We start from the raw sequence: 57,671 nt of genomic DNA, 5'->3' as shown, positions 1-57,671 counted from the left end.
AAAAACAGGTTTGTTCCTGAATATAATGCGTATGTTGACAATAATGAAGAAATAAAAAGAACTGTTGATCATAATAAACCGAAGTATATTAATGATAATAATTTACCTAAAACCAACCCTTTTCTTGAGATCGGTTTAGCAATGCTAACAAGCTCTAATCCTTCCTGTTCGAAATCTTTAAAAATATTTAGCGCCTTAATAGATGCAAATAATACAGTTACTATAAGAACAGAAAAAATATAAAGATATGAAGCAAGCGTCAAATATTTTTCGCTAATCACAAATTTAAATACAAAACCAACTATAAATGAAAAAATTAAAGTTATAGCAGGAATGATAATCGAACTTTTCTTCTTAAAAACAGTATTAAATGCAAATTTCGAATATTTAAATGCTGAAGTTTTCATTTTTTAGACCTTTCAAATTTATAATATATAATTATATATTAAATTAGTAATAATACATATTTTTTATAATTATAATTATATTTTTAATGCAATTTTTTAAACAAAAATGTAAACAAAAAACCACTAATAAGTGGTTTTTAATATATTATAAATTAGTTCATTTCAGTATTATTCTCATCTGTTTGTGGGGTCGTATTTTGTTGTTGTTGCTGTTGTTGTTTCTTTATGAACTCCATAGCTTGAGACATTTTTTGTTCAAAATCATTTATTTTCTTTTCTAATTCATCATAATTTTTATCATTCAATTCTTTTTGGATATCTTCCTTAACCTTTTTAATTTCAGAAAGTTGTGATTCCCCTATTTTTTTAGCTTCTTCTGATTCAAGAGTTTTGTCAATTTGATGAATTAATTGTTCTGCTCTAACAGTCAATTCAATTTCGCGACGTTTTTTCTGATCAGCTTCTCTATTAAGTTCGGCTTCTTGCACCATTTTTTCAACATCTTCCTTCGATAATGAAGATGTATTTTGAATAGTAATGCTTTGTTCTTGATTTGTCTTTTTATCTTTGGCTGTAACCTTGGTAATACCATTAACATCAATTGAAAAACTTACTTCAATTTGTGGTACTCCTCTTGGTGCAGGGCTTATTCCGCTAAGATCAAATCTTCCCAAAAATTTATTATCTTGTGCCATTTGTCTTTCACCTTGTGTAACAACAATCGATACAGAGGTTTGATTATCTGCGGCAGTTGAAAAGATTTGACTTCTTGTTACAGGAATAGTAGTATTTCTTGGGATTAAAGGTGCGACAATATCTCCCTCAACAACAATACCTAGGGTCAACGGAGTAACATCAAGCAATAGAACATCTTGAATATCGCCAGCAAGAACTGCACCCTGAATAGCAGCACCAACACTAACTACCTCATCAGGATTAATTGAATTATTTGGTTTTTTGCCAGTAATATCAGAAACTATTTTTTGAACAGCTGGCATTCTTGTTGAACCACCAACCAATAAAACTTCGGTAATATCATTTCAATTTAATTTTGCTTCATTTAATGCATCAAGCAATGGCTTTTTAGTTTTTTCTAATAAGTCCGAAGTCATTGCCTCAAATTCTGATCTTTTTAGCTCTAATTCAACATTAATTGGACCATTTTCATTCATAGCTAAAAATGGAAGTGAAATGTTTGCAACCAATGATTCTGAAAGTGAAATTTTTGCTCTTTCTGCTTCTTCTTTCAATCTAGCCATTGCCATCTTATCATTTCTAGCATCATATTTATACTTATTGCTTATTTCTTTAATTAGTCAATCAACAATTTTGTGGTCTCAATCGTCACCACCTAAATGATTATCGCCAGAGGTTGATAACACTTCAAATGTTCCATTTTCCATTTCAAGAATAGAAACGTCAAAAGTACCGCCCCCAAGGTCAAATACTAATATTTTGTGATTTTCATCTTTTGACTTATCTAATCCAAATGCTAATGCTGCTGCAGTTGGTTCATTGATAATTCTAACAACATCTAGACCTGCAATAATACCGGCATTTTTAGTTGCTTCACGTTGCGCATTATCAAAATACGCTGGAACTGTAATAACTGCTTTTTTAACTGCGCTCCCAATTTTCTTTTGCGCATACTCTTTCATATATGAAAGAATTAAGGCACTAATTTCCTCAGGTTTATAATCTTTTTGATTTGCTTTAACAGTTTTTGAACCACCCATTAATCTTTTAATTGAGGCAATACTATCTGGATTTGTCTCTAATTGTCTTTTTGCACTCTCACCAATTATTGTTTCGCCGTTTTTAAAGGCAACAACAGATGGGGTAGTTCTCTTACCATTTGGATTTTCTAAAACCTTAGGAGTTCCGTTTTCAACAATCGAAACCACAGAGTTAGTTGTACCAAGGTCAATTCCTAAAATAACTTCTTTTGTCATATTCTTTATCTCCTTTTTTTAAATTTAAGATTAAGATTTTTTACATATTTAAATCATCTTTCAATAATTTATAAAATAATTGTACCATATTTTTTAGCACTTTAATAAAATGAGTGCTAATTTTTATTTTTATTATTAAATTTCATTGATTTGCGAATTATTGCTAATTGATTTGTTATCTCTAAAAACCTTGGATATATAAAAAATGAGGTTTTAATTTTCACCTCATTTTTTATATATTTCTTTTTGCTCCTTGCTGAAGCAATGACCTCTAACATCAGATTCATATTTTGCACACCTTGAAACAATATATGAAAATGCTTTATCAAAATTTTGAAAGCTTAGTTGTCTTATTTTTTCTATTCCTTCTCATCTACGACCCTGACTTATCTTATCAGCAACATAAAGAATCTTATCAAGCAACGATAATTCTATATCTAATGAAGTATGCTTTTTAATTGCTGAGAGGACTTCCGGATTATTATATTTATAAACATCTCTTAACCAAAAAAAAGCTGTGGTTTGATGCAATTTATATGAGTCCAAATTTGTTCGACTAAATCCGTATTTTTCCAAAAAATCATATGCATCTTGTTCATTCCAATTCTTGGTTATATCATGAGCATAACCCGCTTGGTAAGCATTTTTTATTTTATAATTATTTAATTTTGCAAGCTTTATAGCAAATTCTGCCGTCCATTTTAAGTGAAAATATCTAAATTGCTTTTCTTTATCTTTAATATCAAAGATTAGATTTTTAGCAATTTCCTCAAAATATAAAAAATTTTCACCGATGTATTTTTGTACTCTATCTTCTACTTGCGAAAAATCACCTTTTCTATATTTTGTTGAAGAAAAATTATAAATAGTATTGTTCAAAATTCTTACATTAAATTTCTTCGCATTAACTTTTGAAAACTTATTACCGCGGTTAAATGCACAAATTTTTACTTTATTAGCAATCTCATCAATTTTTTTTCATTTATTTAACATGGGTACATTATCGGTGCCAATAAATAAATAAAGTTCATCATTAGGGAATTTGCTTCTAAAATAATTTATTGTATCAATTGTGTATGAATTACCTTTTCTATTGGTTTCAAACTCAGACAAAAACATTTTATCTTCCAATACCATATTGATCATATTAATGCGATGGTTATTAGCAACATACTCACTACTATTCTTAAAGGGGTTTTTATTAGTGGGCACAAAATATAACCTATCTAATGAAAGCTCATTTATTGCGAATTTTGCTAAGTTAATATGGCCTTTATGAATTGGATTAAAACTACCACCATATATTCCTATTTTCATTTAATCCTCCAAACTAATTCTCTTGTTTTTTGTCTTTGAATTCTTTCTTAGAAATTTTATATTGTCTGTATTGATATTTTTTTCCATGCTATATTGATATAAAGTTTTTAATAAATTATTACCATTTATAAAATTTTGTTCATTAATTATTTTTTCAACCATATTTTTTGAATCGCTAGAAAGTATATCAAATGAAGAATCAGAATTAAAAATTGTCCTTAAATTACCAATACTTACCCCCAAACCACGAAGTGGCTCTTCATCTCACAAAGAATCAAAAATCAATTCAACATTTTTTCATATCAAATCAAAGTTGCTAGTTCAAGTTGAAATGCTTTTGTTTTTTGAAATCCATATCTTATTTTGACGTCTTAGCATAACAGAAACTTGTTTAGCCTCTAAATTTGCGTCACTCGCTCTAAGACATACATTTTGAGTAATTTTCTTTAATTCATTAAGCAAAAAAAGTCTATCACTAGAGTCGTCAGTAATAAATGTTTTGCTATTACTTATACTTTTAGCATCGCTATAAAATATATGATCAATCCCTGTATTAATTCCCTTTAAATTTTCAACAAGTTTAAAATAATTTTTGCCAAAAACGCTTCTTAAAAAAATATCATTATCACAATTTACTAAATCTGCTCAAGTCTTAATGTTATAGCTAATTATTTTTTTTGAATTAGCTTTACCAATACCAAAAATTTTTTCAACACCTAAATCATAAAAATGTTTTTTAATATCTTCCTTTTTTGTTTCCAAAATACCAAATGGTTTTGCCTTGTTTGTAGACATTTTTGTCAAAAATTTTGTATAAGAAATACCTATTGAGCAGGGAATGTCAAATACATTAAGGATATCATTTTGTATTTTTCTAGCAAAATCTATCACATTGCCATTCTTTTTAATATTATTAGTAACATCTAAGTAACATTCATCAATTGAATAAACTTCCAACATATTAGAGTAGTTTGTTTTTATAAAATTAAAAATTTTTTTAGACATTAAAGAATAAAGTTGATAATGAGGTGAAATAACAATTAAATCCTTAATCTTATCTCTTACTTTAAAAAGGGGATCTCCACTTTTAAAGCCTTGTTTTTTTACTTCATAAGACATAGCAGAAATGATTGCTCTCTTTGAATTCAAAGCAATTACCACTGGTTTGTTTTTTAAATTTTCATTCTTTGATCTCTCGCAGCTTACAAAGAATGCATCCATATCAATATGAAATATAACCCTAGCCATTTAATCCTTTTTTAAAAGCGCGATAAACTATTGAGGCACATTCTAAACGATTAAGATGAACCTTAACATTTTCAAATACCAACAATTTACCTAAATCAATATTTATATCTATTTGTTCTTCTCTGTTAATTAATTTAAAGTACTCTTCCAGAATACATAAAATTTCGCTCTTATCTTTATTTAAAACTTGATCAATCATCAATTCCACACTTGAAATAAAGATAGCGCATCCGGTTGCATAATACTTTGCATCAATTAATTTATCATTTTCAAATAGTAAATTTAGTTCTATATCATCAATGCAAACTCTTGAATGTTCTTTTATACCATTTCCTCTTGGAATAGATAAACTATGCTTTGGTTCAGAATAAGAATTAAATATTATTTGTTGTTTTTCTTGGGTACTAAATGATTTCAATAAAATTACCCCCATTTTTTAATTCCTTAATTAATTTATCAATATCCCCTTTATTGTTATACATTGCTAACGATATTCTTACATATGAACTACAATATTTGTTTGTATCTTTAAATTTATAAGCGCAAAAAGCACCAGATCTCACATAAATATTTCTGTTCCCTAGATATGATGCGACATCCTGGGCCGGAACGCCTCTAATATTGAACAAAATTATCGTATCGCCTTTTTTAGAATCAATTAAAACATTAGGCAAAGTTTGCAATTTCTCATAGGCATATATCGCAATTTCTTTCTCATATTTAAATAATTCTGTAGCATTAAAACTTTTAAAAAACTCAATTGCCCTTCCTAATTGGATAATGCCAGCAAAATTTGGTGTGCCGGGTTCTCACTTAGAAGATGAATTTCTCATTACTCAATTATTTGATTCTAAAATATTTTGCACCTGGCCACCACCCCATTTTGAAGGCCGAAGATTTTTTAAAATATTATTTTTTATAGCTAATATTCCAGTCCCAGTTGGACCATATAATTTATTGCCAGAAAATGCAATAACATCGCAATAGCGAAAATCAACGCTACTATGTACAATAGCTTGGGCTGCATCGTTTATTAAAATAATGTTATTTTCTCTACAAAGTGAGTATATTTTCTTAATATCAAGATTTATTTGAAAATTATTTGTTAATTGAGGTAAAACAATAATTCGTGTATTTTTATTAATAGATTTTATAATGTCCGCACCGTCAAAACAATATCTAAATCTTATATTTTTAATGCTAAAATTTTCAAGAAAGGGAACAATTGCAGAAGAATGGTTAAAATAAGTAAATAATATTTCACCACTCTCTACAACCTTTGAAAGCATCTGCGCCACCAAATTTAAACTTTCAGTTGTACCTGAAGTAAAAATTATCTCTTCAGGATCAGCATTAATAAACATAGCAACATCACGTCTAATTCTTTGTAGATCACTGTTTAATTTTATTCCTAGTTTCGAATCAGCAGTACGAGTTGAAATTGAATAATTTTCATAAAATTCCATCCCTTTTTTTATCACTACATCAGGCTTAAATGTTAAGGCAGCGTTATCTAAATAGATAATATTAGGATTATTTTTAAACATAGGAAAAATTTTTTCTCTTTGTTCATTAGTCATTTTTTTTCTCCTGTTTAACAAAAAAAGAAAGATATTCAATATTTTTTGACTTCTCCCCACGGATTGGGCTCTCAATAATAGGCTTTAGTAATATAAAATTATTTTCCCTAGCTATATTAATCACTTTATTAATTATATATTCATGATGTTGTTTAGGAACATATCCACCAGGTTCAACATATTTGCTGCTTGCTTCAAATTGAGGTTTAATTAAAGCAACTAATAAAACACCATTACCAAAGGTCCTATTGCAAACCTCAAAAACATATTTTAAACTTATGAAAGAAACATCACAAGTCACTAAGTTTATATCCTCACCGAATAAATTATTATTTATTACCTTAAGGTTTGTCTTTTCATATACAACGACCTTATCATTTATTCTTAAAGAAAAAGCTAATTGGTTTGTGCCCGAATCAAGAGCATAAACCTTTCTTGCTTTGTTTTCTAATAATACCTGAACAAATCCACCTGTTGAAGAGCCAATATCTAAACAAACTTTATCCTCCACGTTAATACCATATTCCTTAATTGCTTCTTTCAATTTGTATGCCCCACGTGAAACATAATTATCCTTTTTTTGTTTAATGGTAATAACACAATCATCACTAAATCTTAATGTTGGGTAAAAAACTTTTTCATTATTTACAATTATCCTTCCTTGCATTGCTAAAGAATCGATGGTTTTTTCATCCAATAAAAATTTTTCCTTTATTAACTGTTTCAAGGTTTTTTTCATATTATTTATTAATTATTTGTTTAGAAATTTTATCGAGAATTTTATTAACAAATTTATAATCATTGCCAGGTGAAAAAAGCTTAGTAATATTAACCAATTCATATATCACTACGCTACTATCATTGTAAGTTAGTTCATAAACACCAAATATTAATATTGCTCTAATTAATGGGCTAATTCGCTCTCACTCCCATGTTTCTAGTATAAACTTCTCAATAATTTTTTTTAAGGTTTCATATTTTGACTCTATTATTTGCAACGCTTGTATTTCACAAGGATTTATTTCATTTAGAGGATTATTAACAATAACGCTCGTATCTAAATGCACACTAAATAGTTCTGATTGATAAAGATAAAAAATGATGTTTTTTCGATAATTATACTTTTTAACTAGAAAATTGCCTTTCATGCTTATTTGTTTTTTTTCTTTCATTACTTCTCCAAGAAATTTATTAATTTAATCATTTTTTTATCTTTATTTTTAGTTAGCGTAAAAACTACACCATTAAACTGACACTTATTGTTTGATACTTTAAATGGCAATCTTGCATCATATCTCATTTTTTGATAAACTTCTTCAAAATTAGAACCAATAGCGCAATCCCTTGGGCCGCACATTCCGGCGTCAGTTAAATAATATGTTCCATGTGGGAGAATTTTAGCATCATTTGTTTGAATATGTGTATGGGTACCGATAAGTGCATCAGCTTTTCCATCAACATACAAACCAAAAACAGATTTCTCTGATGTTGTTTCAGCATGAAAATCAACTATATAATAATCAGCTTTATATAAGCTGTATACCTCATCAAACTTATCAAAAAAGTTATTTGCAACCTCTTGTTTCCAAGGTTGCAATAGGGGATTAAATGTTATCCCCATAAATGATATAACAGCAATTTTATTCCCTTTAACATCAAATAGTCTAATACCTGACCCTGGATAGCCTTGATCTATGTTAACAGGTCTAATTAAATCATTATTATCAATTATATCCATTATTTCATGTTTAGCTCAAACATGGTTACCCAATGTAAAGGCATTCACCCCCGCATTTTTTAATTGAAAGTAATGTTCAGGAATAAAGCCCTTTCTACCAGAAACATTTTCAGATTGTGCTATTACAAAGTCTATATTCTCGTCTTTAATAATTTTGTCTAAATTCTTTATAACAAAATCAATACCTGGGTTTCCAAATATATCACCAAGAAATAAAATGTTTATATTCTCTTTTTTCATAGTTTTAAATTATATATAATTTAACGTTTTTTAGGTTAAACAAGTCTTTATAAGTAAACACATTTTTAATAAACATTAGACATTGTTTAATTTTTCAATGACCTGATTATAAATTTCACTATAGAGTTCATTATTTGTTTGTAACAATAGCGATAAATTAATTTGACCTTGGGCAATATTTTGGCCATTATAGTTATATCATGAACCTTTACGAGAAATAATCATAAATTCCTCTGCTAATTGAATAATCTCATTAACCCTAGATACACCTTTTGAAAATACAATTTCAATTTGTGCACTTTTGTATGGTGGGGCTAATTTATTCTTAACAACCTTACATTTAATTTGATTCCCCGTTATATCACCGTTGCTAGTTATATTTTGTGACTTTCTTACCTCAAGCCTAATCGAGGAATAGAACTTAAGCGCCTTACCGCCAGTTGTAGTTTCTGGATTACCAAACAATACTCCAATTTTTTCCCTTATTTGATTAAGAAATATAATCGTTGTTTTATTTTTAGATAATGTACCGGTAATTTTTCTTAATGCTTTCGACATTAATCGAGCTTGAGCACCAATTGTTTGGTCTCGCATTTCACCATTTAGTTCAACTTCTGGAACTAATGCGGCCACTGAATCAATAACAATCAAATCGACTGCACCGGTTTTGGCTAATCTGTCAGCTATTTCTAATGCCTCTTCACCGGAATTTGGTTGAGCTAGAATTAAATTTTTAATATCGACGCCAAGGTTTTTAGCATATATTGGGTCAATAGAATGTTCAGCATCAATAAAAGCAGCAATACCGCCATTCCTATGAATTTCGGCAATTGCATGTAATGCTAATGTAGTTTTTCCACTGCTTTCAGGACCAAATATCTCAACAATTCTGCCTCTTGGTCATCCACCAATTCCGAGAATATTATCAATGTTTAAAGAACCGGAACTAAAAGTTTCTGGAATTATGTTAGGTTCTTCTCCTAATAACATAATTGATTCCTTACCGAATTCTTTTTCAATTTCCTTCAAAATTTGATCAATATTAACAACCTTTTTTATGTTTGTTTCATTCATATTTTTGCCTCCACTAATATTTTGCAATACTCGCTTTTAAAGTAGGGTATTTTAAGGAAAAAATAGCGAAAACAGATGAAAAAAATATAAATTTGAATTATTTAGAAACAGCAAAAACTTGCTCAAGTTTTTTAATTGCTCAATCCTCAATTAAAAAGGAAAATGTAACATTTTTAGTATCATTATTTTTATAAAAAGTATCAATAATTTTGTATGAATAAATGCCCTTTATTGACTTAATTTTTTCAATGATTTTTTCAACAGTTTCGTGTTTATTCAGTTCAAAAGTAATATCCCTTGTTTTTATAGGTTCATGTCGATAATTAATAAAAGTATTAGAATCATTTAATAATTTATCAAGCATTATTTCTGCAAAAATATAATCTGAGTTAATAATTTGGGGATGAATTTTAGCTATATATCCAATCATTTCTGACCCTAGATAAATAACACATGATGCGTTGGGATGAAAAATTGTGCTATGTGTTTTTTTAAACTCTAATTGTTTATTAGTCAATGACATAACATCTTGTTTAATTTCAGCAAATGATTTAATATTTGAACAAAGACCCAAAATATTCATTTTGCGCCCGATCATTCCGATATCAAAATAAGACCCTTTTTTAAAACCTTGTTTCTCATTATGAATAGCCACCTCATTCAAACTATGAATAAATGATAGACGAACCTGCGAGTGATCATAATTTTTTGCATCCACTGCATTCAAAATTTCTCTGATATTAAAAGGGTCGAAAATATTTTCCTCAGGTTTTATTAGTGTATATGTTCTAACATTTGAATAATTTTTATTTGCTAATGTTCTATAGTATTCATAAACGTTGTTAATATCATAATTTAATCTTGTTATTTTAGGTTGTTTTAGTGGAAAATTATCATAACCATAAAATCTAAAGACCTCCTCAACGAAATCTTGCAAAGTATTTAAATCATAGCGATAAGTTGGAAAAACAACAACTGATTCATCATTTTTAAATTTAAAATCAAGTTTAGATATTTTTTTCATTACCTCATTAAACTTTTTAGTTTTATTAATTGAAAACCCTGCGCATTTATTCAAATATGATTTATCTATTAAGATGCTCTTCTTGTGGGTTTTGGGAACATTGATTTGATGCGAGTAATCAGTTAAATATTGAGCTAAAAAATTATAAGCCAAAATCAAAGAGCCATCCGATATCTCACGGCTTGCACGCATTGATGAATTTGTATTTAATTTGATTTGCTTAGCATTTTTTCTAACACTCATAATATTAAACGAAGCAAGTTCAAATATAACCTTTTGAGATTCTTTCTTAAATTGATATTGTTCTAAACCTATAGTAGCAGCAATAGATATAGGCGTTTCATTATTAAATACACAAAGTGCATTTTTTAATTCAACTTCTTTATTACCTAAAATATTTAGCTTACCACTATAATAATCAACATTAAACACATTTGATTGTAGGTCTTCTTTATTATAAATATGACATGGGACGCCGGCAAATAAAAGCACTAAGTTGGTAAGGTCTACGGCATTATTGAATGTTTTAATGTTATGTCTTCATAATAGCATTTGTTCTTGTAATGAACATCTTAAATTGCTATTAGACGCTTCAACCAATGAAAAAGAATGAGTATCATTTAACTTTTTGACCTCAAATGAAGAAATCAAGTTAGGGTTTGCCTTTTTTGGTCATTTTATCTCGGTATCAAAAAATGCTGCTAATTCTCTAGCCATAACAAGATAACATTGTGCATCAGCACGGTTAGAAAGAATTGAAACTTCAATCATATAATCATCTAAATCAAAATAGGTTATTGGGTCGATATTTAAATCTATTTTATCTAATTGAAATATTTGATTGCCAAATTCCTCTGGAATTACATTCGAATTAAAACCCAATTCATCCAAACTCACAAACATACCTTCCGAAGTAATGCCTTTCATTTTTCTTGGAGCAAAGATAATTTCTTTACTTCTCGAACCAGGAACAAAGGAAAGAACATACTGACCTTTTTTCATATTGGTTGCAGTTGTTTGAATAATAGCTTTATGTCCGTCACTATATTCAACCTCGCACACTGTTAAACGATCGGCTTGAGGATTCTTGTATGTATTTGTAACATGACATATTTTTATACCTTCAACATCACTGAATTTATAATATTGTTCCACTTCAAAACCAATTGAATTTATTGCTTCAACAACATCCTCGATAGTATGAGTTTGTAAATTAGCTAGTCTACATAATGTTTTAAATGAAAAAATCATATTCTTAACTCCTTAAACCTCTATTTAAATTGATTTAAAAATCTTTTATCATTAGTATATAACTCTCGAATGTCTTCAATACCATATTTAATCATTGTAATTCTCTCAATTCCAATGCCAGCTGCAAACCCGTTCATCATATTAGTATAACCAGCAGATTTTAAAACTTTATCATTTAACATGCCTGCCCCCAAAACCTCAATTCATCTATTTTTGAAAAAAATATCAACCTCAACACTAGGTTCTGTAAATGGAAAATATGATGGGCGAAGCCTAATTTTTATGTCTTCCTCAAGTACATAAGAAAGCATTTCTTTCAATGTATACATTAATGACGCAAAGGAAACATTACCCACGCTCACTAAATCAAGTTGTGTAAATTGATGAGTATGTGTTTTATCTTCTTCATCATTTCTATAAACCTTACCAATGGCAAACTGTGAAAATTCCTTATTAGCAAATTTCTCAAGTGCACGAGCGCTTATTCCTGTATTATGTGTTCTTAAAAGCTCATTATTATTTAAATATAAGGAGTCCTGCATTTCTCGCGCTGGGTGTGATGCAGGAATGTTTAAATTCTCAAAATTATATCTATCATTTTCAATTTCAGAATAACTTAGCTCAATATAACCATTAAATAAAAGCCACTCTCTAAATTTTTGAGAAACAAGATTAACGGGATGAATTGAACCTTCATTTTCAACAGGAGTGGCATAATCCACAAAATCTTTTTCTAGTTGTTTTTGGATTTCTAAATTATTAAGTTTATCCTTTGCTATATCAAAAAAGTCTTCTGCTTGTTTTTTTAATTCTTGAATTTTTTTACCTATTTCTGGTTTTAGTTCCTTAGAGGCTGTTTTTAATTGCTCCATTAATTGTTTTAATTCAGGAGAATTATTAAATTGATTTTTAATATTTTTTAAGTCTTCTAAATTATTGATTTTATCCAAATTAAACATTATTGTTCTCCTTTTTTTTAACTATTTCTCAGTATTGTTTAACTTTCTTTTCTCAACCTTGGCCTTGATATTCATATGTCTTTAAATTTATCAATTCATTAGGCAGATATTGTTGCTGGACTCAATGATAAGGATAATCATGAGGATACTTATATTTCTCTTTTTTAAAACTTGCAGACAAATTAAATTCCTTAAGATAGTAAGGAGGCTGATAAATTAAATTACGTTCCAATATTTTTTTAGTTTGTTGTATAGCAAGATATCCTGAGTTTGATTTGGGGCTCAAAGAAATATTAAGAATTGCAAAACCAATCGGCAAATAACCTTCTGGTAATCCTAATCGCTCGAAACTTTCAATTGCTGCTAGCGTTTGTGGGCCGACCATTGGATTTGCTAACCCAACATCTTCATAAGCAGCGCATAACATTCGACGAAATAAATCGCTAGTGTCCCCAGTTTTTAAAATTAATAGCCCTCAATACAAAGCAGCATCAGGATCGGAACCTCGCAATGACTTATGAAAAGCACTTAGCAAATCATAATGATTATCGGCATTATTATCACTTGCAAAATTTATTGAGGGGACCAACTCTTTAATTTTTCCCAATGTAATATTATCACTTGTGCTAAGTTTACTTATAAGATCAACAATATTTATGGCTCCTCGAAAATCGCCGTTAGCCTGTGTGGCAATAAAATCTTGTATTTCAACATTTTTTAATCAGTCGAATTGCATTTGTATAGATATCTGTTGTAGTCTTTTTTTAATATCTTGTTGCGTTGGAAAATCCATTTCAATAATATGAGTTCTTGAACGCAATGCTGGTTGTATTTTAAAATAAGGATTTTCAGTAGTTGTGGCATAAATGGTAATAAAACCGTCTTCTAAGTAAGGCAACAAAATATCTTGTTTATCTTTATTCAATCTATGCAGCTCATCAATTATTAAAATGTCGTTATTTTTGATTTTTGTAAGTAAATCATCCTTCTTATCAATAGCAGCATTAAAAAAATCATAATTAACATTCATTTGATTAGCAAGAATTGAAGCTATTGTAGTTTTGCCACAACCTGGTTTACCATAAAAAATAAATGAAGAAAGGTCTTTATTTTTGATTATAGAATTGAAAAGGTTTCTTTTAATTTTTGAACAAACAAAATCATCTAAATTATTAGGGCGCAACTGATTAGATAGGTTTAATTTCATATTACTAATTATAATTGAAATTAAAAAACTATAAGAATATTCTATGATGGTGTTTTAAAAGCAACTCTCATTCAATTTTACCAATAAAAAAGCGCACACTTTCGTGTGCACTTATTTATAAAATAAATTTATTTTGTTTCCTGTGTTGTAGTATCAACCACTGGTTTTGGGGTTGCTTCCTTCTTAACAAATTCTTTTTTAACTGGACCAATATAAGGCAAAATAGCAACTAATCTTGCTCTTTTGATTGCCAATGCTACCGCTCTTTGGTGTTTAGCACATGTTCCAGTTATTCTTGAAGATATAATTCTTCCTTGTAGATTTACTAATTTTGATAATAGTTCTTCATTTTTATAATCAACATAAGCAACAGGTAATTTATTTGAACAAAATTGACATGGACGTTTACGAACGAATAATTTCTTACGAACAATTCTCGCCATTTTTTTCTCCTTTATTTAAAAGTCTCAACTCAAACCATCTATGGCATCATCAACATCACTTGTATGTTCCGCAGATGGTTGTTCACTAGTTGGAACCTTGTTATTTTCTTCATTGGAAATGCTAAACTCTTTAAAATTATTTTTTCTTCTAGCCTCAGTAACTTCTCGCGATTCAAGAGATTGTATTTTATCAGCACTAACAACATAATTATTAATTAATTGCCCATTTTGATCAGTTGTTCTTGTTGATTGGAAAGTTCCCTCAACTAGCATCAACGACCCTTTATCTAAAAATTTGTTAATAAATGATGCATTGCTTCTTCACGCTACGCATGGAATAAAATCCGCAACAGGTTCAGAGTTAGGCGTCGAATATGTTCTAGTTACAACGATTGTAAACCTTGAATATTCAACGCTTGAAGCAGTAATCCCCTTATATGGCTTTGAAGCTAGTCTTCCGACTAAAATAACTTTGTTCATAACTTTTGCCTCCAATAAAATAAAATTAACTATTTAGCCACTGGTTGTTGTTTTTTAATGTATGGTCTTCTTTGCTCATTTCTTCTATCATTTGATGTTGCTTCTTTGTTTTCATTTTTATCAAATGATCTTCTATTTTCAAAATTTCTTTTTGTAAATCTTCTTTGTTTTCTTGGCTTCAATCCTTTTTCTGAATTTAAATTAATAATTAATGATCTAATAATTGACTTATCAATATTAAATTTTCTTGTTAATTCTTTTATTAATTCAGGTTGTGCACTTGTTAAAATCAAGAAATATGTTGCACGTGTTAATTTGTTAATTGGATACGCTAATTCAGTTCTCTCTAATCTTTCGAATTTTGTGTTTTTTTCATCTAATACTGAGAATACTAAATCTTTAACACTTTCTTCTGTTGATGTAGGGTTAACTAGAATCATAATTTCATATTTTGACATTATAGTTCTCCTTTTGGACTTTTGGGCCTTTATATTTGGCCAAGGAGTCTCACCCTTTTGTTAATAATTTTTTAAAATTAAAATATTTTAACCTAATTATTTTACTAGAAAATATAGGGATTTTTTCAATATATAAATTTTATGGTTAAGTTACACAAAACACAGCTATTTTTCTAGTTCTTCAAGAATTTTCTTTGTCGTTTTAAATTGAAACTTTGCGACGTTATATAACTCAGAAATCCCAAATTTCTTCACAAAACTAACTCCTTGTTTAATAACCAAATCGCTTGCTCCAAGTATAAAATCAAAGCCATCATAATTAGCTTTTTGAGCTTCCATCTTTTTAAGAAGAATATATCTTGCTAAAATGGAAGCGCAAGCCACGGATAAAAATTTATCCTCAGCTTTTGTTTCTTGTACCAAACTAATTCTCTCAAAAATATTCTTCTTGATAAGATTCTTATTATAAAGGGTTGCTATATGCTCATTGAACTTATTCAATGTTGTATATTGGTCAATAACAACTTTTTTATTATTTTTTACAATATTCTGCAATCTATCAATTGAATTCATATGAATAAGAGTTTTAACTGCATTATTATTAATTCCAAACTTAATCAAGTTATTATAACCCTTCTGGCTCATTGTTGTATCCTTAAACAAAACAACATTATTTTTAATAATGTATTCAGCAATCCCCATTATCTTAGAATCACTAAGTTTTTTACTATCCTTAACGCCAAGATTTTTAATTAATTGAATATTTTCTTCCGGAATAAAACAAGCAACTGAAACAATAGGAGCAAAATAATCGCCTACTCCCGTTTCATCAACGCCAATATAATCAGAATCTTTTGTCATCATATTATTTTTCGTCTTTATTATAAAAATTATCGGCTTTTACAGTTTTTAAATTCTTCTTTGATTCGTTTTTTAGGTTCTTAGCCATTTCAATATATTTATCTGGATTATCTAAAAATTCATCAATAAAGTATCCAACAGCTCCTTCTTTATTTGTTTGAGGCATCACAACTGTCGAAACCTTCTTAATTGCTTGCTCAGCGTTCGCAGGGCAAACTCCCACATTACCGATTTCATACATGCTCAGATCGTTATATGAATCTCCCATTACAATGGTATCGTCAATATCAATGTTGTAATATCTCATCATTAAAGAAATAACCTTACCTTTATCAACTCCAATAGATGTAATATCAAAAACAGGGCTTAATCCTTCACCTTTTGATCAAGATGAAAATTCGCCAAGATCTCCATATCTTCTTTTTAAATATGTTAACAAATCAAGAACATCAGTTGTAGGTTGACAATCAAAAACTATTCCTGTTGGTTTTAAGGGTAATTTTTCCAAATTTATTGATTCGCGGAATTTTGTAGCTTGATTAAAACCAAAGACCTTCTCTAGGTTCGGATCTCTATGCATTAATTGAACTCAGTCCGGCCCTTCAATAGCATAATTTGAAATTTCTTTTTTAACTTTTTGATCACCTAAAATGTATAAAACCTCATTCAAATCAAGATATGTTATTGTTGGTATAAAGAATGGATCTGCAGGATTATGTATATGAGCTCCATTATAATTACCCACAATAGCGTTTAATCCAAGTTTTTGATAAACCGGCATTGTGCTTCTTCATGGTCTACCAGTTATGATAGATACAATATGTCCTTCCTTAATAGCTCTCTTGATTGCTTCTTCTGTTTTAGGGTGAATAGTTCCAGCACCAGAATCTGCTAACAATGTACCATCAAGATCAAGAGCAAATAAAAATCTTCTATTATTTGATTCTTTATTAAAAGCCATTTTTTTCCTTTCTTCAAAATTTAAATATTTATTTTCTTTAAAAATAAGGTAGAAAATAGAAAATGAGACACATAGTCTCTCTTTCTATTTCTTTGTTCCAAAAATACGGTCACCAGCATCTCCTAAACCAGGAAGAATATAGTTATTTTCATTTAATTCTTCATCTTTTGAAGCTAAATAAATATCTACATCAGGATGCTCAATATTAACCTTGTTAATCCCTTGTTCAACACCAACCAAACATATAAGTTTAATGTTTATAAAACCTTGTTTTTTTAATCTACTAATAGCATCGCAAGCCGATGAACCTGTTGCCAACATTGGGTCAACAATAATTACATAGCTATCTTTCTCAACATTAGGAATTTTAAAAAAATACTCAACTACTTGTGTGGTTTCCTCGATACGATACATTCCAATATGACCAACTCGAGCTTGTGGTACTAAATCTAATATACCATTAACCATACCAAGACCAGCACGCAATATAGGAATAATAACAATCTCCTTATCCAATTGCTCGCCATGAAAAATTGAACCTGTTGGTGTTTTGACCTCTAACGGCTTAGTTTGATAATCTCTTAACATTTCATAAACCATTAAAGATGCTATTTCATTAAGATTTTGCCTAAACTCATTATGAGTGGTGTTTTCGTCTCTCATCTTTGTCAACTTAGCATTGATAAGAGGGTGTTGAAAAATTTTTACCATATTTTGTCCTTACTTATTTGTTAAATTTTTAACTAGTAATTTGAACTATTATCTACTTTACCTTCGATAATTGTAACTGATTTTGAGGTACCTAGTCTATTAGCGCCTAATTCAACCATTTTTAATGCATCATCCTGTGATTTGATTCCACCAGATGCTTTAATTAATAAATTATCCTTAGCGACTTCCTTCATAATTTTAATATCTTCAAAACTTGCTCCTCTATATGAAAAACCAGTTGACGTTTTAATAAAATCAGCACCTGATTGTAATACTATTTCAGTTGCTTTAGCAATTTCTTCATTTGTTAGTAGTGCTGTTTCAATAATTACTTTTAAAACTTTATTACCACAAACTTCTTTAATTGCTTTAATTTCATTAAGAACATATTCATATTGTTTGTCTTTAAAACGCCCAACATTCATAACCATATCAATTTCATCTGCGCCGTGTTCAAGAGCGATTTTTGTTTCAAAAACTTTAACACTTGCAACGTTATATCCTAATGGGAAACCAATAACTGTGCAAATTAAGACATCAGTATTTTTTAATTGTTCTTTTGCGTATTTAACATAAGAAGGCGCTATACAAACAGATTTAAAGTCATATTTTTTAGCCTCTTCTATTAATTTATCTATATCTTTTGTTGTTCCTGCTTGACCAAGGAAGGTATGATCAATTAACTTATTTAGCATTTTTTTCTCCTATTTTTTGTTTTTTAATTACATTAATTTAGTTAGAACTTCTTTGGTTTCAAAAGGTTTTGAACCAAACTCAATTTTATCTATTAAATCATTAGATAGCTTTTCATCGATTGGTTTAGATGAATATAAAGTAAATAAAACATCACCTTTTTTAACAAAATCATTTGTTGTTTTATTTAAATAAACACCAGCATCAAAATCAATATTATCCTCTTTTTTGCTTCTTCCAGCGCCAAGTTTCATGGCCACTAATCCAAATTCAATAGCTGAATTAATTTTTAGATATCCTTCATTTTGTGAAATGATTTCAAACTTATATGTTGGATTAAATCAATTAGATTCATAAACTTCATCAACATTTCCGTTTTGCGCTTTAATTCATTCATTGAATTTTTGCAATGCTTTACCATTAGCGATAACTTCTTTAATCATTGCTCTGGCATGTTGCTCATCTTTAGCATTATTTGAAATAGTAAGCAATGTAGCACCCGATGAATATATAATTTCGGTAAAATCTTTAGGACCCATACCTTTTAAAGTATCCACTGCTTCGAGAATTTCAATTTTATTACCAATAGCACGGCCAAGAGGTTTCTCCATATTTGTAATTTCAACTGCAATCTTTTTGTTTAATTTTTTACCTATTTCAATCATTAATTTACCAAGTTTTTCAGCTTGATCAATATTTTTCATAAATGCCCCATTACCACATTTAACATCTAAAAGTATACAATTTGAACCTGTTGCTAGCTTTTTAGACATAATTGATGAAGCAATTAAGGGTATGGATTCTACAGTGCCTGTAACATCACGTAGTGCATAAATCTTTTTATCTGCTGGAACTAGTCTCTCATTTTGTCCTACTACTGCAATGTGATGTTTTTCAACAACAGTCTTAAATTGATTGTCCGTTAGAGATATCGTATATCCGGAAATTGATTCAAGTTTATCCAATGTTCCGCCAGTGTGTCCTAGGCCACGGCCAGACATTTTAGCAACTGTAAGACCAAGCGCCGCTAGTATTGGACATAAAACAATACTTACCTTATCTCCAACTCCGCCCGTTGAGTGTTTGTCAACAATAGTTGTCTTTAAATATGATCAATCAATTGTGTCACCTGAATTTATCATTGCATTAGTTAGATACGATGTTTCTGTTTCATTTAATGAATTTAAACGAATTGCCATAAGAAGGGCTGAAGCTTGGTAGTCAGGAATATTTCCATTAACATAGTTTTCAACAAAGAATTCTAATTCTTCCTTTGTTAATTCTTCTCTATTAGCCTTCTTATTTATGATATCAATTATTCTCATTATTGAAAATCCTTAGCAAGTGCAAGAGCAATTTTCATCATTCCATTAAATGAATTTTGTCTTTCTTCACTAGTTGTAAATTCATTTGTAACTAGATTATCAGAAATTGTTAATAATGTTGCAGCTTTTTTGTTTAATCTTTCAGCAACAGTAAATAAACCATATGCTTCCATTTCTGCACAAACCGCACCACCAGATGTTTCAATTCTTTCGCTAATAGTTTTTTCTGTATAAAATGCATCTTCACTTAAAATTCTTTCAAAATGAACATCCATTCCCAACTTTTTAGCATAATCTAAGATCAATTCATTCAAGTCATGACTTGGTATTGCGATATTATTTTTATCTCCTTTAATAATTGAACTTCTAAAAGCTGTACTTTCGCTATATGCAGATGATGCAAGAACGATTTCATAATTTTTTAATTCTGCTTTAAACGATCCTGCTGAACCAATTCTAACGATTGCTTCAACACCATATTCTTTAAATAGTTCATATGCATAAATTCCGATTGATGGAACACCCATCCCGGAAGCGCACACAGAAACTTTGTTTCCTTGATAAAAACCAGTATACATTAAGACATTTCTTACATTAGAAACTAATTCAACATTTTCTAAGTAATTATCAGCTATATACTTAGCTCTCAAGGGATCACCAGGCATTAAAACTAACTTTGCAAACGCATTTTCTTTAGCATTTATATGAGGTGTCATAAAATCTCCTTTTTTCTTATTTTTTTCTTATATATTTCCATATTTTTAATTACATTAAAAATTTTATTACAAAATTAGTTTTTAATTATCTTTATGATATATAAAAGTCCTAACAAATTTGATTATTATCATTTATAAGTGTAGCCCCCTCATTAATTAAATCAATATTTTGATCTTCACTTAAATGATCTCTAAAGAGTAAGCATTGCACATCTTTACCCTGGTCAAGAAACTCATTAATTGTTCCGTTATATTTTTTTTCCAATGAAGAAAGCAAAATTATCTTTTGACATAAACAAGCGTTAATTCTTTGTCTACTATAAAATGCATTTTTAGTTATGTGATATTCACTAGGATATTCGGATATAATTAAACAGTTATCATTTAAAAATTCTTTTAAATTTAAATTGTTTTTAGCATATTCAATTCCACATGGAAGCAATATAATAACCTTAAAATTACGCTTCAAAAATGTTTTTAGGATTTTTTGCTCTAATCCAGTCCAATATAAATTAATAAACACGCTATCATTGTCATTTTTGTATTTTTCTATATATTCAATTATATTTTTAGTTTCATATGATCCTGTTAAGTAGATGCATTGTTGCCTATTGCTTTGTTTTAAGATATTAAGATTTCCTTCATAAAATAACACAAATGGTGGCTTAGTTATATTTAAAAGTTGTTTAGGGTATTCATCATCTAAAATAGTTATAATTTTTTTATTTTTCTCATGAATTTTAAATTTAAATGTATCAAATTCTTCTTCTTTAATTTCTTCCTTATTTTTTATTGCCTTATAAACATCATTTCAATCACCTTTGTATTTAAATATAAAATATAATAGTATTTCGTTCATTCGTCCTCCACATATAAACATAATATGCTAAGAAGATGATTTCTTCAACCAAATTGGGAAAAAACAGTGAAAATAAAAAGACACAAAAATGCCTTTTTATAAAAAGATGAAATTCCATATGCTATATAAAATACATCTCCAATTTTTATCTAAAATTTCGCTAATAACACAACAAAAAGTATACTTAAATGACGTTATAATATTTATCTTTGCCTATTCTAGTGTATTTCAAATCATTTTTGTAATCTCTATTCTAATTTTGTTTTAATAAAAAATTTTTATGAATTACGCTTGCGAAATAGTAAATTTTGAAGAACGATAAAATTACAAATAATGATGATGATAGAAATAGAAATGCTTCTAATACTTCTAGATTTTCATAATAAATTATCGAAATGGCTTTGTGCTTTGGATTTAAGAATTCAGTCGGTTTATTGCTTTTTAGTTTTCATAAAAGAACATCAATTGCATTGAGTAAGGTTGCATCTAGTATAACTGATATCGATAATAAAATTATGTTAATTGCAAATAATATATTAATTATTATTGTGTTCATTTTAGATATAGTTTTTATTTTTGCTTTAAAACAAATATATAAGATAACGGAAAATGTGATTAATATTATCCCTAAAACTAAAATTGTGGCTCTAAATCCACTATATCAAAATATTGCTACTGCTTCCTCGTGTTTAATGACTTGAGGATAAGATTGCCGGGCTTCATAATCCAAAAAATACTGCGTATATAGAAGTGTTATAATAAAAAATAAAACTACAAATATTGTATAAATGGTTAGTATTGCTATTCATTTTGATTTAGAATTGTTTTTATTTTCCATTATTTATATTCTGTATATCTTCTTTCTAATGATGAAGCAAAACCAAATATTACAAATATAATGTAAGCAATAACCAAAATAGTTACAATAGCAATAATTATTTTCTTCTTTTTACTCATTATTTAATATACCCCTTTTCTTTTAGTAAAAAATTCATTTCATTCCCATCATATTTAACTCAATTATAATTAAACATTTTTTTCTAATTTATCTCTTTTCTTATTATTTATTACAAAATTATAATCTCCAGTAACAAGGCATTATAGTTAGTATAGGTAATAATAATTTCATTCTTTTCATAACTGTTCCTTTTTTAACATCCATATATATTTAATTTTATTCCAAAATATAATGTAGATACCCAATTCACCAAATAATGAAAATTAGTGACTTATTTTTTGTTAAAAAAAGATAAAAGGCTTTAGTTTTCGCTTTTATCTCTATAAATTTAATTTTTATATAGTTCTTAAAATTAGACTAAATTTATTAACGTCTAAATGCCGTGCATAAAAAAAATAAAAAGGCACAAAATGCCTTTTTGCACGATAAACCGCTTTTTGTTCTGTAAAATAACAGCGCCAACTATTTATCTAAACATATTAAAATAATATGCTTCCCGATCTTTATTCATTTATATTAATCAGGTTCCCCTACCAAAATTTGGGTTTCTAACTCATGGAGTTTACATCGTTGCACCTTAACTAAATAAGCTCGTCTCTGTTGCACTAGTCGTCAATTATTTAAATAACTGCCTAGGCTTATTTGGCCTAGCATGATCACTACTTGCATCGCAGCAAGTGCTAGAGCGGATTTTCCTCTACATAAAATAATTATGCAGCAGTTGGCTGTGCATAATTATTTTACTCTATTTTTATTTTTTTAGCTAAATCCTAATAGAAATCTTCAGGATTAATTTTATCAAGTCCAGACCATGATGAATTCGAACGCTTATTATTTAATTTCATGAATTTACCATAACCGCCTTCTTTTAAGGTTAGTAAGATATATTCTTTTTTAGAAATCTCATATGCTTGTCCGGCCTCGCTAATCTTATATTTAAATCTAGTTAAATTGCCCTTTTCTTTATCATTATAACCAGAACTAGTAATTAAATAAGTAATTGATTCAGGACCATAATTACTATCATCAAAGTAAGTTCATGACTTGACAAATCAAAAACCAGATTCACTTACTGCATAATTAGTAAATTGACGACGATCAATATCTTTTGTAAAATAGCTTTGCATACCTGAAAATTTAGAGCTTAAAAACGGAATGGCCGAAATATTAGTTCCTTCCTGAATCTCTCATAATAACGAACGAACACCTGTATATAAATTAATTTTTCTTTGACTCACATCACGTTGAGCAATATCAGTTTCACGCCCAAATGTTTCAAAAAGAATATAATCAATCGCTACCTTAAAACGATATAACGCCTGCCATTCAGGTGTCTTAGATCTGACTTTAAAACTACTATCTTGAGTTTTTTGATTATTATAATATTCAATACTTAACATTTTAAAGATTTCATTAATCAATGACAGTGCATCAAGGTCGGGAGAAATATTATCTGGATCATCATTTTGAATGTTGCTCGTTGAAGTCGAATTGCTTAATTGTCCAATACTTACAAAATCAAGTAGAGTATTAATATTGGTACGCTTTGTTGGATCGGGATTCATATTAATGTTTCGCAAACCATTATATAAAACCGAATCCTTTAAATTACTTTTTCCAAATAATAGATTTATAAGCTTAATCAAGCGAGCACCATTAATAGCCTTAGTTTTACCAACAAAAGAAGCAATAATCTTAAGATCATTAAATGAAAATCCGGCCTTAATTTTTTCAATGGCATCAAGGAGTCATTTGACTGGTTCAAATATTGAGAAATTTTTACTATAGCCAACAATATGATCGATAGTTCTCTTAACAACTTTTCGTTTATAAAAATCAGTTTCAATTAATTCTTTAAAAATAGCGCTAATTAATTCTTTGATAAATGAAATGTCTTCGGCTGTAACATTTTCCAATTTTAAATAATTTAATACATGACCAATAACAATCTTCATTAAATCATCGTCTTCAACAACTGCTTCCAGCACTTTTGTTACATTATCTTTTAATTTTTGCGAAACTTTTTCTAATGTTTTAGTTACTATTTCACCAATATTTGCTGCTTGGACTTTTGGTTTTGTTAGAAAATCAGATATAACATCGCTAATTAACGTTTTTAAAATTGGTTTGTCTACAAATTTATCAACTATAGTTTGCAATTCGGACTTAGGTATCAAATCCTGTTTTATTTCTTGCCATTTTATCTTTTTAATTTGGTCTTTAAAGATTGTATGAACAACCTCGATTATTGCTTCCTTGCCAACAGTTTCGCTAGAATCAAGAGAACCATTCAATCCAGTTAATACATTGAATATTGTGCCTTCAATATTCTTTAAAAACTCTTTTTGTTCACCAGAAATAATTGGATTTAGCACATTTTGAGTGTTATTAGATATTGTATGTTGGTTGTTTATTTGATTAGTCAATTTTGGTATATTTCTTTCCAAATAATGATATAAAGAACTAAATTCTTTAACTAACTGTTCTTTTGATATGTTATTTCCAATAAGTGATTTAAACATATCCTCTATATTTTGGGATGTAAATAAAACCTTTCAATCGATTTTCTTTAACCCTGAAATTATTTTTGATATCAATATATTTTGATCAAAATGGCCCTTTGAATCAATAATATCAATGTCAACAAGACTCTCAAAAAGCTTACTTATTATGTCTGATACAATATTTTTATTACCTAGATTTTTAATAATTCTGGTACCCAAGTTAGCAATATTTTCAAACTCGTCGCTAGTTGAATCAAATTTTAATTCTGAATGAATTACATTCAACACAAATTTAACTAAACTATTAATATACGCTTCATCAGAAGTGGCATTAGAAACAATTTTTTTAATAAAGTCACTGATCGAAGACTTATTTAGGTTCAAAAGTTTCTTAATTAATTCATTTATATTATGAATATTGTCTAATGATTTTTGGTCTAAGGAAATTAGTGTATTAATAAAGTTAGTTATAAGATCCTTAGTATCGTCCTTATCAAAGATAAATTCAATAATCTTTTCTTTTGTTTTGTCAGCAAAATCTCGAGCGTTTGAATCAACTTTTAAAATAAGATTTGTTAAAAAGTCTAATTTAGTTTTTACATACTCTTTTATTTTTGGAGATTTACGTATCTTTTGAACTAGACTAGGAATTTCTTTTTTGATAGACTCGCGATCAGAGGCATTTAAAATTGAAAATCCAACTTTAATTAATCTAAAAATATCATTTATATTTATCTTAATTCCCTCTTTTTTATTGAACTCAACAATTGTTTTATTCTTTGATTTTTCTTGCAAAGTAACAGATGGAGTAGCAAAAAGTAACTCTAGCTTATCAAAATTATTTATAACTAAAAGAATAATATTAGCTAAGTCATGCGAGTCTAATCCTGATAAGAATTGGTCTAACTTATCTATGTTTATTTTATTAAATATGCTAATAAGGTCGAACGCACTATTAAAGTTATATTTCTCAAAATTGAATTGATATTGGTTAATATTTTTAACTAATAATTTAATAGCAGATTTAGTTATAGCATTGCTTATATTAAGATCTGGGAGGAAATTAATTGCCTTGTTAAATATTGCTTTTAGCGATTCTTTTTGGCCGTTTTTAAATTCAATGCCATTAAGTTTTTCGGCAACAAATTCAACTAAGAAATTAGCAATTGATTGCTTTAATTGTTCGCTTTCTTTTGATAATAAAATATTATTTAGAATCAAGTCTACCTTTTTAATTATCCAATCCTCGTTAACTATGAAGAAATTCTTAAATCAGCCTTCAAAAGAATCTACATTCTTTAGGACATCCTCAAGCAATAATTTTTCAATAATTTCATTGATATTTTGTGAAACAAGATCATTATATTTTAGATTAATAAGATCTTTCGTGTCTTTAATTATTGAAGTAAGAGCTCCTTTTGAATGTTCTCCTAAATTTAAATTAGATAAATTTATATTATCAAACATATTATTAATCAATTGTTTAGGATTAATATTTTTTAAAATAAATTCTAAAAACTCTTTTTTGCCTAACAATACTTTTAAAGTTTCTACAAGTTTTTTTTCACCTAGTGCTTTCTTGTCTTGTTTTATAATTAAAAGATCAAAAATTTGTTCTATATTTTCCTTATTAAAACTAAATGTTTGTTTAAGGGCATCACTCAATTTTTTTTGGAAATCAATATAACTTGATGTATCTGTTAATTCGCTGAGTTTTTCTTCCAAATTCTTCTTTAATTTATGGATTAAAGGATTATTTGGAATAGATTTTAATAATGATTTTAGGTAATTAAGTACTATTAGATCTTCATTGCCACTAAATTTTATGTTTGCTTGTTGTTTTACTAAACTAATTAGATATCTGGCAATCACATCCAGCAATTCCTCGTCATCCAATATACGGTCTAAATTGGTTTTAATGAAATTTAATAAATTATTTGTTTTAACATTTTTAAATAATTTAATCGCAAGTTTATTTGCATCTAAAACTATTGGTTTGTCATCGGCAAATAAACTATTTAAAATCAAAACTAAACCTTGTTTATTTTCTTCATTTAATAAAAGGCTATATGACTTGTTAATAATTAGACTAGCTAATAGTGAATAATCTCCTTTATTATTTAATATTTCCTTAATAACTATCTGATTGCCATTTTTAAGAGATTTAGATAGTAAATCAGATAAGAATTTCTTAAAACCTTCGTTTTCTTTTAGATCGTAGATAGCATCAACTAAATAAGGTATTAATTCCTTCTTATTTTCAGAAGAAAGTTTGTTCAATATCTTTTGAACTATACCTAAAATTTTTTCAACATTAATGTTTGGAATAGTTTTTTTAGTTGGTTCTTGCAATGAAGATGCTGTAGATTCATCATTTGTTGGCTTCTCGTTCAAAGCAAAAAGATGCACAGCATTCAGAAGAAGAGTTTTTAATAATGTTTTTAGCTCATCTTTTGATATCTTGTTAATAAAGAAATCCTCAGATGCTTCAACAATTTTTACAATATCTAAATCATCAATAAAGTCAACAATTTTTGCTCAGTCATATTTATTAAAATCAATACCAAATTTCTTAATATTTGAAGTCATTGTATTTAATAAACTTTCGACCAATGGGCCAAATATTTTTTTATCCTTAACAAAGGCAATTGCTTTTTTGACTATCGATTTGATGTTTCCTTGTTCATTAACACTTAATTTTGTGTAATTAATTTGAGTAGAAATTAAATAAACAACTATATCAACAGTTTTTTGCTCGCTTTGTTGATTAACCAAAATAACATTGTTTATTATGTCTAAAATAAATTCCTTCAAAAATTCCTTATTTTCATTAATTAATAAGAAAAATAATTCATTTAAATTTTTTACATTTTTAATTTTTTCATTTGAAACTGAATTTTTAATTAATTCCTTAATTTTTGGATTTATCTTGTCATCTCATTTTTTAATTATTAATGCCAATACATTATTTAATAACCCTTTAACATCATCTCTAACATTTTGGGGCAGCTTTGCAAAATCAATCTTTTTAGGGATATCCGCAACAATTTTTTTAAGATTTAGCTTGTCAAGAATAAAATCAACATTATTTTCATTTTTTAAAAATATTGATAAAACATTAATAAATTTGTTGAATCCATCTTTTTCTTTTGTATTCTTTAGGCTTAAAAAATCAAGAAACATTTGTATTGCACCGGGGTTTGTTGATTCAATCAAAAGATTGCTTAATTCTTCTTTTAGATATAAACCCAGCTTATCAAAAGTATCGATTTTTGATATATCAATTTTTTTAGTTATCTTCTTAAAATTATCAATAAAGTGTTTAAATAAGTTTGAATCCTTAATGTTTCTTAAAATGCTTTGTATATAAGTTTCGATCAGTTCTTTTTCAACATTGGTTAGCTTTACATTTAACGATGAATTAATGTATGAGGTAAGAACATTCACTAATAATTTAGTATTTTCCTTACTCGATATTTGTTGCAATAAAGTCTCTACTAATGTTATCAATCCATTTTCTTGTACTCTTTTTAAGGTTGAAACAACAAAAGCAAATAGTGAACTTTTGTCATATAGCTTACCATTATCAACAATGTCATTTACCAAAAATTTTAGCTTATCAATAATTATCTTATTATTAACTGATTTATATAATGAAGAATAACTAGACTTTACAAACTCTTCTATATTATTAAATTCGGGATTTGCTGATAGTATTTGTTTCTCATAACCTTGTTTTTTAATGAAATTAATTAATGGATGTATAACAGCATAGTCCCCAAGTCTATCTAAAATTTGGTTAAATAAGCTACCCTTTGCAGTGATATCGTCAATCAATAATGAAAATAAGTCTTTTATATAGTTCTTACCTGTTATATTCAAAATGTTATCAGAATTATTTGCAATATTTCTAAGCAATGTAAGCATAGCTTCTCTTGTTTGATCATCAAGCAGGTTACTTATATTATTTGAATTTATTATGTTTTCCGCTTGCACTAATCCAACTCCGAGATATTTTATTCCATTATAGTATTTATTAAGATCAATATTATGTGTTCTAGGAACATTGCTAATTAGAGCAAAAAAGACACGATTATTTTTATTGGCATCCTTTGTATTAAATAGCAACCCCTTAACAAATGCTTTAATAAATGAATGTGTATCTAACAACTTATTATCTTTGTATGAATCGAGTGTAGTTTCTACAAAAAGATCAAGAAGTTCATATGAATACTTAAAATCCTTTAGATTTTCCACTGTTGTTTGAATGAAATATTTAATATCATCAAGTCTTTCTTGCGGCACTCTATAAACATTTTTTAAGGAGGTTGCAATCTTATCAATAATCTTTTTTAGAGATCCCTTATCTTTGGTTAATCAATCAACAATTGCTTGAAATAGAGAAATAATTTCTTTCTTAGAGTCCCTCAAAATATCATTTATGAAACCATCAAAATTAGTATTAGCAAAATATAATTCGCTTTTGCTTAATAAATTATCCACTGCCTTATTAACAAGATTATCAAATTTTACAACTATATTTTTATCCATTGTTTTCTTATCTCATAATGGCAATAGCTCTTGTGGAAATAGTTGCTTAATAGATTTGTTTGAAAATAATATTTTAATTAATGACGCTAAATTTTGTCTAATAAAAACCTTATTTTCAATTTTAGATAAATAGTTAGAATTTAATACTGATTTTAAGATTAAGTATATACTGTTTTTATCTTGAAATTCTTGCGTAAGAATTTTCCTAATTTCAGATGTTAAAGTATTTTGAGGAGATTTTTTTGCCAATAATTGTGAAACCTTGATATTTGCCTTATTAAGAAAGTGTTGAACATAAACTGAATCAAACAGCTGTTCAAATAATGAAACTATTAAATTATTTTTATGCTTAGATATCAATGAATTTATTAATTCATTAAATCATGTTTTTGCCTCTTTATCATTAATGCCAATAATTGAAAGAACGTTATCAATAAAAGTTTTAAGTTGTTCATTATTTAGCATTTTTATTTTACTACTAAATTCAGCCAAAACAGTTTGAGCAAAAACATTGCTTGATTCAGAAGCAATAAGACTACTATTTTTCGAATTTTTTTCAAATGGATACGGTTTCTTAAATGTATCTACATTATTTCCAACTACTCCAAAAATTAATGATTTAATTGTTGTTGCTTTTTTTATAAATGAAATTGCTTTATTGTGATTTGAAAATTCATTGTTGTTGAATAATGAATTATATTCTGTAATATTTGTAGACATTTTTGCAAATATGTCTTGCGCAAGTTTTTTATAACCGTTGACACTTGGAAAGATACTTAAATAATCAGTCGAAAATTGTTCAGCATTTTCATAAATGCTATTTTCAGATGAAAAACTATAATAGTTTAAACTCTCACTGTCGGCGATATTGCTAATTGTTTTATTCAATAAATCTGTTGTTGTTTTCAAAACATTATTTTGAAAATTACCCTGAATATTGATAGTATGAATTAAAGGCGCACTATATCCAATTAGATTGATATTTATATTAGGATTTATTTGTTTTATTTCCCTAACTATCTCTGTATAATTTTTTGACAATTGTGCAATTCTTGCTGAAATAATTTTATTATAGCCTACAATAAATTGATTTTCTTCTTTTTTATCTTTAAATTGTCTTAATACTAATGACAAAATTTCATCTTTCTTAAAGATATCATTAAATCCTAATGAAATGGTTATAAAATTTGATTCTTTAATATTACTAATAACCTTTTTACTATTCAAATTAGCATTATACAAACCTAATTTTTTATTTAGATTTATTACCTCATTAAATTCATTTAAATTGCTAGTATTGGTTGGTTTTAATAAATGCAATCAAGCATCAGTAGTAGAATAAGATAAACCCAGATTTTCATATCTATTTAATATTGTTTCATCATCATTGATTAGCGAGATTGAATTAGCTAAATATGAGGCATATGAAATTCCGTATACTTCATTATCTTCTTTGCTAAAAAAGTTATTACTATGAGCATTAAAACTATTATTATTTCCAGCCGCATAATCATCACCGATGGCAACATAATTTATTTTTCCGCTAACTGGTTTTTGAATATTTTTCTTTTGAATTTTAGGTTTTGCTTGATCTGATGCTTTTTTATTATCACAAGAAATAGAAGTAATTGGGATTACTAATCCAAGTGATAAACCAACAGTTATTTTAGTAACTTTTTTAATCATTTCTTTCGTTTTCATGAGAAACCTCCTAACCAATCGATACATCTTCATAGATATATTGATAGTATTCTGGCGCTTTTCTTCCTCGACCAAATATTTTGATAGTCTGAGGAATACCAAATTGCCCAATTATCATGATAAAAATAAGACTTAATTTGCCAGCAATATGCAAGTTGTGTGAATTTGAAGATAGTCCTGTTGTCAAACCAGTATTGCCAAAAGCTGAGCATGCTTCAAATGTTGCAAAAATAATTGGATAATTAACATCACCAATTTGTTTAGTTTGAGTCGGAAGAGTTGAATAACTAACAATTGATACAATAAATATCAAGACAATAGATAGAGTAAAAACATTGACTGCTTTAATAAGAGTTTCCTTACCAATTTGTCTCTTAAAGGCGTTAATTCTACTGCGACCAGTCATCATTGTAACTATGCTTAGAAAAATAACTGCTATTGTTGTATTCCGAATACCACCTGCAGTTGAAACTGGTGAAAAGCCGATAAACATAAGGATGCTATGTAATAAAACGGTTGAGTGTGTAAAATTATAGTAATTTACAGTCGAAAAACCAGCAGATCTAGTTGAACTAACTTGAAAGTATATAGCAAATAGTTTGTCGCCCACAGTTCCATATTCCTTTTGATATCAAAAAGTAGTTTCTGATTTAGAACTATATTCCAATATAACACTTATGCTAAAACCCAATACAGTAGTAATTAGATAAGTTATTATTGTAAATTTAGTGAATAAATTAAATCTATGATGTGGTTGGTCTAACTTGACTGATTGAATTTTTTTTCATATATCATAGATCACCGGGAAGCCTATTCCGCCAATCAAAAAGGTTATTATTGTCACTATTTGAAAAGCATAATCATTATAAAAAGGTTGTAAACTCTTATTTCCAAACAAGTCAAATCCTGCATTATTTATTGAGCTAATCGCATGAAAAATTCCATACTTTAATGATTGAAGAAAGTTATTATATGGTATCTCATTAGCCTTCAAAACGACTTTATTATTAAGCAATAAAGGGCTAGTTTCTTTTAACTCTTGTGTTATAAAATTTGAATTTGGTCTCAAATATAAAAGCATTGTAAAGATAAATGAAGCAACAGCAGTTGTAATAATTAAGAACGAAATTGCTATCTTAATCATCTTTCTTGTTTCACTAACAGTTATAGAACCTCTTTCTGTTTGAGAAACCATATTGCTAAAGATGTTAGATCTCAAACCCAATATAGATTGAAAAATGTAAATCTTAAATGTAAATATTCCAATTCCACCAACAACCATACTTAAGGCAATCAAAAACTGGCCAAAGGTATTAAATGTATCGGATGTGACTAATGGCGTTAGCCCGGTGTCGCTAAATGCTGATGAAGATACGAAAAGTGCATCTATATATTTAACTGGTTCCTTTATATCGGCCTTATGGGATATGTTTCAGAATAACAAAAGTGACATAAGAATAGTAAATAAGATATATATTATAAAAATATATCTTACCACCCCAAGCTTACGTAAAAATCTTAGGAAAATATTAGTTTTTTTAGGTATATGATGCTTTTTTATCATTGCTATATTATATAGCAAAAGGTAAAAAAATATATTTTTGGTGAAATTGACTAAAAAAATTTAAATGTTAAAATTTAAAAAGGCAACTTAAATTTAAAAGAAAAATTTAATAATTTATATCTGCAGACAACTAGATTGAATAGTTCAATCATTTGCTAGGGTTATCTTTTTGAAATTACTTTACTTTATTTAAATATAAAAGTCTTAAAATTTATTAGTATATGATTTTGTAATCATCAAAATAGTTTAGGAGAAAATATGAAACTTTTTAAAAAGGCAAGGGAAATTTGTGTAATCGGCATTGGCCGTTTTGGGCAAGCGGTTGTAAGAAAACTTCTTTTAGATAGAACGAACAATATTCGATTAGTACTAATTGACCAAGATGAAAAACACCTTCTACCATTTAAAGATGAAGTTGAAAACATTTACGTCGCTGATTGTGCTGATAAAAAAACTCTTGAATCAATTAATGTTAAGGAATTTGATGTCGTTATCGTTGCGACATCAGACAACATTGAAATTGTTGCAGCGCTAGCAGAAATAGGTGTGCAAACAGTAATTGCAAGAGCATCAAATTCTCGTCATTCACGTGTTTTAAAACAAATTGGTGTCAAGTGAATCGTTTCTCCAGAAGAAGAAGCAGGAACAAAAACAGCTATCCTAGTTTCGGATAATGCTTTGACAAATTTTTCGGAATGTATTACTGAAATTCAAGATGGATTTGTTAGCTCAAAAGTCGGGATTAAAAATCATGAAATAATTGGCAAGAAAATTAGAGAAACAGAATTTAGAAGCAAATACTCCGTATCAGTTTCATTAATTCAAAGAGGCGAAAGTTGATTTCTTCCTAGCGGCGACTTTGAAATAGAAAATGGTGACCTAATTACGTTTATTGGTAAACTTGAAGATATTATAAGAGTGACGGAATTTTGTACCAAATCAAAATAATCTAAATAAAATAAGGAGAAAATATAAAAATATGTCAGAAATTAATTTTGAATTAATTAACAAGTTTGAAGAAAATTATGAAAATAATATGAATAACAAAATTATTGAATCAGCCATTTTTAAAAATGGATTAAAACAAAGCTCAATAAACAATGAGGCAATAAAAAAACATAATTTTGTTTTTTCTCATGAAACAAAAGTAGGGAATATTACTAATCAAAAAGCATCAGGAAGATGTTGAATTTTTGCTGGCTTAAACTCTATTAGAACTAAACTAATGGAAGAATTTAATGTTGAATCATTAGAACTTTCACAAAACTATATTCATTTCTTTGATAAATTAGAAAAGGCAAATTTCTACTTAAATTGAATTGAAAATGAAGGACTAAAATTAGAGAATGAAGATCGCCTATTTAGATATTTTAACACTAACCCAGTTTCAGATGGTGGCTATTGAGATTTCTTTACAAATCTTATTAAGAAATATGGAATTGTAACAAAAGATGCAATGAATGAATCATTTAGTTCTGAAGCCACAAATGAAATGGTAGAACAAATTAATTGAAGATTAAAGGCTTATACTGCTAAGATGAGACAAACATTTTTGCAAACAAATGATTTAAATAAAGTTTCTTTACTAAAAGAAAAAGCACTAGAAGATGTTTATAACATTTTAGTAAAATCATTAGGTAAACCACCAAAGGAATTCAAATTCGAATATATGAATAAGGATAAAAAATATGTATCATTAGATAAAATGACACCAGTTGAGTTTTACCAAAAATACCTAAGCAAACATATTGAAACAAAAATCACTCTTGTATCTGATCCGAGAAATAAGTTTCCACATAATTCTGTCATCCAAGCCCCTCTATGCAATAATATGGTTGGCGGTACTCCCTTAACAATGATTAATATTGATATCGAGATAATGAAAAAAGTTATGATTAATCAAATTAAAGCAGGGGACCCAGTATGATTTGGATGCGATGTTTCTACATTTGGAAATAGAGAGGGCATCCTAGATTCCGAACTTTACAATTTTGATCTAACACTAACAAAAACGCCAGACTTCTCAAAAGCTGAAAAGTTCGAATCAAGAGCTTCAGTAATTGCTCATGCAATGAATATGGTAGGAGTAAACCTAGATTCCCAAGGAAAAGCAATTAATTGAAAGGTAGAAAATAGTTGAGGAAGCGATCGAGGATCAAAAGGTTTTTGATCAATGAGCGACCAATGATTTACTGATTATAATTACATGGCTATTGTTGATAAAAAATATTTAGATAAAGAAATAATTGAATCATTTAATAAACCTATTTTTACGATTTCTCCATTTGATCCACTATGTGATGAATAATTAATAGCAAAATACCAGTTTAATAGCTTGGTATTTTTTTCCTTTTGTAATCATAATATTTATTAATTAAATTATAATTAATAATTATTTATTAAGGAGTTTTATGATTTCAATTGATATGGCTAAAATTAATAGGTTTATAAATATATCCACCAACGCCATTAAAAAAATTTTACACCCAATTGAAATTGAAGAATATTTAAAAATCAGCGACTCTAAAAAACCAATATTTTTAGCAACCAGATGAGCATTAAAAGAGTGCATATTCAAAATTGACAATTCAATATTTAGTTTTAAAAACATACTAATCAAAAAAACGAATGCTGGAAGATATACATATGCCAATTACCAATTATCTACAACTAGTGAAGATGGTTATGTTGTTGCTGTTGCATTTAAATCCTAAAAAATAAAACAAGGAGAAAAACTTATGACACTAAAAACAAGAAAATTTCTTAGATTTATTCCTTTACTACACAACTTTGTGAGACTTTTGGCAAAAGCAAAAAGAAATAGAGCAATGCCAGATTATTATAAAGACGTGGAAAAACAACATTTTATCCACAAATATAGTTCAAATATTTTGCGACACCTGAATGTCGAGGTTGAAGTTGAAGGATTTGAAAATATTCCAAGTGGGCCTTGTTTCTTAACGCCTAATCATTCAACTTATCTAGATCCTTTAATTATTGCTTCAGCTTTATGAAACCATGGTAATGGCGAAAGAAAATCAAAACCAATGACATTTGTTGCTAGAGAGGAAGCTAAACAAAAGAAATCAATTTACAAAATTAGTCAACTAATTAGCACCTTTTACATAAATACACAAAAACCAAAGGAAGCGTTAGCAATTCTAAGAGATTTTGGGCAATATGTTAAAAAACACCAAACTTGTGGTGTTATTTTCCCTGAAGGCACTAGAACAAGAGATGGCAAGATAGCTCATTTTAATAGTGGTGTATTTCTAACAGCTCAATCAACCTACATTCCCCTTGTACCAGTAACAATAAATAATGCAGCTAATGCTCTTGATAATAAAAGACGAGGAAAGCTTGTTGTTAAGGTAATTTTTCACCCTTCAATAAAACCTCAGCAATTTCAAACATTAGATAAAAAAGATTTTGCTAACTGAGTTAAAAATATTGTTTCAAGCAAATATCAAGATCAAAATATCTCATCAGATGAAACCATAAAAAATACTTTTACAAAAAGAAAATAGAGAATAATCAATATTATGAACCATACAAACACACCAAAATCAGGTAAATTATCTTCAGAAGATGACAAAAAAATAAACACAAGTACCGAAAGCGATAAACATATTTTTAAACTTTCTAATTTTGATGGTCCACTTGACCTTTTAGTAACACTAATAAGAGAAAAGAATATTAGTATTTTTGAGGTAGATTTAATTGAATTGACTGCTCAATATTTGGAAATTATTAAACACATAGAAAGTTATGAAATTGATCTTGCATCAGAATATTTAGTTATGGCTGCAACACTAGTTCAATTAAAAGCAAGGATGTTACTACAAGACCCAGAAGCAGAAGAAGAAATCAAACAAGAAAAGAAAAGATTGCTTGAACAAATTGCGGAATATGAAAAGTTTAAGGAAATTTCCTCAATATTAAAAAAACAAGAAGAACAAAGACAAAACTTGTTTTCAAAAGAACCAGAAGAAACCGAGGAATTTGTTAAAGAAGTTGATTCAACAATTCTTGATGGACATTCTAATAGCTCGAAGTTAGTTATAACATTAAGAAAAATGTTTGAACGAACATATTCGGAATTAATTAGAAATATTACTATATCAACAGTTGCTGTAAATCCTGAGGATCAAAAAAAGAGAATAATCAGTCTTTTTGTTAATAAAAATGAGGTTATGTTTAATGAGATTTTTAATGTACCAACAATAGGCCATTTTGTCATAACAATGTTGGCCGTTTTGGATCTCGCAAGACAACAAATTGTTATTTTAGAACAAGATGTTGATGAAGGTATTATCAAATTTAAAAAAGGAATAGAATATGAAGAATAAAATAATTGAAGCACTACTATTCGTTCAAGGAAGTGAAGGATTAAGTTCGGAACAAGTGAAAGATATTTTTAAATTAAACACTATCCAAGAAGGCAGAAAAATATTAAAAGATTTCAAGACTTTTTTTAATAACCAAGATCATGGTATTAAGGTTTATGAATTCAATGATGTTTATAAATTTCTTACAGTTGAGGCTGTAAAGGAATATATATCTGAACTAGTTACAATTGTCAAGAAACAAAGACTTTCAAATGCAGCTATTGAAGTAGCTGGAATTGTTGCATATAAACAACCAGTAACTCGTTCAATGATTTCAAACATTAGAGGTGTTGTTAGTGACGGAATTGTTGCGAGTTTATTAGAAAAAGGAATTATTGAGGAGGTAGGTGTAGCTCAAACCCCAGGTAATCCCATCATTTATGGAATAACTAACAAATTTTATGATTATTTTAAAATTAAAACACTAGCTGAACTTCCTCCTTTTCCTGAATTTAGCCGCTACTCGAATATCGAAGAAGAAATGGCTGATGAAAATTTTGACTTATTTGATTCTCAAAGAGTCGACGCATCCAATAATGAATTATTTGTAGAGGAAACATATAATGAATAAATTTAGAGCAAAAAAAGATGATGTGGATCGTATTCTTTATAAATACATATTAAAAGTATGTGACAATATCCCGAAATCACGAATTGAAAAAATTTTCCGTGAAAAAGACATAAGAGTAAATGGAGTTAAAACTAACGATAAGCAATATAAATTACAGTTAGACGATGAAATTATTGTTTATGGAATTTCTGAAATTCAAAAACCAAAAAAGAGAAATACTGCAAATATTAATTTTAAAGTTATATATGAGGATAAAAATATTTTAATTGTTGATAAAGCAATAAACATCGCAATGCATTCAGAAGAAAATTGCCTAGATGACCAAGTTCATAAATATCTAAATTTTAAAAAAACTTCTTCTTTTGTACCGGCATCAATCGGCAGAATTGATAAAAAAACTAGTGGTTTAGTGGTATATGCAAAGAACTATAAAACCTTAGTAGTTTTTGATGAGTATCAAAAATATTTTGAAAAAATTTATCAATTTGTTGCAGACTTTAACGAAGAAAAGCTTGACATAACTGTACGCCTTGAAAAAGATATTAAAAATGAAAAAATGCGAGTAAATCCAGATTTTGGAATAAAAGCTAGAACCATCTTCTTCAAGGAAGGAAACCGTAGTTACGCTCAAATTGTTACAGGAAAAAAGCACCAAATCAGGGCTACTCTTGAATATCTAAAATCTCCAATTTTGGGAGATACTAAATATGGTGGAAAAAAAGCAAAAAGATTATATTTGCATTCATATTCAATAAAATTTCAAAATTTACCTGATGAATTTAATGAATATAATAATCAAATTTTTATATCTCAACCGCGTTGATAAAAAGGACCAAAAATGAACGATGAAGAACTAAAAACAATAGCAAATAATTTATTACTAGACCCATCTGATGAAGTTATTAATATGGCCAAAAAATTATTAGACTCAATTAACCAATCGCTAACTGATCTTGACGAAATAAATCTAGCCAATATAAAACCGTTATCGCATATCAACGAATCTAAAATTTCTTTTAATGATTTAAGAGACGACGAAATATGCGATTGCACTAAAATTGACAAAGAAAAACTTCTTAAAAACGCATATAATAGCAATGAAGATCTAGTTATTATGAAAAGAGTTGTTCATGAAGAATAAAAATATTCAAAATATAATTGATAAATTATTACAAGATGATAATAATGCTATATCCTACATTTTCAAAGATGCTAAATTAAATGATAGTAGTCTTCCACTATCCAATACAATATACACAATAAAAGATAACTATGCTGACATAAATGTTGAATGTAAAGCCTCGAGCTTGTTTTTGCGCAATTTCAGACCTGGATATAAAGCTAGTGTTATTAAATTGCTCGAAGAAAATGGGTCAACATGTGTTGCTAGAACAAATCTTGATGAATTCGGTCTCGGGGGATCGGGGGAGTATTCTGCCTTTGGTTTAATAAAGAATCCTTTAAATAAAGAATATCTAGTTGGTGGATCATCGTCAGGTGCTGCTGCTACTTTTAGTAAAGATATCGACTTTGCAATTGGTTCAGATACCGGAGACTCTGTAAGAAAGCCTGCTTCAAATATCGGCGAGATTGGATTTAAACCGTCATATGGAGCAATTAGTAGATATGGACTTTTTGCATTTGCCTCTTCATTAGATACTGTGGCTTATTTTACACACAACATTAAGGACCTAATAAAATTATCATCAATATTGTACAAGCAAGATCTGAAAAATGATTTAACTTCAATTGATCTTAGCTTTAAATATGATGAGATTAAAGAAGAAAAGCCAAAATCTATTGCCTATTTAGATTGTTTTGATAAACTTAATCCAGAAATTGCTAAATCATACAAAAACTTTCTTAATGTGATGGAAAAAGATGGAATTAAACTAATTAAAATTAAAGAAAATATAAAGCTTCTTAACTCAATAGATGTAGTTTACAAAATAATTGCCTTTTCAGAAGCATCTTCAAATCTCGCCAATCTTACTGGTGTTTCCTTCGGATTAAGAGAAGAAGGCAAGGATTGGATTGATACATTCAAAAAAACCAGATCAAAATATCTGGGCAAAATGGTTCAATCACGTCTAATTCTAGGATCTTTTTTTCTCAAAGCCAATAATCAAATTAGATACTTTGTAAAAGCCAAAAAGATGCGAAGAGTCTTGGTTGAATATTTTGAAAATATTCATAACACAGCTGATGTTTTTGTTTATCCTGCCTCTAATGATGTTGCTCCCAATATTAAAAATGGGTCAAAATATAAATCATATTTAGATTTTATTTTAACTTATGCAAATCTAGTTGGGAATCCATCATTAACAATGAAACTTGGTATTGATTTAAAAAACCATTTACCATTCAATATTGCTTTTGATACAAAAAGAAATAATGACAAAAAGTTATTTAGCCAAGCATTATATTTTGAAAAAAAACTAGGAGAAATAAATGGATAAAAATTGAGAATTAGTTATTGGTATTGAAATACATATTGAACTTAATACAAAAACTAAAATGTTTTCATCACAACCTAATCTTTATACATCCAACCCTAATATTTATGTATCGCACATTGATTTAGCATATCCTGGTTCATTACCGATCGTAAATAAACAAGCCATCATTAAGGCAATAAAATTGGCAAAAGCTTTAAATATGGAAATCGACCATAATATTCGTTTTGATAGAAAAAACTATTTTTATCCAGATTTAACAAAAGGCTACCAAATTACACAACAATTTAATCCAATTGGCAAAAATGGAAAAATAAAAATTAAAGTCAATAATGAATGAAAAGATATTGAGATTGAGAGAATTCACCTAGAGGAAGATACAGCTAAATCTCTTCATGAAGGCAATCAAACCTTACTAAACTACAATCGTTCAGGTATTCCGTTAATCGAGATTGTCTCTAATCCAGTTCTTCATAGTGCTAAAGAAGCGGTTGCATATGTTGATGCAATAAGAAAAATTGTGCTAGCTCTTGACATTTCCGATGCTAAAATGAATGAAGGTAGCTTAAGAGTTGATTTAAATATTTCTGTTAGAAAAAAAGGAACTAATGACCTAAACACAAGAGTTGAAGTAAAAAATTTAAACTCAATTTCTAATATTGAAAAAGCAATAGAATATGAATATAATTGGCAAACATCATGTTATGAAAGCGGCCAAACTTTCTCGCAACAAACAAAAAGATTTGATGAATCTAAACTAAAAACTATAACAATGCGTTCAAAATCTGACTCAATTGATTATAAATATTTTCCAGACCCCAATATCCCTTGTATCGAACTAAAACCAGAATTTGTTGATAGCATTGCCATTGAAGAACTACCATATGAAAGAGAAATGCGTTATCTAAAATATGGGTTAAATAATGTTCAAATTATGCAATTAATTGAAAATATGGAATATGCAAGTTTCATTGATATGCTCAACACAACAGATTTTAAAAAGAGCGTGAATATTTTCTTTGCCGAAATCGTTTCATTTCTAAATCAGAATAATTTGTCATTATCAAAGCTAAAACTAAATATTGATGTTATGTCAAAAATCATTCAATATACAATAGATGAAAAAATACAAAAGACCAGCATAAAAACCATCCTAAGTATTCTAATTAATCAAAACGAAAACAATGATATTGATGAAATAATTAAACAAAATAACCTTTTCATTGAACACAAGGAAATTTCATTAACAGATATTATTAAAGAAATTTTAAATGAATTCCCAACTTTAAACAAAGAATTTGAAATAAATTTCAACAGAGCTTCAAAATTTATGCTTGGCCAAGTAATGAAAAAAACTGCTGGGAAAGCAAATGCAATTGAGCTAAGCAAAATAATTAAGGATCTTTATGAAAAAAAGGAATAAAAACTTACTCCAGACCGGTTGAAATAATGATAAAAACCAAGAAAAAAAACTAAATAATAATGCTAATTCTATTTCAGCAAAACAAGTAATAAAAAATAAAAATAAACAAAACTTTTTTGAAAAGGCTTTAAAGGCGATTATATATGGGATTCTCTTTGTTGCTATTCCAAATTACTTGCGAAGTTCGAAAGTAAAAGGAAAAGAAATAGTTAGATCGACATATGCTAAAATAAACTCAAATGAATTTGCCTTTGTTCCAACAGGATACGCAATGTACCTTTTTCTTTCATTTATACCGACTCTAGGTTTAGTTATAGGAATTATTGGAGCAATAAATTCTCAGTTAGAGATTGTTATCAAAGTCACAATTCTAGGCCAGCTAATTCCCGGTATTGAAAACGTTATTCCGGCATTTTCAGAAATTTGAAGTAGCCCAGGCGGAATTGCTGCATTTATTTTTCTTACCATATCTATATTGTGAATATCATCAAAGGGCTATAGCAAATTTATTTGATCATTTGATGCTCTATACGAACAAAAAACTTCATCCTCAATGTGGAGAACACGAATCAAGGGATTTATAACAAGCATAATTATCACAGTATTACTCGTAGTTTTTTTATTAGTTACATCAGCTTTTCTTAACTTTATATTAAAGAATGTATTTAGTATTAATGTTGATCACACAACAACACTTAAAATGTTACCCTGAGAATTTCAACTTATTTTTTGAATTCCAACAGTTTTATTTTTACCAATAATAACATATGTAGCATTTTTATTTTTCTTTAAATTTGCACCTAACTTTAAACTAAAATTTTCACATGTAAATCCCGGCGCACTAATAGTAACAGTGCCAACTACCCTATACATTTTAATTTTTGGATCTCTAACCTCAGTATTTGATTATAAGAAATTTGGTGTTGTCGCATCATTTATGTATATCATTTTATTACTAAGTGTTATGTCATATTTTATCTACACTGGCGTAATAGTTAATTCTAGCTTTTATAAAACTTTTATTAATTTACCCATTCTCGAGAAAAATAAGTGATTTTCAAGAAAATATTAGCAAAGCATAACCATACTTTATAAGTAGTTTCAGAATATAATAATATAATTATTATTAAAAAGATAGCGAAGGAAAAGCATGAATTCAAAGTTACCAGGCGGCTTGAGTCATTATATTAGATGGCTAAGATCACAAACAAATATTTCATTCAAAAAATGAAACCCAAAAAGAATTGCCTTTGTGGGTGTTTTAATTGCTATCTCTGTTGTTTTCTTTCTAATTTCAGTAAGAATTTTACCAATTAGCGCCCTACCATCATTTAAATTTGGTTTTATAGGCCTACCAATAAAAATTACAGGTTTTATTTTCGGACCGTTTGTCGGAATGATCACAGGAGTATTGGCAGATTTCATTTCATTTGCCCTAGTTCCTACATATTATAGTTTCTTATATACTATTGCAGTGGCTATTGCTGGATTTATTCCAGGAATAGCATCATATTACTTTTTTAACATAAATGAACTTTTCTTTTCAAGAAACTACCGAATATATAAATATAAACAAATTGTAGAATTTTTTAAAATTCAATTTGCTGAAGCACTAGCAAAAGGGAATTCTGAAGATTTACAATATTTTTCAGAAAAAATTGCATTCTATGAAGTTAAAATCATTATTTTAGAGAACAAGCCAAGACCCACGGCAATGATGAATTTCTCATTTATTTCTACTTTAGTGCTATTATCCTTGCAAATTTTAATCATTGTAACTATATTTTCTAAACTTGACAATTCAATATTCGAACACAATCGTTTTGTTAAAAATAAAACATTTTATATTCTACTAACGACATCTGGTTTTATTGGAATGATTTTATTTGTTGTTATATATCGCCTTTTTGTGAGAAAAAAATACCAAACGTTCCTTGAGGTTATGGCTATTATTTCATTTAGTGCTCTACTAGAATTGGCAAACACCGTGTTACTCGCATGAGCCGATACTCAAACATTAAAAACTGATTTTTGAGTTAATTTTACTGGTCAAACATTAACGGGTCCTGTTAAGATTTTCTTTAATCTAGCTGTCATACTTGCAACATATAGAGTTGTTGCATCACTAGTTAAAACAAAGGAAGGTGACAGATTCTAATGAATAAGAAAAAAATTACTGGTTTTAGAGTTCAAGAACTAAAAAAAATAAATAAGATCAAAAAAAACAATTATTACTCATTCGAATATCTTATTAATGATTTAAATTTTAAGCTTTCTAAAAGCAGTATTTTAGGCATTATTGCCGATAATATTCAATCTAAAAAAAACATTTTCAATCTCTTGATAGATAGAGATAATAAAATCAAAGATTTTCAAGGATTTATCGAATTTAAACAAGATGATGAAAATTTCTATATGATAGATTCAAACCAAAATTTCCGTGATAATCTTGCATATGGCTTTGAAAGCGATGAGCTATTTGAAACAAAATCAGAAGAAACTGTTTTTGCTTATCTGAAAAACTATATAAAAGAAAATAAAGTTACTAGCTCATTTAATAATATCTTTAAAAATAGTTGAAAAGATGTCTACCAAGATTCGAGATACCATTTTAGATTAGAATATTCTAAAACAAATTACCAACTTCAATACTCATTAGAACCATTAGTAAATGAATTAAAATTAATACTCTCAAAAAATAATGCGCAAAATCTTAATAAATTAAATCAAAATGACCAAATTTTACTAATGCAAAATCTCTCAGGCATTATTCATAATATCGCAAAAAATATACAAAATCATGAGCAATCCTTCTTTACATATATAGAGCAAACAATAAAGAACTATGTTTCTGGAAAGTCGTTAATGCAATATAATGAATATAAAGAAGCCAAAACTAATTATCTTGAAATATGTTCCAAAAAAGACATAAACTCAAATCATGGTTTTAAAAGTAAATTACTAACTAAGATAAAAAAAATAATAGACAAATTAAAAGAAAAAAAACAAGTTAAAAAGGAAAATAATAAATATTTTTCTAGATTAAGAAAAAGCTTCAGCAGTGAAATTCTTTTAAATAAATTTCATTTAAAAACAAATCTTAAAATTGATTCTTTTAATCACTATTATGGTAGATATTATATTAATAAAATAATACAGCGTTTTTTAACAAAACATTTCTTTCTAATTTCGCTTCTAAATCGCACTTCCCTACTTTCGTTTATTGATGATTTATATGATTTGAGAAAAAATATAATCAATGAAATTAGTTTATTAGGAACTTACTGAACTAGAACACAATTAAAAAAGCAAATAAAATTAATTGCTAATTCAATGATAACCAACAATTTTAGTTCATTTATCGAAAGATTTAAATCGCTAAAAAATAAAAAAAATCACTCCCCAAGCTTATTACTTGTAGACAAAGAAGACAATAATGAGAAAACTAGTGATTATATTGATATTTCAACAATCAAGGAATACGAGTATAAGTTTGAAGAAAAACAGGCAGAATTTCATTGAAATGTTGAAAATATCGGTAAAAGTATTAGGGATGAAACAAAAAATTACAATTCGAAATTAGCAAATGTTTTTCAAAATAATATAGAAAATGCCAAAAAAATATTTAAAAATATAAAAGAATTATTAACCAACCTCCACTCATTAAATAAAATTGAATTTGAAGAAGATTTTAATCAAGAATTAACCTTTTTGAATCCTTTTTTAAGAGCATTTTTTAATCTAAAAGAATTAAACTTCTTACTTAATAATCTTTTTAATCAGTTTCTAATCTATAAAAGAATTTTTGAAACAAGTGACGCTGAAGAAGCGATGAAAAGAATTATTTTTAAATCCAATATTTATAGAATCCTTTTAAATGCAAACCTTTCGTTGGACAAACTTACAATGAAATTGTCTTATCTTTCTAAGGATGAAAAAATTGCTCTTGAGCTAAGTAAAATTTTAATCAACAATCCAAGCTTAATTGTAATCGGAAACAACATTGATAAAATTGATGCTAAAAACCAAATCGAAGTACTTAATAAAATAAATGAATACATTTTTGAACATGAAGCCATCGGGATTTACTTATTAAGTGATATAAAAACGGCCAGTAAGTTAACAACAGATTTGCAAATAATGATAAACTCGCGAATTATTGAGAGAGGTAAAACAAACATTGTTGTAGACAACCCGATAAATCCAGTTGTTAAAAAAATGTTAGACAAAAAAGATGATTACCTATTATCTAACTATGAAGAATTTATTGATAATATTGATGAAATTGAAAATATTTTTGAATATGAAATTGAACCAGATCATTATATAAGTTGCAAGTGAAATCAATTATCTAAATGAATAAACAAAGATAACACTCAGAATAAAAAAATAAGAAATATTTTTTCATTTGATCGCTCATTAAATAAGAATGAAAAAGCTATTAAGGATAAAAGAAATTACGATGAGGAGAAAATTATTGATTTCAGTATACAAAACATTGCTACAAATTTAGGAGATAACATGGATAAGAATTTTAATCACAAACTCGTTGAACAAGGACGCCATCAAAAGTGAATAGATATGAAAACCTTTTCAACACATGATATCAAAAAACCTCCTTTTACAATAATTTTGCCGCCTCCAAATGTAACTGGAAAGCTTCATATCGGGCACGCCTTAGATACATATATTCAAGATACAATTATTAGATATAAAAAAATAAAAGGATTTGATGTTATGTGAGTGGCTGGTAAAGACCATGCAGGCATCGCAACACAAGCCGTTGTTGAAAAAAGATTATCAGAGAGCGGAAGAAATAAATATCAACTAGGACGAGAAAAATTTATTAAAGAGATTTGAAAATGAAAAGATGAATATTCGCAAAACATTAATGACCAATGAGCAAAACTTGGATTAGCACTTGATTATAATAGCGAACGATTTACTCTTGATAAGGATGCATCAGAAGCGGTTGCAAAAGTCTTTATTGATATGTATAATAAAGGATTGATTTATCGTGATACAAAAGCAATTTTGTGGGATCCAAAGCTAAAAACCGCATTATCTAATATTGAGGTAATACCCACTGAAACTAATCAAAAAATGTATTACATTAAATATCCATTTAAAAATGATAAAAATAATTACTTGCTTGTAGCTACCACCCGTATTGAAACAATGTTTTCCGATGTTGCAATTGCTTTAAATCCAAATGATGAACGTTTTAATTCACTAAAAAATAAAACAGTAATTCATCCATTAACCAAAAAAGAAATTCCAATTATTAGTTCAGAAAGTATTGATCCCAATTTTGGGACAGGGGCGATGAAAGTTTCAGCTCATGCTATTGATGACATTGAAATTATCAAAAACTATGGTCTTAGCATCAACGAGTGTATTAACGATGATGGTTTAATGAACTCATTAGCGAAGGAGTTCCAAGGTTTAGACCGTTTCGAAGCAAGAATAAAAATTGCGCAATATCTTGAAACAAAAGGTTTTATTTACAAGACAGAAAATATTATTTCAAATATTGGTTATAGTGAAAGAACCAAAGAACCAATCGAAATATTAGTAAAACCACAATGATTTGTGAAAATGAATTCACTTTCAGAACAACTTCTAAAAAACCTAGATTCTATGGAAGGTGTAAAAATAATACCTAAACGATTTAAGGATAATCTAGTCAAATGAATGGAAAATGTTCATGATTGAACAATTAGCAGACAAATTTGGTGAGGTCATAGAATTCCGGTATGATACAAAGGCAACGAAATTAAAGTACAAACTGAAAAACCTGGTAATGAATGAATTCAAGATAGCGATGTTTTAGACACTTGATTTAGCTCAGCATTAGCGCCTTTTGTATTTTTGGGCTGACCACAATCATCAGAAAAATTAAAAAGATACTTTCCTACAAGTTTATTAGTAACGGGATATGATATTATCTTCTTTTGAGTATCAAGAATGTATTTTCAAAGCTTAGAATTTATGGACAAGATACCATTTAAAGAGGTTTTATTACATGGGTTAGTAAGGGATTCACACGGACGCAAAATGTCTAAATCACTTGGCAATGGTATTGACCCAATTAAGGTTATTGACGAATATGGATCAGATGTTTTGAGAATGTCTTTAATATTTAATTGCACACCTGGACTAGATATTAATTTTGGAGATGAAAAAATTCAAAGCGCAAGGTTATTTATCAATAAAATTTGAAACATTGGTCGCCTAATAAAAAATATTCCTATTAATATTAAAAGCGAGTTGCAATATGAAAAATTAGACAATTTCGATAAATGAATATTACTAGAATTTTTAAAAATGACATCTAAAATTGATGAAGCAATGAAAAACTATGAATTCACCGTTGTTTATAAACATATTCAAGAATTTATGATCAATAAATTTTCATCATGATATTTAGAGTTTTTAAAATTCAAAAAAAATGATTATTTTATTCATTATTTATTTAGAGAAATCTTAATAATGCTTCAACCATATATGCCTTTTGTTACAGATTATTTGTTTCAAGAAATATACAACGAGGAGCTTTGGGATAATGCACTTGCCAACTACACAATTGAAGATACATTTAATTCAAATGAAATAAACAACCTAATCGAACTAATTACCACGTTTAGAAAATATCGTGAAGAAAAACAAATATCTAAAAACATTACATTAAACTACTTTATCGAAAACTTCGATATTTCTGAAAATCAACAACTAATAATCTTTAAATTGTCAAATTTTGTTATCGGCGAAAATAATGACTTGTCTATCCAAACCTCCTTTGCCAAGGTCTTCATTAAACAAAGCAAAGAAGATAAAGAAAATGAAATTATTGAACTTAAAAAGTTAATTGAAAAAACGAAAAAAGAAATAGAATTTAATAAAACTTTTATTAATAACCCAAACTTTATGAAAAATGCTAGTGAGGATAAAATTAAAGAAAAACAAGAAAAACTAGCACTACACCAAAGAAATTTAGAAGTATATGAAGAAGAATTAACCAAGAAAGATAACTCATAATAACATTAAAAAACGCACCTGGTTTGTGCGTTTTTTCTTACTGAAATAGGGCTCTAATTAATAATTTTTATTTTTTTAAAAAATGCTCTTCTTATTGAATTAAGTTGAAACTCATCAATAATATTTGCGGCATCAAGGGTTAGCTCAACATTTGCTATATCTAATAAATTTAATTTAATACCTTCTAATTCAAAATTAGTAACTAATTTAGCAATATGTTGATCTCTGAATGCAATAGATTTATAATCAATGAATTTTTGCGCAAGCCTAGAAGATGATAAATTTTCTAGATTTTCATAAATATTATCAAGGGTTTGATATTGATCAAGAAGTTTTATAGCTGTCTTAGACCCGACACCCTTAACACCAAAAAAGTTATCGCTTGAATCACCTACTATGGCCTTATAATCAACTACTTGATTAGGGTTAATGCCATAAATTGATTTAAAATTTTTTGGCGTTAAAATAACAATTCCTTCTTTTGTTTTTTTAATTATTGAAGTATATTCATTAATTAATTGATTAAGATCCTGATCGGCTGAAAAAATTACCTTTTCAATCAAGGGATATTCAAAACATACCTTGGCAATTAAATCATCTGCTTCAACCCCTGTTTTTTCTATATTTACAATATTTAAAGATGTAAGTAATTTTCTTATTATAGTCATTTGATTATAAAATTCATTCGGCATTTTTGCTCGTCCTTCCTTATAATGCTCATATAAATTATGACGAAAAGTTTTTCCCACTGCATCAAATGCTATAAAAAGGTGTGATGGTGAATATTCTTCAATAAGATTAAACAATGTTCTAAAAAATAATAATATTGTACTTGTTGAAACGCCTTCTGCGTTTGTTAAATAAGTATTATTCTTATTTATTGCAAAATAAGAACGATACGTTAAATAAGTACCATCAATAATTAATATTTTTTGTTTCATTATTTAATTACCTCGTAATTTCTTAAAATAATTTTATTATCTAATTTTCTTATAAATTTAATTTTTACAAGCCTGCGTTTAAGTTTGGATAGCTCAGGATCAACTCTAAACATAAAAGCAACCACTTTAAAACTTGAATCTTGAAAATCAATTCTTTGATATTGTCTACCATTTTTATCATTTCCAACTATTACATTAACACATTGAACAATCATTACATACTCATTATTAGGTCTTGTATCTATTAATCTATTGCCGTCAATCTCGTAGTTTTGTGTTGTTGAATAATTGTATATTTGGCCAAGCAATTCAATTTCATTTTTTTCAACTATTTGAGTTTCATCTTCATAAACATTTTGTGGTTCACAATTAATGATTTTATCAACAATATCAACCGTATTTTTAAATAAATTTTGTTGTACAAAAACACTAGAATTCGAAGATGAATCAATCTCTTCAAGCATTGTTTTTTGACTTAATTTAAAATTTCGCAATGCATTAGCCTTAATCAATGTCTCTAATGTCGATTTACCAAATGTTTTAATTTTAAACAAGCTAAAATAACAATGTAAGAAATTTTTATATTGGCCATTTACTTTGCGATCATTAATAATTATCCTTATTATCTCGGGACCAATGCCTTTGATTAAACCTAATGGTAAAATTATTTTATTATCAGAAATTATTGCCTTATTTGTTGAAAGATTTATTTCTGGACTAACAATTTGAATGCCCATGGTTTTTGCTTCATTTGCATATTTTGAAATCGTCGCTTGGGCTCCATTTGAACTTGTAATGCATGAACTATAGAACTCTAATGGAAAATTTGCCTTTAAATAAGCCATTTTGAATGTTAGCATTGAATAAGCGACAGCATGCGATTTATTAAATCCATAATCAGCGAACTTTTCAATATTACTAAAAATTTTATTAGCCACTTCTAAACTATATCCATTTTTAGTTGCTTGTCCAATAAATGAATCCTTAATATCATTCATTTCATCAGCTTTCTTTTTTGAAATAATTTTTCTAAACAAATCAGCCTCTTCGAAAGTCATATTTGCTACTTTCTGAACTATTTGCATAATTTGTTCTTGGTAAATTATAATTCCATATGTATCTTTAACAATTTCATCATATTCCAACGAGATGCTTGGTATTGGTTCTATACCTGCTTTTCTCTTTGCATAGCTTGATACATAAGCCATTGGTCCTGGCCTATTTAATGATATAATAGCACTAATATCCTCAAACGTGCTTACCTTAATTTGCTTTAAGGCCTTAATCATTATAGGACTTTCCACTTGAAAAATACCGGAAGTATTTCCTTGTGAAAGAAGATCAAATGTTTTTTGATCATTATAATCAATAATGTCTCAATTGATATCCTTTTTTGTTTTCTTTTTAACTTCATCTTCAATTTGTTTAATTGTCGATAGGGTTCTAAGGCCTAAAATATCCATCTTTATTAAACCAAAATAATCAAGGTATTCCATGCTAAACTGCGTTTGTTGAAAATTATCAATATTTTTAAAAGTCGGCACAAGCTCCATTATTGGCCTTGATGATATTACAATTCCAGCGGCATGTGTTCCTGTTTGACGATAGAAACCAGAAATTCGAGACGTTTGGTTGATAACGTTCTTAGCAAAAGAATTATCTGTTGGCTTAATTTGCTGCAAAGCACTAATAAATGCCGTATTTTTATTTGCTTCTTCAAATAAACTTCTGTCATCAGACGAAATTAATTTTGAAACTTGATTTATTTTATCGGAAGATACATCTTTATAAGTTCTCAAAACATCTCTAATCGCAGATTTTTTACCTAGAACAGAAAAAGTTACAATATTAGCAACACATTCATACCCATATTTTTGTACAAGATAATTAATAATTTCATGTCTCTGGTCATCCTGAACATCAACATCAATATCAGGCATTGAAATTCTTTTAGGATTAAGAAATCTCTCAAAAATAAGATTGTATTTTATTGGATCAATTTCTGTAATTCCAAGAATATATGAAACCAACGAACCAGCTGCAGAACCTCTTCCAGGGCCAATTGAAATCCCTTTTTTTCTAGCCCAATTAATTCAATCTTGAATAATTAAAAAATAATCCTCAAATCTTAATTGTGAAATAATTTGAAATTCTTTTAATAGTCTATCCTTATAAGCTTGGTTTTCAAAAAGTGCCTTAATTTTAGTATTATTTTTAATTTTTTCTCATATTAAAAATTTTAGATAGCCTTTTGAATCAAGGTTTTGTTCGTTTTTAAAAAATGGCAAATTATATTTATTTTTTTGATGTTCAAAATATATTGACTCAACAAATGCATTAGTTCTATTTACTAATTTATTCATCAAGCCATCTCCATCATCAACATCAAAAAACAAAGTACCATCAAACAATATATTATTTGTCTTATTATTCATTTTATTCAGTAATTCTATAATCATAAAATCCTGAAAATCGACTGTGTTAAAATTATTTACAACCAAAATATTCTGAAAATAAGAACAAAATTCTTTATTTTTTTCAATATCTATGATTGTGAATCCTATATAATAATTCGATTTGTTTATAACATTTTTAGTTAATTTAAAGTAGCTTAAAATAGGGTTTTCTATAATAACAATATCATCTTCAAAATTAAGAATATCATTAAGATAAATTATTTCATTATTTAATAATTGATAAGATAGCTTTTTAAGGATCTCAAAACCTTTTTGATGCTTAGCAAACAAGATAAATTGGTATCATTGGTCATCAATCATTAGTTTTACATCAAGCCCGAAATTAGCCTTAATGTTATTTTCCATGCATTTTTTATTAGCTTCAGCTAAGCTAAAAAAATGATTCTTTTCTGTAAAGGCAAGATAATTTATACCACTATTAAGAGCTTGTTTTATTGCTTCATCAACAGTTATTGTACTTTCTAAAAAAGAAAACGTCGTATTAAGATGTAAGTTATTTAATTTCATAGTTTAATTATAAAATAATATTAAGTTTAATTTTAAATTAGAGACGTTGAAAGGATATAAAAAAATATTAAATAAAAATTCTATAATAATGATTTTTAAATAAAAATAATAGAATTCAACTTAAATCAAAAAGATATTTTTATAAGTAATCAAAACTAGCCATTTTTAACCCAAAAACAGTTATTTTTTTAAACATTTTCATGTAGAAAACTGAATTTTTTTTATAAATTTTTCTTAAATTTAGATGATAAAGGCTATTAACGATGTCTATAAATTACACTAAAAATACTTAGCCCCAAAAAAACTAATAAAAATGAGACAAAACATTCTCTTAGTCCCATAAAATAATTTTGCTATCAAGTAAAAATGCGTTTTAACATAAATTAATTTTATGCAAAAACAAATATATAAACAAGAGGGGGATAAAAATGGATCAAATTAAATTTTTGGTTGATAATTCAGCTGATATTTCTTCAAAAGATTTAATTAATTTAAGAACCTTCTATTCTCCTATTATTGGAAGTCTGGGTGTTGCTTTCTATCAACATTTATATGATTTATATAATATAAATAGACTAAAGAAATATGATTTAGCCAAAACTTCAGAATTTCTAGTTATGTCGATAAACCAAATAAAAGATGCTAAAAATAAATTAGAGGGTTTAGGTCTAATTAAAACCCTGCAGGACAAAGATGGCACTTTATTATTTAAATTAATAAAACCACTATGTGCCAATGGAATTGTAAAAAATTCCCTTATCGCTAATTTGTTAAAAAATAAATTAGGTGAAGTTTTATATAATAATTTAATTAAGAATAATGCATTTTATTATTATGATGAAACAGAATTTAATAATGTTTCAAAAAACTTTTTTGAGGTCTTTTCTAGTGAAAAAATTTCTTTGCAGCAGGAAGATTGCTTTGATTTTAAAATTATTAATGAACATGAATTAATTGAAGATCTCACTTCAGAAGAATATATTAGTTACCATACAAGAAAAGAACTCAGTCCATCGCAAATTTTGATGCTAAAAAAAATAAAGTCATTAAATTTTAAGGATAATGCTATTAACAATATAATAAAATATTCAATTTCTATAAATAATGCCATTATATGCAATTACATCCTAAAAATAGCCAATGACTTTGCAAGAAGAAACTTATATGATGCATATTTAATCGATAATGAATTATGTCAAGCTTCTCTAAATAGAAATAATAGCTATTCTTTATTTAGTAAAAAATATAATAATATTAATGATGATTTAAACGATGTACTAACATGAGATGACTAAAAGGAATAAATAATGGAGAAAAAGATTTTTGATTCAATATTATCACCTAATGAAAAAATAAATATTGATGAATTAAGGAATGAAGTTCTTTCAAAGGATTTTATTCAAGCAGAAATTAAAAGATTAAACCTTAATGAAAAACAAATAAAAAAGGGTATGGGTATCTTACAAAGATATCATGATTCAGTTATCAAAAATCATAAAAAGCCTGACTATAAGCTGTTTGTTGATATTTATGGTTTTTTGGCTGAAGATTATAGTAATGATAAGGAGATAATAAGAAGCCAACAACTAGAAAAATTCTGATTAACATCAATCACAGAGTTAGATCCAATATTTAAGAAATATTTTCAAAAAAATAACAATTCGTCTGATGTTGTTGCTTTAAAAAAAACAACAAAAATTTTTATCGACTCATTGCCTAAAACTATTGCTAGTGAAGATATTAGAGCTAAATTTAGAACAATGATCACCGGAAAAGGCGTTTTTGATTTTAACATTTGATTATGAGGAACCAATTTTACAATAAGCAATGATATTATTAAATATATAGCCCTAATGAATGTAATTAGCCAAGGCAAGACAGTAGCCTTTTTAAATGCTAATGAACTATATAATTTTCTATCATCAAATAAAGAAGAAAAACAATCAATATGTTATTATTTGAATAATGTTGATGTATTATTCATTGCAAATCTTAGTTTAGGTTTGAAATCCCAATGATTTTTTGACTTGTTAATTAACATATTTGAAACGCGTATACAAAAAAAATCACCAATTATTATTTCTTCAACAAAGGATCTTTTGAGTAAAAACACAAAATTACTAACTACATACTATTATTCAAAAGATAATGAAAATGATTTAGAAGAAGTTTTTAAGACAATGGTGGCTAATTTCTTTAAAAAAATTGTAATTTCATAAAAAATCGCTAAATCGCAACAAAAATGAGCCACCTAACATATATAATAGGTGGTTTTATTATGCGCGAAATAGAATTAAACTATTTTCAATTAAATAGAAAACAAAAAAATAGATGTTATAATTACATATTCCAATTTAACAAATAAGCAATTATCCTTGAAAGCAAAATGTTCAATATCAACCAAAAAAATATTAAAACAAAAATTAAAAAATGCTAAATTATGCAAAAAAGAGGTTAACTTAGCACATGGCAATCAACGAGGCGATAGAAAAAGATTTACAGTAATGATTTAATTATCAATTATCAAAAAAATATGAAAGCAAAAAATTAATTACTGGAACAAAAATAGCTCTTGTAATTAATATATGTCTTAGTGTTTGTTTTATGAGAGAATAACTAATGTAAAAATATCATATAGTCAATTAACAAGAAGACTTACGCAAAGCGGATTTCTAAGTGCTTTTGCTCATAAAAATACAATAAAAAGACAAAGAACTTTTGTAAAAAATATACCTTATAAGCCAAATATTTTGCCTAAAAAAGATTGCAAAACTAAACATAACCTCAAAAAGAAAATTAGTAAATATAGGCGAATGTGTTGAACTTGATGGATCTATTCATTTTTTGTTGATCAAACCTTATGAAGAATTGTTGCATGTAGCGATGTTTCAAGTTCAAAAGTTTTATCACTTTATTTTGATAAAAAGCGTAAATCAGTAAAAGGTTATTAAATTATTATTCAAAATATGATTAATAAATATGAGATACCAAAGATAATGATTAGTGATAATAGAATGAATTTTCATAAATAGTCTTGAATCTAGCACTATTTTGTATAATGCAGTCACAAAATTAGCTACTGAATTTATAGCAACATCAGTATCTAATGAAAAACCACATATAGAAAGTTTTTAGAGAATTCACATAATAGAATTCCAATATTTTTAAAAGATAGAAATATTAAAACAAACCAAGACGCTAATAAATATAGACACGAAATTATTGCAATGCTTAATGATATAAAAACAAGAAAATCAATTACCGATTCTGAAAAAAATGAATTTAGAAAACCAAACAGTGCAACTCTTGAAGCTTATTTTGATTTGCCAATTAAAAGACAAATTTTTAATGGAATTGTAACATTTAAAAATAAAAAATATATTCCTAAAAATGAAAAAAATCAAAAAATAAAAGTCACATCAAAAAATGATGTAACTTTTATGGTCGGTGCAGATCAACAATACTATTTTCACATAAACAATAAAAGATATAAAGCTTTTGAATTAAATGAAAATGACATTCAAATGTATGAGAAAATAGCATATAGTAAAAAGCTTCCTCTTGAAATATCGGCGGCTTAAAAAATGTAAAACACCAAAAAGCTAGATATTAGCGCAATCAAATGTTATCTAAAAAAACAGAAATTTTAGAATCTTTTGTTAAAACTGGTCTTATTTCACAAAGAGAAATAGATTTAATGCGATCAATTAATGAAGATTTATAAAAAAATAAGAGGAGATATAAATAAAATTGTAATTTTATAAATTATTCTATTCCTAGTAGAACTATTTTTTTATATTTTTTATTAGAAATTATGCAAAATGTATAATTAAACAAGTTCAAAATATTGGTGGCTCATTTTTCACGCTAATTAATGGGTTTTAAAATATTTTTTTAACATTTATTAAAAAATCCTTTATAATGATTACGTACAGAAATTTGATCACAATCTGATCTTGCTTAAGAATAGTATGTACTAAAATAAGGCTTTATGCCGAATTTACCGCCACTGGCGGTTTTTATTTTTCATTTATTGATTTTTATATTATTGATAATATAAATGCATAGATCAATTTATAAAATACAGTAAAGTTAAAGAAATATGATTAATATAGTTTTATACGAGCTTGAAATTAGTCCTAAATACATTGAATATCATTAGAACATGTTATGCGGCTAATGATAAATTACACATTATTAAGCCAATCGCTTTTAATTTGCATCCCGCATTAAATAAAAGGAAGTGGAGGTAACCATTTTTTAAGTGAAATACCTCATAAAATTCACAATAGTTATGATGATTATAAAAAGAAACATGGTAATAAAAATATTTTTTATATTACAAGATACGGGCCTAAAATTATGGTGACATTAAATTAAAAGAATAGTTAAATACACATGGTGATATTTGATTTATGTTTGTAACAGAAATTTTGGAAATATAAAAAAATAGAAATCCATAATTTGACAAATTTTGAGAAAAAAAGAAAAGGTATTTATATCGATATAACTAATGAAAAAATTAAAAATAAACCAAATCGCCATAAACACGATGTTAGCCGTTTTACAGTTTTTAAAATTAAAAAATCTATAAATTTTAGTGGGACATTTAATGCCTCGCACAAAAATAAAGGAAATAAATATAGACAATAGTTTGGTGATGATCTAGTAGATTCTGAAATTGAAAAAATCAGAGATTTTAGTTCCTTTGTTTTTGATCACCTACAGATAGAACTAGAAATGTTACTATGGCAGTTTATTATAGAACAAAAGGTCAATAATGTCTTTTAAAACTCTTACAGACCCACTTTAAAAAGGGGCATGCAACAGAGCACTTACACAAAGCAACTAGAAAAGAAGCTAAAAGAAACGCAAAAAATATTTTAAATAGCACGGTTTTAGAAACAATATTTTATTATGTAATAAATAGTAGTGTTGAAAAGTCTTTTAAAACTGCTCAATTAAATTATCTCATATTCTTTAATATAAAGAATATAAAACATTGAACAGAAATTAGTAAGATTGAAGACCAATTAATAGATTACTTTAATTCTATATCTCCGAAATTAAAAAGAAATAGCGATAAAA

Annotated in this window: 46 protein-coding genes and 1 other RNA gene (1 of these 47 running past the window's edge); 19 read left to right on the top strand and 28 right to left on the bottom strand. The window is 27.6% G+C overall.

The genetic code is table 4. The features are described from left to right. From ACWXVJ_RS01025 to ACWXVJ_RS00915, 23 genes are all read right to left on the bottom strand, one after another. Window positions 1-407: the 5' end (the start) of an ABC transporter permease gene (locus ACWXVJ_RS01025; RefSeq protein WP_455966145.1), read on the bottom strand. Its footprint begins 1,393 nt before the window's first position; only the first 407 of its 1,800 coding nucleotides appear in the window; its start codon is at window positions 405-407; the stop codon falls past the left edge of the window. 152 nt (window positions 408-559) lie between these two features. Then, on the bottom strand, window positions 560-2,359 hold the full coding sequence (dnaK, locus tag ACWXVJ_RS01020) for a molecular chaperone DnaK (protein WP_455966143.1): 1,800 nt from the start codon (window positions 2,357-2,359) through the stop codon (window positions 560-562). A gap of 213 nt (window positions 2,360-2,572) precedes the next feature. Next, complete coding sequence (locus ACWXVJ_RS01015; protein WP_455966141.1) at window positions 2,573-3,676, bottom strand: nicotinate-nucleotide adenylyltransferase; 1,104 nt, start codon at window positions 3,674-3,676, stop codon at window positions 2,573-2,575. After that, window positions 3,677-4,924 carry a Y-family DNA polymerase gene (locus ACWXVJ_RS01010; protein ID WP_455966139.1) on the bottom strand — a complete coding sequence of 416 codons (1,248 nt, stop codon included), beginning with the start codon at window positions 4,922-4,924 and terminating at the stop codon, window positions 3,677-3,679. Next, window positions 4,917-5,342 carry an iron-sulfur cluster assembly scaffold protein gene (locus tag ACWXVJ_RS01005; protein WP_455966137.1) on the bottom strand — a complete coding sequence of 142 codons (426 nt, stop codon included), beginning with the start codon at window positions 5,340-5,342 and terminating at the stop codon, window positions 4,917-4,919. Before ACWXVJ_RS01005 ends, ACWXVJ_RS01010 begins: the two co-directional genes overlap by 8 nt. Next, window positions 5,329-6,504 carry an aminotransferase class V-fold PLP-dependent enzyme gene (locus tag ACWXVJ_RS01000; RefSeq protein WP_455966135.1) on the bottom strand — a complete coding sequence of 392 codons (1,176 nt, stop codon included), beginning with the start codon at window positions 6,502-6,504 and terminating at the stop codon, window positions 5,329-5,331. Before ACWXVJ_RS01000 ends, ACWXVJ_RS01005 begins: the two co-directional genes overlap by 14 nt. After that, complete coding sequence (locus tag ACWXVJ_RS00995) at window positions 6,497-7,243, bottom strand: SAM-dependent methyltransferase (protein WP_438340386.1); 747 nt, start codon at window positions 7,241-7,243, stop codon at window positions 6,497-6,499. Before ACWXVJ_RS00995 ends, ACWXVJ_RS01000 begins: the two co-directional genes overlap by 8 nt. A 1-nt stretch (window position 7,244) precedes the next feature. Beyond that, window positions 7,245-7,676, bottom strand: a complete 432-nt coding sequence (locus ACWXVJ_RS00990) for a transcription antitermination factor NusB (protein ID WP_438340387.1) — start codon at window positions 7,674-7,676, stop codon at window positions 7,245-7,247. Continuing rightward, entirely contained in the window at window positions 7,676-8,482 is an 807-nt protein-coding gene (locus ACWXVJ_RS00985) for a YmdB family metallophosphoesterase (protein ID WP_438340388.1), read from the bottom strand. Before ACWXVJ_RS00985 ends, ACWXVJ_RS00990 begins: the two co-directional genes overlap by 1 nt. A gap of 75 nt (window positions 8,483-8,557) precedes the next feature. Continuing rightward, window positions 8,558-9,556 (bottom strand): recombinase RecA, encoded by a 999-nt coding sequence (gene recA, locus ACWXVJ_RS00980; protein WP_455966133.1) that lies wholly within the window; start codon window positions 9,554-9,556, stop codon window positions 8,558-8,560. 97 nt (window positions 9,557-9,653) lie between these two features. Next, on the bottom strand, window positions 9,654-11,831 hold the full coding sequence (locus tag ACWXVJ_RS00975; RefSeq protein ID WP_455966131.1) for a phenylalanine--tRNA ligase subunit beta: 2,178 nt from the start codon (window positions 11,829-11,831) through the stop codon (window positions 9,654-9,656). A gap of 20 nt (window positions 11,832-11,851) precedes the next feature. After that, window positions 11,852-12,790 (bottom strand): phenylalanine--tRNA ligase subunit alpha, encoded by a 939-nt coding sequence (gene pheS / locus ACWXVJ_RS00970; RefSeq protein ID WP_438340391.1) that lies wholly within the window; start codon window positions 12,788-12,790, stop codon window positions 11,852-11,854. Then, complete coding sequence (locus tag ACWXVJ_RS00965) at window positions 12,783-13,997, bottom strand: AAA family ATPase (RefSeq protein ID WP_438340392.1); 1,215 nt, start codon at window positions 13,995-13,997, stop codon at window positions 12,783-12,785. The genes pheS and ACWXVJ_RS00965 overlap by 8 nt, the downstream gene beginning before the upstream one ends. A gap of 128 nt (window positions 13,998-14,125) precedes the next feature. Further along, a complete protein-coding gene (gene rpsR, locus ACWXVJ_RS00960; RefSeq protein ID WP_438340393.1) occupies window positions 14,126-14,440 on the bottom strand; it encodes a 30S ribosomal protein S18 in 315 nt (104 codons plus the stop codon). A 15-nt stretch (window positions 14,441-14,455) separates the two neighbouring features. After that, entirely contained in the window at window positions 14,456-14,920 is a 465-nt protein-coding gene (locus tag ACWXVJ_RS00955; RefSeq protein WP_455966129.1) for a single-stranded DNA-binding protein, read from the bottom strand. Between the two features lie 29 nt (window positions 14,921-14,949). Then, window positions 14,950-15,378 carry a 30S ribosomal protein S6 gene (rpsF, locus tag ACWXVJ_RS00950; RefSeq protein ID WP_438340395.1) on the bottom strand — a complete coding sequence of 143 codons (429 nt, stop codon included), beginning with the start codon at window positions 15,376-15,378 and terminating at the stop codon, window positions 14,950-14,952. Between the two features lie 165 nt (window positions 15,379-15,543). Then, window positions 15,544-16,242, bottom strand: a complete 699-nt coding sequence (locus ACWXVJ_RS00945; RefSeq protein WP_455966127.1) for a ribonuclease HIII — start codon at window positions 16,240-16,242, stop codon at window positions 15,544-15,546. 1 nt (window position 16,243) lies between these two features. Then, a complete protein-coding gene (locus ACWXVJ_RS00940) occupies window positions 16,244-17,200 on the bottom strand; it encodes an HAD-IIB family hydrolase (RefSeq protein ID WP_438340397.1) in 957 nt (318 codons plus the stop codon). 84 nt (window positions 17,201-17,284) lie between these two features. Further along, window positions 17,285-17,911, bottom strand: coding sequence for a uracil phosphoribosyltransferase (upp, locus tag ACWXVJ_RS00935; protein WP_438340398.1), 627 nt, complete (start codon window positions 17,909-17,911; stop codon window positions 17,285-17,287). Between the two features lie 32 nt (window positions 17,912-17,943). Then, the gene (deoC, locus tag ACWXVJ_RS00930; RefSeq protein WP_438340399.1) at window positions 17,944-18,606 is read right to left on the bottom strand and encodes a deoxyribose-phosphate aldolase; all 663 of its coding nucleotides are present in this window, start codon (window positions 18,604-18,606) and stop codon (window positions 17,944-17,946) included. A gap of 27 nt (window positions 18,607-18,633) precedes the next feature. Next, window positions 18,634-19,929, bottom strand: coding sequence for a thymidine phosphorylase (locus tag ACWXVJ_RS00925; RefSeq protein WP_455966125.1), 1,296 nt, complete (start codon window positions 19,927-19,929; stop codon window positions 18,634-18,636). Next, window positions 19,929-20,645 (bottom strand): purine-nucleoside phosphorylase, encoded by a 717-nt coding sequence (gene deoD / locus ACWXVJ_RS00920; protein ID WP_438340401.1) that lies wholly within the window; start codon window positions 20,643-20,645, stop codon window positions 19,929-19,931. Before deoD ends, ACWXVJ_RS00925 begins: the two co-directional genes overlap by 1 nt. A 109-nt stretch (window positions 20,646-20,754) precedes the next feature. Next, window positions 20,755-21,504 (bottom strand): DNA-processing protein DprA, encoded by a 750-nt coding sequence (locus ACWXVJ_RS00915; RefSeq protein WP_455966120.1) that lies wholly within the window; start codon window positions 21,502-21,504, stop codon window positions 20,755-20,757. A gap of 395 nt (window positions 21,505-21,899) precedes the next feature. On the opposite strand from ACWXVJ_RS00915, the gene ACWXVJ_RS00910 reads away from it, so the two are divergent. After that, window positions 21,900-22,211, top strand: coding sequence for a hypothetical protein (locus ACWXVJ_RS00910; protein ID WP_444704836.1), 312 nt, complete (start codon window positions 21,900-21,902; stop codon window positions 22,209-22,211). Window positions 22,212-22,883: 672 nt separating this feature from the next. Here the strand turns inward: ACWXVJ_RS00910 and rnpB are convergent. The 3 genes from rnpB to ACWXVJ_RS00895 all read right to left on the bottom strand — a co-directional run bounded on the left by rnpB (window position 22,884) and on the right by ACWXVJ_RS00895 (window position 32,671). Further along, window positions 22,884-23,195: RNase P RNA component class B (gene rnpB / locus ACWXVJ_RS00905), an RNA gene on the bottom strand. Window positions 23,196-23,232: 37 nt separating this feature from the next. Beyond that, window positions 23,233-31,218 carry a hypothetical protein gene (locus ACWXVJ_RS00900; RefSeq protein WP_455966118.1) on the bottom strand — a complete coding sequence of 2,662 codons (7,986 nt, stop codon included), beginning with the start codon at window positions 31,216-31,218 and terminating at the stop codon, window positions 23,233-23,235. A 10-nt stretch (window positions 31,219-31,228) separates the two neighbouring features. Next, entirely contained in the window at window positions 31,229-32,671 is a 1,443-nt protein-coding gene (locus ACWXVJ_RS00895) for a TrkH family potassium uptake protein (RefSeq protein ID WP_455966116.1), read from the bottom strand. A gap of 369 nt (window positions 32,672-33,040) precedes the next feature. On the opposite strand from ACWXVJ_RS00895, the gene ACWXVJ_RS00890 reads away from it, so the two are divergent. The 13 genes from ACWXVJ_RS00890 (at window position 33,041) to ACWXVJ_RS00830 (ending at window position 48,658) form a co-directional block, all read left to right on the top strand. Further along, the gene (locus ACWXVJ_RS00890) at window positions 33,041-33,730 is read left to right on the top strand and encodes an NAD-binding protein (RefSeq protein WP_438340406.1); all 690 of its coding nucleotides are present in this window, start codon (window positions 33,041-33,043) and stop codon (window positions 33,728-33,730) included. Between the two features lie 31 nt (window positions 33,731-33,761). Further along, on the top strand, window positions 33,762-35,090 hold the full coding sequence (locus ACWXVJ_RS00885; protein ID WP_455966114.1) for a C1 family peptidase: 1,329 nt from the start codon (window positions 33,762-33,764) through the stop codon (window positions 35,088-35,090). A gap of 103 nt (window positions 35,091-35,193) precedes the next feature. Then, window positions 35,194-35,496 carry a 4'-phosphopantetheinyl transferase superfamily protein gene (locus tag ACWXVJ_RS00880; protein ID WP_438340408.1) on the top strand — a complete coding sequence of 101 codons (303 nt, stop codon included), beginning with the start codon at window positions 35,194-35,196 and terminating at the stop codon, window positions 35,494-35,496. A 24-nt stretch (window positions 35,497-35,520) separates the two neighbouring features. After that, complete coding sequence (locus tag ACWXVJ_RS00875) at window positions 35,521-36,309, top strand: lysophospholipid acyltransferase family protein (protein WP_455966112.1); 789 nt, start codon at window positions 35,521-35,523, stop codon at window positions 36,307-36,309. A 15-nt stretch (window positions 36,310-36,324) separates the two neighbouring features. Continuing rightward, window positions 36,325-37,131, top strand: coding sequence for a segregation/condensation protein A (locus tag ACWXVJ_RS00870; protein ID WP_455966110.1), 807 nt, complete (start codon window positions 36,325-36,327; stop codon window positions 37,129-37,131). After that, window positions 37,121-37,741: an SMC-Scp complex subunit ScpB gene (gene scpB, locus ACWXVJ_RS00865; protein WP_455966108.1), complete on the top strand. Its 621-nt coding sequence runs from the start codon at window positions 37,121-37,123 to the stop codon at window positions 37,739-37,741. The genes ACWXVJ_RS00870 and scpB overlap by 11 nt, the downstream gene beginning before the upstream one ends. Beyond that, window positions 37,734-38,567, top strand: a complete 834-nt coding sequence (locus ACWXVJ_RS00860; RefSeq protein ID WP_438340412.1) for a pseudouridine synthase — start codon at window positions 37,734-37,736, stop codon at window positions 38,565-38,567. The genes scpB and ACWXVJ_RS00860 overlap by 8 nt, the downstream gene beginning before the upstream one ends. A gap of 12 nt (window positions 38,568-38,579) precedes the next feature. Continuing rightward, on the top strand, window positions 38,580-38,882 hold the full coding sequence (locus tag ACWXVJ_RS00855; RefSeq protein ID WP_444704842.1) for an Asp-tRNA(Asn)/Glu-tRNA(Gln) amidotransferase subunit GatC: 303 nt from the start codon (window positions 38,580-38,582) through the stop codon (window positions 38,880-38,882). Beyond that, the gene (locus ACWXVJ_RS00850; RefSeq protein ID WP_455966106.1) at window positions 38,872-40,200 is read left to right on the top strand and encodes an amidase family protein; all 1,329 of its coding nucleotides are present in this window, start codon (window positions 38,872-38,874) and stop codon (window positions 40,198-40,200) included. The genes ACWXVJ_RS00855 and ACWXVJ_RS00850 overlap by 11 nt, the downstream gene beginning before the upstream one ends. Continuing rightward, window positions 40,193-41,620, top strand: a complete 1,428-nt coding sequence (gene gatB / locus ACWXVJ_RS00845) for an Asp-tRNA(Asn)/Glu-tRNA(Gln) amidotransferase subunit GatB (RefSeq protein WP_455966104.1) — start codon at window positions 40,193-40,195, stop codon at window positions 41,618-41,620. The genes ACWXVJ_RS00850 and gatB overlap by 8 nt, the downstream gene beginning before the upstream one ends. Beyond that, window positions 41,604-42,692: a YhjD/YihY/BrkB family envelope integrity protein gene (locus ACWXVJ_RS00840; protein WP_438340416.1), complete on the top strand. Its 1,089-nt coding sequence runs from the start codon at window positions 41,604-41,606 to the stop codon at window positions 42,690-42,692. Before gatB ends, ACWXVJ_RS00840 begins: the two co-directional genes overlap by 17 nt. 78 nt (window positions 42,693-42,770) lie before the next feature. Then, window positions 42,771-43,778 carry a hypothetical protein gene (locus tag ACWXVJ_RS00835; protein ID WP_438340417.1) on the top strand — a complete coding sequence of 336 codons (1,008 nt, stop codon included), beginning with the start codon at window positions 42,771-42,773 and terminating at the stop codon, window positions 43,776-43,778. Then, entirely contained in the window at window positions 43,778-48,658 is a 4,881-nt protein-coding gene (locus ACWXVJ_RS00830) for a valine--tRNA ligase (protein ID WP_455966102.1), read from the top strand. The genes ACWXVJ_RS00835 and ACWXVJ_RS00830 overlap by 1 nt, the downstream gene beginning before the upstream one ends. 53 nt (window positions 48,659-48,711) lie before the next feature. Here ACWXVJ_RS00830 and ACWXVJ_RS00825 read toward each other — a convergent pair whose 3' ends face one another. Next, window positions 48,712-49,599 (bottom strand): 5'-3' exonuclease, encoded by an 888-nt coding sequence (locus tag ACWXVJ_RS00825; protein ID WP_455966100.1) that lies wholly within the window; start codon window positions 49,597-49,599, stop codon window positions 48,712-48,714. Then, window positions 49,599-52,583, bottom strand: coding sequence for a DNA polymerase III subunit alpha (gene dnaE, locus ACWXVJ_RS00820; RefSeq protein WP_455966098.1), 2,985 nt, complete (start codon window positions 52,581-52,583; stop codon window positions 49,599-49,601). The genes ACWXVJ_RS00825 and dnaE overlap by 1 nt, the downstream gene beginning before the upstream one ends. A 428-nt stretch (window positions 52,584-53,011) precedes the next feature. Here dnaE and ACWXVJ_RS00815 point away from each other — a divergent pair, with 428 nt between their 5' ends. The 5 genes from ACWXVJ_RS00815 (at window position 53,012) to ACWXVJ_RS00795 (ending at window position 57,236) form a co-directional block, all read left to right on the top strand. Next, complete coding sequence (locus ACWXVJ_RS00815; RefSeq protein ID WP_438340421.1) at window positions 53,012-53,878, top strand: hypothetical protein; 867 nt, start codon at window positions 53,012-53,014, stop codon at window positions 53,876-53,878. A 12-nt stretch (window positions 53,879-53,890) separates the two neighbouring features. Further along, window positions 53,891-54,802 (top strand): hypothetical protein, encoded by a 912-nt coding sequence (locus ACWXVJ_RS00810; RefSeq protein WP_455966096.1) that lies wholly within the window; start codon window positions 53,891-53,893, stop codon window positions 54,800-54,802. 378 nt (window positions 54,803-55,180) lie between these two features. Further along, window positions 55,181-55,534, top strand: a complete 354-nt coding sequence (locus ACWXVJ_RS00805; protein ID WP_455966094.1) for a hypothetical protein — start codon at window positions 55,181-55,183, stop codon at window positions 55,532-55,534. Window positions 55,535-55,810: 276 nt separating this feature from the next. Next, entirely contained in the window at window positions 55,811-56,164 is a 354-nt protein-coding gene (locus tag ACWXVJ_RS00800; RefSeq protein WP_455966092.1) for a hypothetical protein, read from the top strand. An 883-nt stretch (window positions 56,165-57,047) separates the two neighbouring features. Continuing rightward, the gene (locus ACWXVJ_RS00795) at window positions 57,048-57,236 is read left to right on the top strand and encodes a hypothetical protein (protein ID WP_455966090.1); all 189 of its coding nucleotides are present in this window, start codon (window positions 57,048-57,050) and stop codon (window positions 57,234-57,236) included. Window positions 57,237-57,671 lie beyond the last annotated feature (435 nt).

It is taken from the genome of Mycoplasma sp. 773, assembly GCF_053851515.1.
This window is presented reverse-complemented; position numbering and strand designations above follow the sequence as displayed.